This is a genomic window from Sphingomonas sp. P3_C6, from assembly GCF_056402595.1.
The window spans coordinates 1-56,640 of sequence record NZ_JBFUHB010000002.1 but is presented as its reverse complement, the minus strand read 5'-3'; the positions used below and the strand labels follow the sequence as shown (position 1 = coordinate 56,640).

Annotated in this window: 51 protein-coding genes and 2 pseudogenes; 26 read left to right on the top strand and 27 right to left on the bottom strand. The window is 64.8% G+C overall.

Annotated features, from left to right (window positions below; all coding sequences use genetic code 11):
* Window positions 1-94 precede the first annotated feature (94 nt).
* The gene (locus tag AC1DT7_RS03720) at window positions 95-445 is read left to right on the top strand and encodes a c-type cytochrome (protein ID WP_478034633.1); all 351 of its coding nucleotides are present in this window, start codon (window positions 95-97) and stop codon (window positions 443-445) included.
* Between the two features lie 91 nt (window positions 446-536).
* Here the strand turns inward: AC1DT7_RS03720 and AC1DT7_RS03715 are convergent, their stop codons facing one another.
* Window positions 537-2,267, bottom strand: a complete 1,731-nt coding sequence (locus tag AC1DT7_RS03715) for an outer membrane protein assembly factor BamB family protein (protein WP_478034330.1) — start codon at window positions 2,265-2,267, stop codon at window positions 537-539.
* Window positions 2,268-2,703: 436 nt separating this feature from the next.
* Between AC1DT7_RS03715 and AC1DT7_RS03710 the strand changes: the two genes are divergently transcribed.
* The 4 genes from AC1DT7_RS03710 (at window position 2,704) to AC1DT7_RS03695 (ending at window position 9,113) form a co-directional block, all read left to right on the top strand.
* Window positions 2,704-5,625 carry a TonB-dependent receptor domain-containing protein gene (locus AC1DT7_RS03710; RefSeq protein WP_478034328.1) on the top strand — a complete coding sequence of 974 codons (2,922 nt, stop codon included), beginning with the start codon at window positions 2,704-2,706 and terminating at the stop codon, window positions 5,623-5,625.
* Between the two features lie 106 nt (window positions 5,626-5,731).
* Entirely contained in the window at window positions 5,732-7,711 is a 1,980-nt protein-coding gene (locus AC1DT7_RS03705) for a pyrroloquinoline quinone-dependent dehydrogenase (RefSeq protein WP_478034327.1), read from the top strand.
* Window positions 7,712-7,877: 166 nt separating this feature from the next.
* The gene (locus AC1DT7_RS03700; RefSeq protein ID WP_478034326.1) at window positions 7,878-8,285 is read left to right on the top strand and encodes a hypothetical protein; all 408 of its coding nucleotides are present in this window, start codon (window positions 7,878-7,880) and stop codon (window positions 8,283-8,285) included.
* A gap of 81 nt (window positions 8,286-8,366) precedes the next feature.
* Entirely contained in the window at window positions 8,367-9,113 is a 747-nt protein-coding gene (locus AC1DT7_RS03695; RefSeq protein ID WP_478034325.1) for a GDSL-type esterase/lipase family protein, read from the top strand.
* A 236-nt stretch (window positions 9,114-9,349) separates the two neighbouring features.
* On the opposite strand, the gene AC1DT7_RS03690 is transcribed toward AC1DT7_RS03695, so the two are convergent.
* Window positions 9,350-10,876, bottom strand: coding sequence for an alpha/beta hydrolase family protein (locus AC1DT7_RS03690; RefSeq protein ID WP_478034324.1), 1,527 nt, complete (start codon window positions 10,874-10,876; stop codon window positions 9,350-9,352).
* 196 nt (window positions 10,877-11,072) lie between these two features.
* On the opposite strand from AC1DT7_RS03690, the gene AC1DT7_RS03685 reads away from it, so the two are divergent.
* Window positions 11,073-11,597, top strand: a complete 525-nt coding sequence (locus AC1DT7_RS03685) for a gamma carbonic anhydrase family protein (RefSeq protein WP_478034322.1) — start codon at window positions 11,073-11,075, stop codon at window positions 11,595-11,597.
* 10 nt (window positions 11,598-11,607) lie between these two features.
* Here the strand turns inward: AC1DT7_RS03685 and guaB are convergent, their stop codons facing one another.
* The gene (gene guaB, locus AC1DT7_RS03680) at window positions 11,608-13,065 is read right to left on the bottom strand and encodes an IMP dehydrogenase (protein WP_478034321.1); all 1,458 of its coding nucleotides are present in this window, start codon (window positions 13,063-13,065) and stop codon (window positions 11,608-11,610) included.
* Window positions 13,066-13,237: 172 nt separating this feature from the next.
* Between guaB and AC1DT7_RS03675 the strand changes: the two genes are divergently transcribed.
* The gene (locus AC1DT7_RS03675; RefSeq protein WP_478034319.1) at window positions 13,238-14,200 is read left to right on the top strand and encodes an SPFH domain-containing protein; all 963 of its coding nucleotides are present in this window, start codon (window positions 13,238-13,240) and stop codon (window positions 14,198-14,200) included.
* Window positions 14,197-14,646, top strand: a complete 450-nt coding sequence (locus AC1DT7_RS03670) for an NfeD family protein (RefSeq protein ID WP_478034317.1) — start codon at window positions 14,197-14,199, stop codon at window positions 14,644-14,646. The genes AC1DT7_RS03675 and AC1DT7_RS03670 overlap by 4 nt, the downstream gene beginning before the upstream one ends.
* Before the next feature lie 433 nt (window positions 14,647-15,079).
* Here AC1DT7_RS03670 and AC1DT7_RS03665 read toward each other — a convergent pair whose 3' ends face one another.
* From AC1DT7_RS03665 to AC1DT7_RS03655, 3 genes are read right to left on the bottom strand one after another with little or no spacing between them, the layout of a single operon-like run.
* Window positions 15,080-15,439 (bottom strand): hypothetical protein, encoded by a 360-nt coding sequence (locus AC1DT7_RS03665; protein ID WP_478034316.1) that lies wholly within the window; start codon window positions 15,437-15,439, stop codon window positions 15,080-15,082.
* A gap of 36 nt (window positions 15,440-15,475) precedes the next feature.
* A complete protein-coding gene (locus AC1DT7_RS03660) occupies window positions 15,476-15,931 on the bottom strand; it encodes a hypothetical protein (protein ID WP_478034314.1) in 456 nt (151 codons plus the stop codon).
* A 38-nt stretch (window positions 15,932-15,969) separates the two neighbouring features.
* Window positions 15,970-17,577, bottom strand: coding sequence for a phosphoenolpyruvate carboxykinase (locus tag AC1DT7_RS03655; protein WP_478034313.1), 1,608 nt, complete (start codon window positions 17,575-17,577; stop codon window positions 15,970-15,972).
* Window positions 17,578-17,758: 181 nt separating this feature from the next.
* On the opposite strand from AC1DT7_RS03655, the gene AC1DT7_RS03650 reads away from it, so the two are divergent.
* The 8 genes from AC1DT7_RS03650 to AC1DT7_RS03615 all read left to right on the top strand — a co-directional run bounded on the left by AC1DT7_RS03650 (window position 17,759) and on the right by AC1DT7_RS03615 (window position 23,765).
* The gene (locus AC1DT7_RS03650; protein ID WP_478034311.1) at window positions 17,759-18,466 is read left to right on the top strand and encodes a response regulator transcription factor; all 708 of its coding nucleotides are present in this window, start codon (window positions 17,759-17,761) and stop codon (window positions 18,464-18,466) included.
* Complete coding sequence (locus AC1DT7_RS03645) at window positions 18,435-20,003, top strand: sensor histidine kinase (RefSeq protein WP_478034310.1); 1,569 nt, start codon at window positions 18,435-18,437, stop codon at window positions 20,001-20,003. Before AC1DT7_RS03650 ends, AC1DT7_RS03645 begins: the two co-directional genes overlap by 32 nt.
* A complete protein-coding gene (locus AC1DT7_RS03640) occupies window positions 20,000-20,422 on the top strand; it encodes an HPr kinase/phosphorylase (RefSeq protein WP_478034308.1) in 423 nt (140 codons plus the stop codon). The genes AC1DT7_RS03645 and AC1DT7_RS03640 overlap by 4 nt, the downstream gene beginning before the upstream one ends.
* Entirely contained in the window at window positions 20,419-21,387 is a 969-nt protein-coding gene (rapZ, locus tag AC1DT7_RS03635) for an RNase adapter RapZ (protein ID WP_478034306.1), read from the top strand. Before AC1DT7_RS03640 ends, rapZ begins: the two co-directional genes overlap by 4 nt.
* Entirely contained in the window at window positions 21,384-21,788 is a 405-nt protein-coding gene (locus AC1DT7_RS03630) for a PTS sugar transporter subunit IIA (protein WP_478034304.1), read from the top strand. Before rapZ ends, AC1DT7_RS03630 begins: the two co-directional genes overlap by 4 nt.
* Window positions 21,788-22,060 (top strand): HPr family phosphocarrier protein, encoded by a 273-nt coding sequence (locus AC1DT7_RS03625; protein WP_478034303.1) that lies wholly within the window; start codon window positions 21,788-21,790, stop codon window positions 22,058-22,060. The genes AC1DT7_RS03630 and AC1DT7_RS03625 overlap by 1 nt, the downstream gene beginning before the upstream one ends.
* 127 nt (window positions 22,061-22,187) lie before the next feature.
* Window positions 22,188-22,997, top strand: coding sequence for a TrmH family RNA methyltransferase (locus AC1DT7_RS03620; protein WP_478034301.1), 810 nt, complete (start codon window positions 22,188-22,190; stop codon window positions 22,995-22,997).
* A gap of 60 nt (window positions 22,998-23,057) precedes the next feature.
* A complete protein-coding gene (locus tag AC1DT7_RS03615; protein WP_478034299.1) occupies window positions 23,058-23,765 on the top strand; it encodes an META domain-containing protein in 708 nt (235 codons plus the stop codon).
* 270 nt (window positions 23,766-24,035) lie between these two features.
* Here the strand turns inward: AC1DT7_RS03615 and AC1DT7_RS03610 are convergent, their stop codons facing one another.
* Window positions 24,036-25,433, bottom strand: a complete 1,398-nt coding sequence (locus tag AC1DT7_RS03610; protein WP_478034298.1) for a DNA recombination protein RmuC — start codon at window positions 25,431-25,433, stop codon at window positions 24,036-24,038.
* A 189-nt stretch (window positions 25,434-25,622) separates the two neighbouring features.
* On the opposite strand from AC1DT7_RS03610, the gene AC1DT7_RS03605 reads away from it, so the two are divergent.
* Complete coding sequence (locus AC1DT7_RS03605; protein ID WP_478034296.1) at window positions 25,623-27,287, top strand: formate--tetrahydrofolate ligase; 1,665 nt, start codon at window positions 25,623-25,625, stop codon at window positions 27,285-27,287.
* Between the two features lie 39 nt (window positions 27,288-27,326).
* On the opposite strand, the gene def is transcribed toward AC1DT7_RS03605, so the two are convergent.
* Both def and recR read right to left on the bottom strand, forming a co-directional pair.
* Window positions 27,327-27,857 carry a peptide deformylase gene (gene def / locus AC1DT7_RS03600; protein ID WP_478034295.1) on the bottom strand — a complete coding sequence of 177 codons (531 nt, stop codon included), beginning with the start codon at window positions 27,855-27,857 and terminating at the stop codon, window positions 27,327-27,329.
* A gap of 31 nt (window positions 27,858-27,888) precedes the next feature.
* Entirely contained in the window at window positions 27,889-28,485 is a 597-nt protein-coding gene (gene recR, locus AC1DT7_RS03595; protein WP_478034632.1) for a recombination mediator RecR, read from the bottom strand.
* Between the two features lie 53 nt (window positions 28,486-28,538).
* Between recR and fmt the strand changes: the two genes are divergently transcribed.
* The gene (gene fmt / locus AC1DT7_RS03590) at window positions 28,539-29,447 is read left to right on the top strand and encodes a methionyl-tRNA formyltransferase (protein WP_478034294.1); all 909 of its coding nucleotides are present in this window, start codon (window positions 28,539-28,541) and stop codon (window positions 29,445-29,447) included.
* On the top strand, window positions 29,444-30,184 hold the full coding sequence (truA, locus tag AC1DT7_RS03585) for a tRNA pseudouridine(38-40) synthase TruA (RefSeq protein WP_478034292.1): 741 nt from the start codon (window positions 29,444-29,446) through the stop codon (window positions 30,182-30,184). Before fmt ends, truA begins: the two co-directional genes overlap by 4 nt.
* 20 nt (window positions 30,185-30,204) lie before the next feature.
* On the opposite strand, the gene AC1DT7_RS03580 is transcribed toward truA, so the two are convergent.
* The 8 genes from AC1DT7_RS03580 to AC1DT7_RS03545 all read right to left on the bottom strand — a co-directional run bounded on the left by AC1DT7_RS03580 (window position 30,205) and on the right by AC1DT7_RS03545 (window position 39,914).
* Entirely contained in the window at window positions 30,205-31,389 is a 1,185-nt protein-coding gene (locus tag AC1DT7_RS03580; protein WP_478034291.1) for a class I SAM-dependent RNA methyltransferase, read from the bottom strand.
* A complete protein-coding gene (locus AC1DT7_RS03575; RefSeq protein ID WP_478034289.1) occupies window positions 31,386-32,735 on the bottom strand; it encodes an NAD(P)H-hydrate dehydratase in 1,350 nt (449 codons plus the stop codon). The genes AC1DT7_RS03580 and AC1DT7_RS03575 overlap by 4 nt, the downstream gene beginning before the upstream one ends.
* Window positions 32,736-32,773: 38 nt before the next feature.
* A complete protein-coding gene (locus AC1DT7_RS03570; protein ID WP_478034288.1) occupies window positions 32,774-33,154 on the bottom strand; it encodes a hypothetical protein in 381 nt (126 codons plus the stop codon).
* 7 nt (window positions 33,155-33,161) lie between these two features.
* Window positions 33,162-34,883 (bottom strand): dihydroxy-acid dehydratase, encoded by a 1,722-nt coding sequence (gene ilvD / locus AC1DT7_RS03565; protein WP_478034287.1) that lies wholly within the window; start codon window positions 34,881-34,883, stop codon window positions 33,162-33,164.
* Between the two features lie 8 nt (window positions 34,884-34,891).
* Window positions 34,892-35,626 (bottom strand): N-formylglutamate amidohydrolase, encoded by a 735-nt coding sequence (locus tag AC1DT7_RS03560; RefSeq protein WP_478034286.1) that lies wholly within the window; start codon window positions 35,624-35,626, stop codon window positions 34,892-34,894.
* Between the two features lie 211 nt (window positions 35,627-35,837).
* Window positions 35,838-36,665: a 4-(cytidine 5'-diphospho)-2-C-methyl-D-erythritol kinase gene (locus AC1DT7_RS03555; protein WP_478034284.1), complete on the bottom strand. Its 828-nt coding sequence runs from the start codon at window positions 36,663-36,665 to the stop codon at window positions 35,838-35,840.
* The gene (locus AC1DT7_RS03550) at window positions 36,662-38,290 is read right to left on the bottom strand and encodes a tetratricopeptide repeat protein (protein WP_478034283.1); all 1,629 of its coding nucleotides are present in this window, start codon (window positions 38,288-38,290) and stop codon (window positions 36,662-36,664) included. The genes AC1DT7_RS03555 and AC1DT7_RS03550 overlap by 4 nt, the downstream gene beginning before the upstream one ends.
* Window positions 38,259-39,914: an electron transfer flavoprotein-ubiquinone oxidoreductase gene (locus AC1DT7_RS03545; RefSeq protein ID WP_478034282.1), complete on the bottom strand. Its 1,656-nt coding sequence runs from the start codon at window positions 39,912-39,914 to the stop codon at window positions 38,259-38,261. The genes AC1DT7_RS03550 and AC1DT7_RS03545 overlap by 32 nt, the downstream gene beginning before the upstream one ends.
* A gap of 116 nt (window positions 39,915-40,030) precedes the next feature.
* On the opposite strand from AC1DT7_RS03545, the gene AC1DT7_RS03540 reads away from it, so the two are divergent.
* Genes AC1DT7_RS03540 through moaB form a run of 3 tightly spaced genes read left to right on the top strand, consistent with a single transcriptional unit; the run spans window position 40,031 to window position 43,102 of the window.
* On the top strand, window positions 40,031-40,789 hold the full coding sequence (locus tag AC1DT7_RS03540) for a uracil-DNA glycosylase (protein WP_478034281.1): 759 nt from the start codon (window positions 40,031-40,033) through the stop codon (window positions 40,787-40,789).
* A gap of 26 nt (window positions 40,790-40,815) precedes the next feature.
* The gene (locus tag AC1DT7_RS03535; protein ID WP_478034279.1) at window positions 40,816-42,585 is read left to right on the top strand and encodes a lytic transglycosylase domain-containing protein; all 1,770 of its coding nucleotides are present in this window, start codon (window positions 40,816-40,818) and stop codon (window positions 42,583-42,585) included.
* A complete protein-coding gene (moaB, locus tag AC1DT7_RS03530; RefSeq protein WP_478034278.1) occupies window positions 42,575-43,102 on the top strand; it encodes a molybdenum cofactor biosynthesis protein B in 528 nt (175 codons plus the stop codon). Before AC1DT7_RS03535 ends, moaB begins: the two co-directional genes overlap by 11 nt.
* Before the next feature lie 6 nt (window positions 43,103-43,108).
* Here moaB and AC1DT7_RS03525 read toward each other — a convergent pair whose 3' ends face one another.
* Together AC1DT7_RS03525 and AC1DT7_RS03520 are read right to left on the bottom strand one after the other, a co-directional pair.
* On the bottom strand, window positions 43,109-43,630 hold the full coding sequence (locus tag AC1DT7_RS03525; RefSeq protein WP_478034276.1) for a YbjN domain-containing protein: 522 nt from the start codon (window positions 43,628-43,630) through the stop codon (window positions 43,109-43,111).
* Window positions 43,631-43,702: 72 nt separating this feature from the next.
* The gene (locus AC1DT7_RS03520; protein WP_478034275.1) at window positions 43,703-44,050 is read right to left on the bottom strand and encodes a VOC family protein; all 348 of its coding nucleotides are present in this window, start codon (window positions 44,048-44,050) and stop codon (window positions 43,703-43,705) included.
* A 61-nt stretch (window positions 44,051-44,111) separates the two neighbouring features.
* Between AC1DT7_RS03520 and AC1DT7_RS03515 the strand changes: the two genes are divergently transcribed.
* On the top strand, window positions 44,112-45,245 hold the full coding sequence (locus AC1DT7_RS03515) for a PA0069 family radical SAM protein (protein ID WP_478034273.1): 1,134 nt from the start codon (window positions 44,112-44,114) through the stop codon (window positions 45,243-45,245).
* Window positions 45,246-45,297: 52 nt separating this feature from the next.
* On the opposite strand, the gene AC1DT7_RS03510 is transcribed toward AC1DT7_RS03515, so the two are convergent.
* From AC1DT7_RS03510 to rutB, 6 genes and pseudogenes are all read right to left on the bottom strand, one after another.
* On the bottom strand, window positions 45,298-45,819 hold the full coding sequence (locus AC1DT7_RS03510; protein ID WP_478034631.1) for a hypothetical protein: 522 nt from the start codon (window positions 45,817-45,819) through the stop codon (window positions 45,298-45,300).
* A gap of 51 nt (window positions 45,820-45,870) precedes the next feature.
* Window positions 45,871-45,951 (bottom strand): annotated as a pseudogene (locus AC1DT7_RS03505) (hypothetical protein); the annotation flags it as partial.
* Window positions 45,952-46,531: 580 nt separating this feature from the next.
* Complete coding sequence (rutA, locus tag AC1DT7_RS03500; protein ID WP_478034272.1) at window positions 46,532-47,599, bottom strand: pyrimidine utilization protein A; 1,068 nt, start codon at window positions 47,597-47,599, stop codon at window positions 46,532-46,534.
* A gap of 4 nt (window positions 47,600-47,603) precedes the next feature.
* Window positions 47,604-48,374: a pyrimidine utilization protein D gene (rutD, locus tag AC1DT7_RS03495; protein WP_478034270.1), complete on the bottom strand. Its 771-nt coding sequence runs from the start codon at window positions 48,372-48,374 to the stop codon at window positions 47,604-47,606.
* Window positions 48,374-48,757, bottom strand: a complete 384-nt coding sequence (gene rutC / locus AC1DT7_RS03490) for a pyrimidine utilization protein C (RefSeq protein ID WP_478034269.1) — start codon at window positions 48,755-48,757, stop codon at window positions 48,374-48,376. Before rutC ends, rutD begins: the two co-directional genes overlap by 1 nt.
* Before the next feature lie 28 nt (window positions 48,758-48,785).
* A complete protein-coding gene (gene rutB, locus AC1DT7_RS03485) occupies window positions 48,786-49,613 on the bottom strand; it encodes a pyrimidine utilization protein B (protein ID WP_478034267.1) in 828 nt (275 codons plus the stop codon).
* A 40-nt stretch (window positions 49,614-49,653) separates the two neighbouring features.
* On the opposite strand from rutB, the gene AC1DT7_RS03480 reads away from it, so the two are divergent.
* A complete protein-coding gene (locus AC1DT7_RS03480; protein ID WP_478034265.1) occupies window positions 49,654-50,349 on the top strand; it encodes a cyclic nucleotide-binding domain-containing protein in 696 nt (231 codons plus the stop codon).
* Here AC1DT7_RS03480 and AC1DT7_RS03475 read toward each other — a convergent pair.
* Together AC1DT7_RS03475 and dnaE are read right to left on the bottom strand one after the other, a co-directional pair.
* Window positions 50,328-51,932 (bottom strand): long-chain fatty acid--CoA ligase, encoded by a 1,605-nt coding sequence (locus AC1DT7_RS03475; RefSeq protein WP_478034263.1) that lies wholly within the window; start codon window positions 51,930-51,932, stop codon window positions 50,328-50,330. The genes AC1DT7_RS03480 and AC1DT7_RS03475 overlap by 22 nt on opposite strands.
* Before the next feature lie 200 nt (window positions 51,933-52,132).
* Window positions 52,133-55,744 carry a DNA polymerase III subunit alpha gene (dnaE, locus tag AC1DT7_RS03470; protein WP_478034262.1) on the bottom strand — a complete coding sequence of 1,204 codons (3,612 nt, stop codon included), beginning with the start codon at window positions 55,742-55,744 and terminating at the stop codon, window positions 52,133-52,135.
* Window positions 55,745-55,967: 223 nt separating this feature from the next.
* Between dnaE and AC1DT7_RS03465 the strand changes: the two genes are divergently transcribed.
* Both AC1DT7_RS03465 and AC1DT7_RS03460 read left to right on the top strand, forming a co-directional pair.
* The gene (locus tag AC1DT7_RS03465; protein WP_478034260.1) at window positions 55,968-56,360 is read left to right on the top strand and encodes a (R)-mandelonitrile lyase; all 393 of its coding nucleotides are present in this window, start codon (window positions 55,968-55,970) and stop codon (window positions 56,358-56,360) included.
* 126 nt (window positions 56,361-56,486) lie between these two features.
* Window positions 56,487-56,640 (top strand): annotated as a pseudogene (locus tag AC1DT7_RS03460) (IS630 family transposase); the annotation flags it as partial.

Genomic DNA, 56,640 nt, shown 5'->3' with positions numbered 1-56,640 from the left:
CCGTTCAGCGTTGCGCAACCTTGCATACATAATTAGGCGGCATGGCGCGGCGACGGGCCCCGGTAAGCGATCCCTCACTGGAGTTCATGTGACAATGCGGAAGCGTGGTTTTGCAGCAAGCGCTGCCCTTCTGACCTTCGGGATCCTGGCGGGCCACAGCCTGTCGGCGCAGCCGATCGGCAAGCCCGATGCCCAGGTGCCGCCGCCCGGTCCGGCGCTCGATCTCATCAACCAGCGCTGCAGCGCGTGTCACACTGCCGCGACCGTCTTTTCGGAGCGCAAGTCGCCTGACGACTGGGCTGCGACGGTGCAGCTGATGGTCGATCGCGGTGCCGAGTTGAAGCATGAAGAGACCGATGCAGTGATCGACTATCTCAGCAAGAATTTCTCCGACACGCCGGCCGCTGCGCCTGCCGCCGCACCGACCTCAGCGCCAGCTTCTTGAACAAAACAACTCCCGAAACGGAAGAGGGCGGCCCCGCCATCGCGGCCCCGCCCTTTTTATGGCCACGGCTCGGCTAACCGCGTCCAATTCCTTATTTCCTGACACCCAGCGCAATCACCTGCGCGTCATGCGTGACGAGATAGACCTTGCCCAGCGCCACCACCGGCTGGCTGAAATGGGTCCAGGCCTTGATCGTATCCTTGCTAGAATAAAGCTGCTTCCCGGTCTCCGCGTCGAAGGCGTAGAGGATCATGTTGCCGACCGGGGTGGAGCGATATTTGGCCGATGCGGCGGTCGCGCTGTTCAGGCGTGAACCGTCCGGCAGAGTAGGATTCTGAATCGCCTGGCCGCCGGTCTGGGTCGCATAGACCACGCCGTTCGCGACCACGGGCGGGTCGGGCATGATCATGTTGCCGGAGATCCATTCGGGGCTGAGCGCGACCTTGTCGCCTTCGTTTATCACCTGGAACGCCATGATGCTGCCATTGGGCGATTCCCCCCCATCGCTCTTGAACGCAGGCGCGAACTTCGAGCGCGGGCCCCACATCGGCAGATAAAGGTACCGCTTGCCCTCGGGATTTTCATAAGTCGTCACCGCGCCCCAGACGCCCTGGCTCGGATCGGTGCCGGCGGCCGCATCGTTGCCGAGCTGCTGCGACTTGTAGAGATATTGCTGGTGGTTCTTGGCCTGGCCGCCGCCCATGTCGTTCGCGTCGAGCAGGTAGAGCACGCCTTCCTTCTGCGCGGTCGCGACCAGTGTCTTGCCGCCGAACGGGAACACCACAGGGCTGGCCGAGCCTGCCAGATCGTGCGCGAAGATATATTTGAAATTCTCCGGCGTGAACGAATCCGCCACCCGCGTCGCCTTGGGCGTCAGCTTCATGATCGTGTCGCCCCAACTGCCGGCGGGCGGATCATAGACACCGTCCGAGGTCTGGAAGATCACCGTGTTGCCCGGCCCCCGCGCGAGACCACCCCGGCCCCAGGGCCCCGCCGGCCGGCCGCCGCTGGTATAGAAGCGGGTGAGGTGCGGATTGGCCAGGTCACGCACATCGACGGCGGTGACGGCCGATGGATCGGTCATCACGGCAGGGACGGCCTGTGCCGCACTGCGCCGCGGGTTCGGCGCAACCGCCGATGCCATCGCCGAGCGCGGGTCCTGCACTTCACCACAGGCGCGGCCGCTGGTCGTATAGACGATGTCGTCGATCAGATTAAGGCTCCAGGCGCGCGTGAACGGCGCGACCATCTCGAGCGGCGTCATCTTCTCCGCACCGTCTCCCAGGCTCRGCGCGCGCAGCTTGCCGTCGCTGGGAATGAAGAAGACGAGAGCCCTGGCGTTGTCGACCACCGGGGTCGCATTGGCGGTGTTCGGGCAGAGCCAGGTGGCGCCCTTCTTTGCCGTGATCGGATTCGGGAATGTCTTATGCCAAAGCGCAGCCCCGGTATCGGCATCGATCGCGAAGAGCGTATCGTCGGCACCGAGCAGGTACATGACATTCTTATTGCCCTGCGGCGTCGCGACGCCGGCTGCGATGATCGGCGACGTCAGGGTCGACAGCACCACGTCGGTAACCGGCGTGGAGAGCTTCGTGCTCCACTGCACCTTCAGCTTGGCGACATTCTTCCTGTCGAGCGTGCGCTCGCCGCGGTTCCAGGCGGTCCGCTCCTGATCATACCCCCATGTGGTCCATTCGTTCGCCGCAGCGGCCACCGCCGCGGGAGGCTCCCGGGCTGGCGCGGCCTGCTCGGCATGCCCAGCCCCCGCGACGGCGAGCGAAGCCATCAGAACCGGAACGAGCGGAAGATATTGTTTGGACATCGCTGCCTCATTTTACGGGTAGGGAAAGCTATGAGGGCGGGCCCCTCATGATGATGCCTGAAAGCTCACCGGGCGGCGCTCCATCCGGTATACATGTTTTGATGAGCCACACAATTTTCGATGTCAATGCACGAGTCAGAACCGCGCCGCCGCGGATTCCTGCGCCCGGATTTCCGGCTTGGATCGCTGATCCGCCCCGAAGCGGCAACTGACGTCCATCAGCTTGAACTCCCTACATATAATATTGATTTATCTGCAGAATAATATCCATTATCGGCGATATGTCGGCGCCCGGGGGTAGCCTGTTCGTGGCCGCTAGGCACAATTTTCCAGCCTTTGCCAAGCGGCCCAACACGTGTGTTGACGCCCCCCTTTTCGGATGTATACAAGAATCGAATAATAAGAACCGAATCCGGAAATAAACTAGGGGATGCATGTGTCGAAGGTACTGAAGAATCTCGCTCGCGGTGGGTCGAACCTGGCGCTGGGCACCGCGTTGTGCATGGCCGCCATACCGGCATCGGCGCAGAGCGCGCCGGGTGCCGAAGCGACCCAGGTAACCCCCGATTCAGCACCTCCGGCAGCCGACGACCAGAGCGTTGCGGAGCCGCAGCAGGACATCGTCGTCACTGGCACCAGCATCCGCGGCGTCGCCCCGATCGGGTCGAACCTAGTCGCGGTCGGCGCCGAGGCGCTGCACGACACCGGCGCCCAGACCGTGACCGGCGCCCTCGCCTCGGTCCCCTCGCTCAGCGGCATCACCGGCCAGGGCAACACCTCGGCCTTCTATCAGCCAAGCATCCACCAGCTCGGCGCCAGCGCCAGCAACTCCACCCTGGTGCTGATCGACGGCCATCGCGGCCCAACGGGCGGCACCAACCACACCTTCCTCGACCCGAACATCGTGCCCAACATCATGCTGGAGCGCGTCGAGGTCCTCGCCGAGGGCGCGTCATCGATCTACGGATCGGACGCCGTCGCCGGCGTCATCAACTTCATCACGCGCAAGCGCTATGACGGCATCCAGGCCGAAGGCTCGCTGACGGTACGAGACGGCACGCTGGGCTACAGCGCCGGCCTGCTCGCCGGCCAGACCTGGGATCGCGGCTGGGCCGTAATCGGCGCACAATACAGCTATCAGGACAATCTGCGAAACCGCGACCGCGATTTCACCTTCCCCAATCAGACCGCGAATGGCGGCACCAACTTCCTGACCCGCAGCTGCTCGCCGGCTGGCGTGCAGCCTGGCGGTACGGGCAATATCTATTACGGGCCCTATTCGACCGCGTCCTCGCCCAACAGCACGGCCAACTATCCCTGCACCAGTTGGGGAGTCACCGACCTGATAGGCTCCGAGGAACGTCAGAGCGTGATGGGCAAGGTCAGCTTCGACGTCACCGACAAGCTGACCGTCGGCCTCGACCTCCTTTATGCCCGCCGTCGCAACGATACGCTGCAGGGTGCTGGTACCGTTCAGGCGACCGTGTTCCGCACTGGTGCGCAGGCCAACCCGTTTTACGTCAACCCGCCCGGCGTAACCGGCGCGGCGGCTGACAGGCAGACCATCACCTGGGATGCGACCGATCTGGTCGGCCCGGCACATGGCCGCTCCGACTCCGATTCCATGTACGCGAATTTCACCGCCAGCTATGAGATCACCAGCGACTGGCATGCCGACTTCCTCGCCAGCGTGGGCCGGGACGAGAGCACGACCTATACCACTGGCGCGATCAACAGCAGCGTCGCCAACCTCGCGCTCAATGGCACGACCAACGGCGCCGGCAACCTGACCCAGATCTCTATCCCGGGCACGACCACCATCGTCACGCAATTGCCGCTGACGGCGGGCAACGCCCTCGACGTGTGGAACCCGGCCGGCCCGACCAACCGCACCTCCGCGGCGACGATCGCGCGCCTGCTCGACAATACCAACCGCCTCCGCGCCACCAGCGGCTATCAGCAGATCCGGGCCAGCGCGAGCGGCTCGCTGTTCGATCTGCCCGCGGGCCCGGTCAAGGTCGCGTTCGGCGCTGAACTGCTGAAGACCCAGCTGAGCCAGTTCGTGACCCGTGCGAACAACAGCGGCCCGGCCTCGACGGGATCGCAGCAGCTGTTCTTCCCGTTCGACCGCACCGTCTATTCGGGCTTCGTCGAGTTGAACGTGCCGATCGTCTCGCCGGACATGGATACCTTCATCCACCGGTTCGATATCTCGGTCGCCGGCCGCTACGATCACTATGACGATTTCGGCGAGACGACGAACCCGAAGATCGGCTTCAACCTCGAGCCGGTTGCCGGCTTCCGCATCCGCGGCAACTGGTCGACCTCGTTCGTCGCACCGCCGCTCACGATCATCGGCGACAAGTTCGGCGCCTTCGGTACCGCGGGCTGGAACACCCAGACCAACAACATCTCAGTGCCGACGGCAGCCTATCCGGATGTCGTGAAGATCCTTCCGGGCTGCGCCGGCCAGGCGCTCTGCAACATCAGCTCGCTGCAGGGCATCCAGAACACGACGGGTGATCCCAACGCCGGCCCGCAGGAAGGCAGCGGCTGGTCGCTCGGCTTCGATATCGAGCCGTCGCTCGTCCCGGGCCTGCATGCCGGCTTCACCTATTGGAACACCGAGTTCACGGGCGGCGTCACCGGCCCGCAGCTCGCCAACGTGATCAACACGGCGTCTGCGCAGAACCTGCTGACCTTCTACCCGAACTGCGCCACCCCGGCCCAGATCGCGGCAGTGACCCAGGGCATTCCGCAGACCAACGTGACCGCAGCCTGCACCAGCTACATCTTCCACACGCTGAACACGAACTGGCTCAACCTCGACATCTCGGGCATCGATTACCAGATCGACTATGACTACCGCACCGACAATGCCGGCACGTTCAGCGCCGGTCTCTCGGGCACGGAATTCACCAAGTTCGATCAGTCGTTCGGCTCGGGTCCGAAGTACAGTGTGCTCAACACCGCAGGCAACAACGGCACCTTCCCGTCGCTGAAGCGCAAGGCGCGCGCCTATCTCGGCTGGGCGAACGGTCCGTTCCAGGCCCGCCTGTTCGCCAACTACACCGGCGGCTTCCGCAACTGGTCGTCCAACACCGTCACGCCGCTCACCCGCGACGCGAACGGCAATCCGAACGGCGGCGGCGACAAGGTGAAGGCGCAGACCACCTTCGATCTCAACATGGCCTATGAGTTCAAGGGTGGATTCCTGGACGGCACGCGCCTGTCGCTGTCCGGCCTGAACATCTTCGATCAGGACCCGCCCTTCTATAACGGCTCAACCGGCTATTACAGCCTGATCCACAACGCGTTCGGCCGCACCGTCACGGTCGCGCTGAACGTCAAGTTCTAACCCCCATGGCCCGCCGTCCCCTCCGATCGGGGCGGCGGGTCCTTTTTACGGCCGCTCTCGCTCAATGAGGGCAGGCGGGGAAGCGACGCAGCGAAGGCGCCATCCCATGCTATCGAAGACCCCCGCCGCTGCGGCACTTCTAGGTGGACACATGCTGCGTACGATCGGGCTTCTGGGCCTCGCCCTGCTCTCCACCTCGGTCCTGGCGCAGGACGGCGCGGACTGGCCCACTTATGGCCACGACAAGGGCGCGATGCGCCACTCGCCGCTCGCTCAGATCACCCCCGCCAATGTGAACGACCTGCAGATCGCCTGGGTATACCGGATGAAGCCGGCCAATACCGCGGCGGCCACCGACGCGGGCGAAGCCGACCGCCGCACCGCCGAAGGCGCCGGCGCGCAGCGCGCCTCGCAATTCGCCGGTTCCCAGATGACGCCGCTGGTCATCGGCAACCGCATGTATATCTCCACCCCCTATTCCCGCGTCGCCGCGCTCGATGCGACGACTGGCAAGGAAATCTGGGTCCGCGAGATCCCCGGCCCCGGCCAGCCGTCGCTGCGCGGCGTCGAATATTGGGCAGGCGACGGCAAGACCGGTCCGCGCATCTTCTTCGGCACCCGCGATGGCCGCCTGATCGGCCTGGACGCGGCAACGGGCGCCTATGCTCCCGGCTTCGGCGACGATGGTGTCGTGGAGCTGAAAACCGAGGAGATCATGAACGGGTCGCCCAAGGCGCCCTATGGCATGACGACCCCGCCGATCGTCTACAGGAACCTGATCATCACCGGATCCTCGGTGCAGGAGAATCCGGCGCTCGGCGCGCGCGGCGATGTCCGCGCCTGGGATGCGCGCACCGGCAGGCTCGTCTGGACCTTCCACACCGTCCCCCGCAAGGGCGAGCGCGGCTATGACACCTGGGCACCCGGCAGCACGGACAACCGCTCCGGCGTCAATGTCTGGGGCTTCATGAGCCTCGATGCGAAGCGCGGCATCGTCTATCTGCCGATCGGCGCGCCAACGCATGACCGGTACGGCGGCGACCGGCATGGCGACAACCTGTTCGGCACCTCGCTGGTCGCCGCAGATGCAGCCACCGGCAAATATCTCTGGCATTTCCAGGTCGTGCATCACGATATCTGGGACATCGATCTCGAATCCGCGCCGTTGCTGTTCGACGCGAAGGTGCGCGGCAAGACCATGCCCGCCGTTGCGGTGGTGGCGAAGAACGCCCTGTTGTTCATGCTGAACCGGGTCACCGGCAAACCGATCCATCCGGTCGAGGAACGCCCCGTCCCGCCCAGCACCGTGCCGGGCGAACGCGCCGCCCCCACCCAGCCCTTCCCGATCACCCCGCCGCTCGCCCGCACCACCTTCTCGATCGAGAAGGACATCGCCGACGTCACGCCCGAATTGAAAAGCTGGTGCCAGAACTGGATCAGGAGCAACAACATGGCGGAGGGGGTGCAATATCAGCCCATGCTGCCCGATCGTCCGCTGATCGTCTTCCCGGGCACTGAAGGCGGCTCCAACTGGGGCGGTGCGACCTTCGATCCGAAGACCGGCTATATCCTCGTCAACACCAGCAATTTCGGCCAGGTCACGACCATGGTGAAGACCGGCGGCCCCGTCGCCTGGATGCCGGGCGGTGTCGGCGGCCGTTTCCAGCAGCCTGGCACCGGCCTGATGTGCCAGCGCCCGCCCTGGGGCCAGCTCAGCGCGGTCGACAGCGCGACCGGCAAGATCGTCTGGCAGAGCACGCTGGGCGTCACCGACAACCTGCCCGAGGGCCTGCGCAACACCGGCCGCCACGGGACCGGCGGTGCGATCACGACTGCGGGCGGCCTGCTCTTTATCGGTTCCACCGACGATTCCCGCTTCCGCGCCTTCGAGATCAGCACCGGCAAGGAGGTCTGGATCCGCAGGCTCGAGGCATCGGCCCATGCCACGCCGATCTCGTATCGCGGTACCGACGGGCGGCAATATGTCGCGATCGTCTCGACAGGCGGCAGCTACCATAACAGCCCGCGCACCAGCGATGCGCTGACCGCCTTTGCCCTCCCGCCGAAATCAGCCGCGTCACACTGAGTTCATCTTCACCGACCCGAGAACCATTCGTCGCATTCGGCACTGAAAAGACGTCGAAAACGGTCGCAAATGCGTCCGGCTGTCTTGCTCCTGTAACGGGATCGGCGTATCAATTGCGAATAAGTCGCAAAAAGTGACAATAAAGGGGCCTCAGGAAGGATGTATCATGAGCCCCGCCCCAGTTGCGCCCGGCGCGCCCGCCCAATCACTCACCTCGGCGATTCTTGAGGCGGTACGAAGCTGGCGCATCGCGCGCGATGCCGGTGGCTCGATCCAGCCTGCCCTTTATGCGCCGCTCGAAAGACGGGGCTATGGCCTGCTCGCCCCGGTACTCGACGGCCTGTTGACCCTGTTCGAAGCCGGCTCCCGGCGGCGCTTCGACGCGGGCGCCCCATCGGACAGCGCGATCACCGGTGACGAGTGCCGCCTGCTCAACCTGCTCGAAGGTGGCGACGTGACGCCGCCGACAGACCAGTTCCTGCCCGATCTTGCCGCGGCGATGCGGGTCGCGGTGCGTTCGGCGCGGGTCATGCTGCGCTCGGTGCTCCGACCGGAGATCGTCGCAGCGGCCTGACCGCTCCCATGTCGTTCCCGCGTGCATCGGCACGACGATCCCGATAGGCCTCACCGCCGGACAACCAGCGGGAGATTTGCAGTGCGCGCACTCATGTTCAGTCTGATCGGCGCGGTCGCCTTGACCTCGGTGATGCAGCTTTCCGCGCAGAACACCCCCGTACCCGCTCCCATCGCTGCAGCGAAGCCCCCGGTCGGCCAGGGCGAGAACGGCGACTGGGCCTTTATCGGCCGCTACCGCGACGCCAACCAGCCGCTGCTTGCCACTGTCGACCCGCAGCGCATCGTGTTCATGGGCGACTCGATCACCCAGGGCTGGGCCGAACAGCCCTTCCTTAAGGGCAACGCGCATTTTGTCGGCCGGGGCATCTCGGGCCAGACCGCGCCGCAGATGCTCGTCCGTTTCCGTAGTGATGTGGTCGCGTTGAAACCTGCTGTGGTCCATATCATGGCGGGCACCAATGACGTCGCGCAGAATACCGGCCCGTCAACGCCGGAGGAGATCGAGGGCTATATCGCCGGCATGGTCGACATCGCGCACGCGAACGGCATCAAGGTCGTGCTGGCATCGATCCCGCCCGCGCTCGAATTCCCGTGGCGCAAGGGGCTCGAGCCGGGGCCCAAGATCAAGGCGCTCAATGTCTGGCTGAAGGATTATGCCGCGCGGAAACACCTGGTCTATGTCGATTACTGGCCGGCCATCGCCACGCCGGAAGGCGGGATGCGGCCAGACTATTCGCATGACGGCGTGCACCCCAATACCGTGGCCTATGCGTCGATGGCGCCGCTTGCCCAGGCTGCGATCGACAAGGCGATGCGGGGGAAATAGGAACATCCGTCGCCCCAACCGTCATGCCGGACTTGTTCCGGCATCCATCGCTCCGCGGGCACCGCAGGCGTCGTATTTTCCGCAGCCATCCCGTTGGAGCATGTACTTTACTTGTTCCCCGGCGAAGGYCGGGGSCYAGGTGGGAAGGCTGTTGTTGCGAAGCGGGACGCCAGTTATCAGCGCCCCACCTGGCCCCCGACCTTCGCCGGGGAACGAGTACATATCGGCACCAACTCCTATGGCGTCGTCCGCCCCATCTGCCGGTCGGCCCATGCGACGAAATATTTCATGTTCGGTGCATCGGTATGCCCGCCGTCATGCTGTCGCCAGGCAAGCTGCCCATCAAGCATGCCGGTCAGCACCGGCGGCTTCTTTGCATTTCGATAATCATTGCCGACACCAAGATCCTTCGCGCCAAGCAGGGTCCATACCTGCCCTGCCGCGACGGTCGCCATATAGCTGCCCTGCTGGTCGAGCCAGTTGGCGTCGCCCTTTTCCGGCACGCCGTAACTGATGAAAGTCGGCCGCGGGGCACATAGCGCGATTAGCTCATGGGCATCGACCGGAATGTCGCCCGGAGTCCTGCTGCCGAAGCTTGCCTGCGACGCGCCATATTTCAGGAAATTGCCTGCCATCCAGTGATAGCCGCCGGTGCCGGTCAGATTCTCCACCGCTTCGCCGAAATTGCGGCGGTGCGGCTTGGCACCGCCCTCGCCCGACGAGCCGACCAGCACCATCGCGAAACGCTGATCGAACGCCATGGCGATCAGTGCCGCCTTGCCGTAGCGCGAAACTCCCTCGATCCCGACATGCTTCGCATCCACGTCGGGCAGTGTCTGGAGATAATCGAGCGCCCGGCTTGCCCCCCAGCCCCAGGCGCGAAGGGCGCCCCAATCGTCCGGCTTGCGCGGCTGGCCCTTGTTGGTGAGGCCAATGATCCCGCTGCGCAACCCGGCACCATTGTCGACCTGAATGCTCGCCGTATCGACCAGCGCGACCCCCCAGCCGGCAGCGACCAGGGTGGAGATACGCTCGTCGCTCGGCGGCGCGGGGAAGAAGCCCGGCGGGCTGACGAAGACAAAGCCGGGATGCGCCTGGAATGTGGCGGCCAGCGACGGATCGCGGGCGACGAGATCGGCCTTCATCGCGGCATCGATCTTCGCCGCTTCATCCGCAGTGGGCTGGCTGGGCGCCGGGTAACGCGCCGGCGCGAACATCATCAGCACCGGTACCGGCTTGCCGGTCTCGGCCGGCAACACCAGCGTCACCCTGATACCGACATCGATCGCCGGATAGGCGCCATTGTCGACCCGTCCGATCAACTGTTTCGCCACCATGCGTCTGCCGCTGATATATTCATCGTCGGTGCTCGCGACCGACCAGGCGATCTTGGCCACATTTGCGGGGATCCGCCCGACCACCTCGCGCTCGAACGCCTCGACGATCTCGGGCCGGCGCTGTTTCCACCAGCCATCGACGGTGGTGACCTTCTTCCCGTTGTTCAGCGTCAGAATCTCGGGCCAGTCGGGAAAGGGATTCGCCTTGGCAGGATCATAGTTGGCGGGGTTCGGCCCGTCGGGCTGGCCGCTATGGCCGGGTCGCAGGGCCTTGATGCCGAGTTGATCCATCATGTTTTGATGATCCTGCTCGGCAGTCCACAGCGCGGCAGCTCCCTGCTGCGACAGAGCCGGGGTCGATCCTGACATCGCCACGCCGGACAGCATGGCGAGAGCGCAGCACGAGCGCAGCAACGCGAATTTCATGGCATTCCCCTCCTGAGCGGGCACGTCAGCGCCTCACATCCTATAGGATATACGGGGAGCGGATGGATGCCAATCGGGTTCGAGTAGCGATCCGAGGCTCATCGATCCGAATCTTCTTCCAACGCATGGCCACCTGAATCCCCTCCCCCTTCCCGCCTCGCCACGCTAAGCCGGTCGAAACTAGGAGGAGGATTCAATGCCGCTTTATGCCATCGACGGAAAACAGCCCGTGGTCGGCACCGACGTATGGGTCGCGCCCAGCGCTGACGTGATCGGCGATGCGCATCTGGCGGATGAATCAAGCGTCTGGTTCGGCGCGGTGATCCGCGCCGACAATACCCCGATCATCATCGGCACGCGGTCCAACATCCAGGAAAGCGCGATGTGCCATTCCGATCCCGGCTCGCCGCTGACGGTCGGGGCCAACTGCACGATCGGCCATCATGCGATCCTGCACGGCTGCACGATCGGCGACAACGTGCTGATCGGCATGGGCGCGATCATTCTCAACAACGCGGTGATCGGCGACGGTTGCATCGTCGGCGCTGGCGCCCTCGTCACCGAAGGCAAGGTCTTCGAGCCGAACAGCCTGATCGTGGGCAGCCCGGCCAAGGCGATCCGGACCCTGGACGAGAAAGCGGCGGCGATGCTCAAGGCGTCGGCCCAGCATTATGTCGACAAGGGCAAGGCCTACACAGCGGGTCTCACCCGGGTCGGTTGACCCCCGCGTCTTACCGCGTCGGGTAATTCGGTGCCTCGCGCGTGATCGTCACGTCATGGACATGGCTCTCGCGCAGGCCCGCCCCGGTGATCTGGACGAAGCGTGCGCGCCGCTGCAGGTCCTCGATCGTTGCGGAGCCGGTATAGCCCATGGCGGCGCGGATGCCGCCGACGAGCTGATGGATCACATCGCGTGCCGGGCCCTTGAAGGCCACCTGGCCCTCGATCCCCTCGGGCACCAGCTTGAGCTGGTCCTTGATGTCGCCCTGGAAATAGCGATCGGCCGAACCACGGCCCATGGCGCCGACCGAGCCCATGCCGCGATAGGATTTGTATGCCCGGCCCTGGTACAGGAAGCTTTCGCCCGGCGCTTCCTCGGTACCGGCGAGCAGCGAGCCGATCATGCAGGCCGATGCACCCGCTGCCAGCGCCTTGGCGAGGTCGCCAGAGGTGCGCAGGCCGCCATCGGCGATAACCGGCACCCCGGCCTTGAGGCCGATCTCGGCACAATCCATCACCGCCGTAAGCTGCGGCACGCCAACACCGGCAACCACGCGGGTGGTGCAGATCGAGCCCGGGCCGATGCCGACCTTGATACCGTCGGCGCCCGCATCGATCAGCGCGCGCGTCGCTTCGGCGGTGGCGACATTGCCGGCGATGACCTGGACCGAATTGCTGAGCTTCTTCACCCGCTCGACCGCGCGCGCCACGTCGCGATTGTGGCCGTGCGCCGTGTCGATGACGACGAGGTCGAGCTCGGCATCGACCAGCGCCTCGGTCCGTTCATAGCCCTTGTCGCCGACCGTCGTCGCCGCCGCGACGCGCAACCGGCCGGTCGCGTCCTTCGTGGCGTTGGGATAGGTGACCGCCTTCTCGATGTCCTTGACCGTGATCAGGCCGATGCAGCGATAGGCCTCGTCGACGACCAGCAGCTTCTCGATCCGGCGCTGGTGCAGCAGGCGACGCGCCTCTTCCTGGCTGACGCCGGGTGCGACGGTCGCGAGATTCTCGTGAGTCATCAGCTCGGCGACCGGCTGATGCGGGTTGCCGGCGAAGCGGACATCGCGGTTGGTCAGGATGCCGACCAGCTTGCCGTTCGCCTCGACCACCGGAATGCCGCTGATCTTGTGCCGCAGCATCAGCGCCTGGGCCTCAGCCAGCGTAGCGCTCGGCGCGATCGTGATCGGGTTGACGACCATGCCGGATTCGAAGCGCTTCACCGCCCGCACTGCGGCCACCTGTTCTGCGATGTCGAGATTGCGGTGGAGAACGCCGATCCCGCCGAGCTGTGCCATGACGATCGCCATGTCCGCCTCGGTCACGGTATCCATGGCGGAAGAGAGGATCGGGATGTCGAGCGCGATCTCGCGAGTCACCCGCGTCGCGGTGTTCGTTTGGCTCGGAACGATGTCCGATTCAGCCGGCACGAGCAGGACATCGTCAAAAGTGAGGCCGAGGCGAATGTCCATGGGTGCCAGTTTCCTGCGGGGGGCGAGTCGTGGCGGTCCATGTAATCAAGGGGCGGCAGATGCGCTAGGGGCACCGCTGCGCGTGTCGCATTTCGCTATAATGGCCCCGCCAATCTGCTAATCTATGGGCATCGGCCGCGCCCTTCGCGGTCATTGTCTGGGGTTCAACACCATGACTCTCACGCTTGCCGGCCTGGTCCTGGTCGTCGTCATTTTCTATTTCATGACCAGCATCAAGGTCGTCCGTCAGGGCTATCAATATACGATCGAGCATTTCGGACGCTTCACCACTGTCGCTCGGCCCGGCCTCAATTTCTACCCGGCTTTTTTCTACCGCGTAGGCCGGCGGGTGAACATGATGGAGCAGGTGCTCGACATTCCGGGCCAGGAGATCATCACCAAGGACAATGCGATGGTCGCGGTCGACGGCGTCGTGTTCTTCCAGGTGTTGGATGCGGCCAAGGCAGCCTATGAAGTCAGCGATCTCTATCTAGCGATCATGCAGCTCTCGACCACCAATCTGCGCACCGTCATGGGCTCGATGGACCTGGACGAGACGCTGTCGAAGCGCGACGAGATCAACACGCGGCTGCTTCAGGTGGTCGACCAGGCGACCGAGGCGTGGGGCGTCAAGATCACGCGCGTCGAGCTGAAGGACATCCGCCCGCCCGCCGATATCGTCAACGCGATGACCCGGCAGATGAAGGCGGAGCGCGAGAAGCGCGCGACGATCCTCGAATCCGAGGCTGCGCGGCAGAACGAGATCAACCGGGCCGAAGGCCTGAAACAGGCGCAGATCCTCGAAGCCGAGGGCCGCAAGGAAGCGGCGTTCCGCGACGCTGAGGCGCGCGAGCGCTCGGCTCAGGCGGAAGCGAGCGCGACCAAGATGGTGTCGGACGCGATCGAAGCCGGCAGCAGTCAGTCGCTCAACTATTTCATCGCGCAGAAGTATGTCGAGGCAGTCGGCAAGTTCGCTACCTCGCCCAACGCGAAGACGATCCTGTTCCCGGTCGAGGCTACTCAGCTGATCGGTACGCTCGGCGGCATCGGTGAACTGGCGCGGGACGCGTTTGGCGACCGTTCCTCACCGCCCGTGCCGCGTCCCCGCGGCCCGTTCGAGGGAGGCCAGAAATGACCTTCCTCGGCTTCGTCTGGAGCCATGGTGCATTATGGCTCGCCGCTGGACTGGCCTTGGCCATCGCCGAGCTGATCGCGCCGGGCTTCTTCATGATCTTCCTGGCGGCAGGCGCTGCGCTGACGGGTTTCGCGCTGCTCGCCATTCCAGGAGTGCCGGTGCTGGTTCAGGCATTGCTGTTTGCGCTGTTCACAGCCGCAGCGGTCGGGCTAGGCCGGCGCTGGTATCGCCAGAGCGAGGTCCCGACCGAGGATTCACAACTAAACGACCGCACGTCGCGACTGATCGGCACGATGGCGGAGGTGTGTGATGCCATCACCGGGGGCGAAGGCCGGGTGAAAATAGGCGACGGTGCCTGGAAAGCCCGTGGCCCGGACGTCGCGGCGGGCGCACTTGTTCGGATCGTCGGAGCAACGGGCAGCGTGCTGCTGGTTGAACCGGCCTGAAGCATTCGACGATTGATTCAAATGGGGCGAAGACCGTTGCATCGTCACGGTGATTGGAGCGCCTTGGACGGTCCCGCTCATTCTTGTCGTCGGGTTCGCTTTACCGCCACCTGAACGCGTTCGGTGGCTCTCCTTTGGAAGGGAAAATCTGACTTGCGATGGGAGTATCATGCCGCGGCCCCCATCCACTCCAGTCTCTGCGCGATACCGGCCAGGACGGACTGAGTTCCCTGTTCTCGCTAAGAAATTCCCTGTTAAGCGCTGCGGAATTCCCTGTTATCCAGTAACAGGGAATTCCGCATCAAGGCATTGATCTATAATCAGAAAATTGGGTAAAACTCGCCCAAAAACAGGAAAGAAAAACGAAATTCCCTGATAATTCCCTGTTATTCGTCCGGAACAGGGAATTCCGGTAGCCCGCGTCGGTCGGCAATCAGCTCTTGCCAAACAGGCCCTTGGCGAAGCCCGCAATCTCATCCATCGGATTACCGTCGCCATTCTGGTCGATCATGTTGCCTACATTGCCCAGGACGCCAGAACCCTGGAGCAGGCTGGCGAACTGACCGAGCGCTCCTTCACCACCAATATGGCCGACGATCTGCTGTAGCACATCGGTCGACAGGCCCGTCGCCGATGCTGCGGTGGTGACCGTGTCGGTTGGGGCGGTATGGGCCTGGCCAAGCGCGGTCACAGCGCTCTCGACCTGTTCGGGGCTAAGACCCACCTTGGCTGCGAGGTTCTTGATGTCGACATTTTGAGCAACCTGTCCGAGCAGTCCGTCGAGCATTCCCATGATATCTTCCCAAGGCCGTGTGAGCGAGGGCTTCGTTTACCACAGGGCCGGAAGCGGCGCGAGGTCGGGTGTCAGGAATTTGCGCCTTGCGGCCACCGAAAACAGCCTCTCCCGGCTGTAGAACCGAAGCGGCCAGTCCCGCATTCCCATCGGGCTTGCCAATAGCGCGTTGACCGCGTCGACCAGTGGCTCGCCCTTGTCCCGCCCGGCGAGATGGAGGCGGATCCCGGCCACGAACACATGGGTGATCGTGTCGTGATAGCCCTGGCTGTCGTCATTCACCCCGCCGACGCTTTCATTGTACCAGGCAATGATCCCGGCGATCCGTGCGTCGACATCCACGTCGGGTCGGTCACGAATCAGCCAGAGCGTGGCGGCGAGATGCGCCTCGTGAGTCCATTCCGCACGAGGCAATTTGCGCGCCAACAGCCCCTCCCCGATCCGGCGGATCGCGGTGTCGTCTTCAAAGGCTCGTAAGGGAAGGTCGGTCATCGATCGGGCTTTCCTTGCCCGATCGATGACCGGGGATTTCAGGCGTTTTCGGCGGTCTTGGGAGCGGCCTGGCGCACGCTCTCGTCCACATCGTCGGCGAATTGCGCGAAGTTGTCGACGAAGAGGTCGACCAGCTTCGCCGCCGTCGCGTCATATTCTTCCTTGTTCGACCAGGTCTCGCGCGGGTCTAGAATGGCCGTGTCGACGCCCGGCACGCTCACCGGAACCTTGAAGCCGAAATTCGGATCGGTACGGAACTCGGCGTCGTTCAGGCTGCCGTCGAGCGCGGCGTTGAGCAGCGCGCGGGTCGCCTTGATCGGCATACGACGGCCGACGCCGTATTTGCCGCCGGTCCAGCCGGTGTTGACCAGCCAGCAATCCACGCCGCCCTTGGCGATCCGCTCCTTGAGCAGGTTGCCATAGACCGAAGGATGGCGTGCCATGAACGGCGCGCCGAAGCAGGTCGAGAAGGTCGCATCGGGTTCGGTCACGCCGATCTCGGTCCCGGCGACGCGCGCGGTATAGCCCGAGAGGAAGTGATACATCGCCTGATCCGGCGTCAGCTTCGAGATCGGGGGCAGGATGCCGTAAGCGTCCGCCGTCAGCATCACGATGTTGCGCGGCACCGGCCCCATATTCTCTTCCGAGGCATTGGGGATGAAGTCGATCGGATAGGCGCCGCGGCTGTTCTCCGCGAGGCTTGCGTCGTCAAGGTCGAGCTGGCGTGTGACATTGTCCATCACGACATTCTCGAGGATCGTGCCGAAACGCTTGGTCGTCGCGAAGATCTCCGGCTCGGCATCGGCCGACAGGCGGATCATCTTGGCATAGCAGCCGCCCTCGAAATTGAAGACCGCGGTATCCGACCAGCCATGCTCGTCGTCACCGATCAGGGTGCGCGATGCGTCGGCCGACAGCGTGGTCTTGCCGGTGCCGGACAGGCCGAAGAACACGGCGGTGTCACCCTTCGGGCCGATATTGGCCGAGCAATGCATCGGCATCACGCCGGTCGGCGGCAGCAGATAGTTGAGCAGGCTGAACACCGACTTCTTCATCTCGCCGGCATAACGGGTGCCGCCGATCAGGATCAGCTTCTCGGTGAAGCTGACGGCGATCACCGTCTCGCTGCGGCAGCCATGACGCTCGGGATCGGCGCGGAAGGTCGGCAGGTCGATGATGGTGTATTCGGCCTCGAAGCCGCGCAGCTCGCTCTCTTCCGGGCGCACCAGCATCGTGCGGATGAAGCTGTTGTGCCAGGCAAGCTCGTTGACGATGCGCACGCGGACACGATGCTCCGGCTGAGAACCGCCGAACAGGTCCTGGATGAACAGGTCTTCCTTGTCCTTCAGCGCGGCGAGGAAATCGCCCTTGAGCGTCGCGAAATGCTCGGGCGTCATCGCCTTATTGCTCTTGCCCCACCAGACCGTGCTCTCGGTCTCGGCGTCGCGGACGATGAACTTGTCCTGCGCGGACCGGCCGGTGTGCGGACCGGTCTCGACGACGAGCGGGCCATCGGCAGACAGCTTGCCTTCGCCACGAGCGACCGACGCCTCGATCAATCGGGCCGTGACCAGATTCCAGTGCAGGGTAGCGCGTGTTTCAATGCCTTGCGCTTCGAGGCCTGCGTCTGGAATACGATCGCTCACGGTCCTTGCTCTCCTGAAGTTGGGCACGCGGCAGTTGCCGCGAATGAATGCCGGAATTCGAGTCGCGCATATCGCCACGAGAGGGCAATTGTCCAGTCGAGACAATCGCACAGCGCATTGAGTTGAGCCTTGGGCGAGTTTGGACTACCTCAGGCATAACAGCACAAGGGTTGCACTGCCGATGACGGCTTCGATCGCGCTCGTCGATGACGACCGCAATATCCTTACCTCGGTATCGATCGCGCTACAGGCCGAGGGATTCGTCACGCGCGTCTATTCGGACGGCGAGACCGCGTTGAAGGCATTGATCGAGAATCCGCCCGATCTCGCGATCTTCGACATCAAGATGCCGCGCATGGACGGGCTGGAACTGCTCCGCCGGCTGCGCGAGAAGAGCACGACTCCCGTCATCTTCCTCACGTCGAAGGACGATGAGCTAGACGAGGCGCTCGGGCTTGCCATGGGCGCCGACGACTATATCTCCAAGCCCTTCTCGCACCGGCTGCTGATCGCGCGCATCCGCGCCATCCTGCGGCGGTCGGAACTCGCGGTGACGGGCACCGCCGGCGAGGAGGAGAATCCGGGCGGTTCGCTGGTGCGCGGCCGGCTGGCGATGGATACGGCACGCCACCGCGTGATGTGGAATGGCGCCGGCGTCACGCTGACCGTCACCGAATTCCTGATCCTGGAGACGCTCGCCCAGCGCCCGGGGATCGTGAAGACACGCAACCAGCTGATGGATGCCGCCTATCACGACGACATCTATGTCGACGATCGCACGATCGACAGCCACATCAAGCGCGTGCGCCGCAAGTTCAGGCAGATCGACCCCGAGTTCGATGCCATAGAGACTTTATATGGCGCGGGTTACCGATTCTCCGAGGAATGACGACCGCGAGCTAACGCTTCGCTGGTCAGGGCAGGTATCGCTCACGCCGCGCATCCTCGCGGTGAACATCATCGCGCTGGCGATGCTGGCAGGCGGCTTCTTCTATCTCGACAGCTATCGCAGCCGGATCGTCGACAGCCGGGTCGCCCAGGCGAGCCGGGAGGCGCGCCTGATCGCCGAGGCGATGGGATCGGTCGCGCCCGAACGTCACAACATCCTTGCTCTACGACTGGCGCGCGACACCGGCGCCCGCATCCGGCTCTACGACAACCAGGGCAAGCTCGTCACCGATACGCGCGCACTCGGGCTGCGCAATTTCATCCTTCGCGATCCCGACAAGGAAGATTGGCAACAAGACACTGCACGATTTCTCGATGCGGTGATCGATACGGTTGTCGGCGCGCCGCGGGCGCCTCTGTATCGCGAGCGTGCCGAGGGACTCGAATGGCCCGATGTCCACACCGCGCGCAGTACCGAGAGTGTGCCGGCGACCGTATGGCGGGCACCCGACCGCACTCCCGTGATCACTGCCGCAGCCGCGCTACCGTCCGGTGGCGTGGTGATGACCACGGTCAACGCGCGCGACATCACCCAGACGGTGCGGGTCGAGCGCTTCCGGCTCGGCGTGGTGCTGGCGATCGTATCCGCCATCTCTATTCTGCTCTCGCTGTTTCTCGCGCGGACGATCGTGCGGCCCCTGCGCCGCCTCGCCCGCGCCGCGGTGCGCGTTCGGCTGGGCCGTGCGCGCGAAGTGGTGGTGCCTCGCCTGCCTTCCCGCCGCGACGAACTCGGCATGCTTGCCCGCGCGCTGTCAGATATGAGCCTCGCGCTTCGCGCCCGGATCGATGCGACAGAGGCCTTCGCCGCCGATGTGACCCATGAGATGAAGAACCCCCTCGCCTCGCTTCGTTCTGCGGTCGAAGGGCTTAGTTCGGTCAAGGATCCCGAATTGCAGGAACGGCTGCTGGCGATCGTGCGCGACGATGTGCACCGGCTCGACCGGCTGATCACCGACATCTCCGAAGCCTCGCGACTCGATGCGCAGCTCAGCCGCGCCAAGTTCGAAGACGTGGATATCGGTGCGATGATCGGCGCGCTGCTCGGCCAGCGCGATGAACGCGGCGTCGAGCGCGACATCCAGATCCGCTTCGACCGTCCCGCCGGCGAGCCGCTGATCGCGATGGGGGAAGGCGCCCGGCTTGAGCGCGTGTTCGAGAATCTCGTCGAGAACGCCATCTCCTTCTCGCCCGACGGTGGCCTGATTGTCGTTTCGGCAGGGCGTGACGGCGAATATCTGGTCGTGCGGGTCGAGGATGAAGGCCCCGGCGTGCCCGAAGACGCGCGCGAGCAGGTGTTCAACCGATTCCAGTCGCTCCGCCCCGATGGTGAGGAATTCGGCAAGCATAGTGGGCTCGGGCTCGCCATCGCCCGGACGATCGTCGAGGGCCATCAGGGCAGCATCTCGGTCGAGTCGCGCGAGGACAGGCTGAGCGGCGCGCGATTCGTCGTACGCCTGCCCGTATCGGACAGGCGATGACCGAGACGATCCATGCCTCGACCGTGTCGATCGGCGGCCATGCGGTGCTGATAGAAGGGCCGTCCGGCGCCGGAAAATCCGACCTTGCCCTGCGCCTGATGGATCGCGGTGCCCTGTTGGTGAGTGACGATTACACCGTCCTGACGGCCATCGACGGCCGTCTCTCCGCCACCCCGCCAGCCACCATCGCCGGCCGGCTGGAGGTACGGGGGATCGGAATCATTCCCTTCAACCATGTTGAACAAGTCCCCGTCGCGCTGCTGGTCCGCCTCTCTGCCGAGGTGGACCGCATGCCAGAGGCCGAGTCGCGCTGGTTCGAGGGTGTACCGATTCCGGCAATCGCGCTCGACCCGCGCGAGGTGTCGGCACCGATCAAGGTGGAACTTGCCGTGAAGCACCTGCTAGAGCGCGCGCCATGAAGCGCGACCCAAAGGATATATTGCTCGTCACCGGCATGTCCGGCGCCGGCAAGTCGACCGTGCTGCGGACATTGGAGGACCTGGGCTGGGAGGTGGTGGACAATCTCCCGCTGCTCCTGCTCGACCGGTTGCTCAGCGCTCCACTGCCCGAAGGCGCCGAACGGTCGTCGCAGCCGCTCGCCCTTGGAATCGGCGCCCGCACCCGCGATTTCGATCCCGACCGCATCGTGAAGCGGATCAAGAAGCTTCGCGAAGAGCATGGCTATGACATCGGCACCCTGTTCCTCGACTGCTCGGGCGGCGAGCTCGAACGCCGCTATTCGGAGACCCGGCGCCGCCATCCGCTGGCGCTGGACCGCCCCGCGTCGGACGGCATCGCACGCGAACGCGAACTGCTCGCACCGCTGCGGCGCTGGGCGAACCGGCTGATCGACACCACGAACCTGACCGGTAACGAACTCGCGCAGCAGGTGCGATCGACCTTCTCCGGCGAGGGACTCGGCGAACCGACCCTCGCGGTCACCTCGTTCGGTTATGCCCGTGGGCTACCGCGCAACGCCGACTTGGTGTTCGACATGCGTTTCCTGCGCAACCCGCACTGGGTGCCCGAACTTCGTCCCGGAACGGGCCTCGACAAGGAGGTGAGCGCTTATGTAGCGACCGATCCGGCCTATGATGCGGCGATGGCGCAGATCGAGTCGCTGCTGTTGTTCCTGCTGCCGCGGTACAGGGCGGAAGGGAAATCCTATGTCACCATCGCGTTCGGGTGCACCGGCGGGCGGCACCGTTCCGTGCATGTGGCGGAACGAGTTGCCGCGAGGTTGCGCGGGGAAGGATTTTCGCCCACGGTCGCGCACCGCGATCTCGCTGCGGCGCCGCAGGACTCGCTCGAGGGTGTGGCAGAAAATGCCCAAGGGGACGGTCTTTCAGTGAATGAAACTGCAATGAAAGAGTCGGGGCAATGATCGGCCTGGTTCTGGTAACGCACGGGCGCCTCGCCGAGGAATTCGTGACTGCGATGGAGCATGTCGTCGGCAAGCAGGAGCGGATCGCGACCATCGCGATCGGCCCGGAAGACGATATGGAGGCGCGCCGCGCCGACATCGCCAAGGCGATCGCCGAGGTCGATAGCGGGCGCGGCGTGATCGTGCTGACCGACCTGTTCGGCGGCACCCCGTCCAATCTCGCCATCTCATTGATGGAGCGTGGCCGCATCGAGGTGATCGCCGGCATCAACCTGCCGATGCTTATCCGGCTCGAATCGGCGCGCAAGGCGATGAAGGTCGTCGACGCCGTCGCCGCCGCGCGCGAGGCTGGCCGCAAATATATCTCGGTCGCATCCGAAGTGCTTGGCGAGGCCGCCTGATGCCGGTCAGCCGCACCGTCCTCATCACCAACAAACGCGGGCTTCATGCCCGGGCTAGCGCCAAGTTCGTCACCCTCGCCTCGGCCCAGCCGGTCGAGGTCGCCGTCGAGAAAGACGGTGCCGGCAGCGTGACCGGTACCTCGATCATGGGCCTGATGATGTTGGGTGCAGCGATGGGCGATTCGATCGTCATCAGCGCTGAAGGCGACGGTGCCGAACAGGCCGTCGGCGCGCTGTGCGAGCTTGTGGAAGCGAAATTCGGAGAGGATTGACCTTCGTCCTCCCCTCCCGTTTACGGGAGGGGCTGGGGGTGGGCTCGCGCTCACCGCGAATATGCCATTTGAGGAAACCGGGAGCCCACCCCCGGCCCCTCCCGCGAGCGGGAGGGGGGTGAACAAAATGCCGCGCGAGATTACCGCCTATTCCAACCCGCTCATAAAGCGCGTGCGCCAGCTTCGCGAGAAGCGGCACCGGCGTGAGGAAGGCCTGTTCCTCGCGGAGGGCCTGCGGATCCTGACCGAGGCGCGCGAGAGCGGGCGCCTGCCCGAATATCTGTTCTATGCCCGCGACAGCGCCAGCCATTCTCTCGTCCGTGCGCTCATCGCCGATGTCGAGGCTGCCGGCGGCGAGGCGATCGAGACGGTGCCCGATATCCTCTCCAAACTCTCCGGCAAGGACAATCCCCAGGCGGTCGTCGGCGTGTTCGCCGAATTCGCCATGTCGCTGGATACGCTCGACCGGACCAGCGCGGATATCTGGCTGGTCGCCGAGCGACTGCGCGATCCGGGCAATCTCGGCACAATCCTGCGCACCGGCGACGCTGTCGCCGCCGGTGGGCTGATCCTGATCGGCGAATGCGTCGATCCCTTCTCGGTCGAGGCCGTGCGCGCGAGCATGGGTGCGCTGTTCACCATCCCGATCGTGCAGGCAGGCTGGGCGGAGTTCCTGCTCTGGCTTCGTTCGGGCCCGGGCCAGCTGGTCGGGTTGAGCCTCGACACGCACAAGGACTATCGCTCGGCCACCTACACGTCACCGACCTTCCTGCTGACTGGCAACGAGGCGCAGGGCATGCCCGCCGACTATGCGGCCGAGTGCGATCTGCTGGTGAAGATCCCGATGCTGGGCAAGGCCGACAGCCTGAATGCCGCCATAGCGACGGCGGTGATGGCTTATGAAGTCCTGGCACAGACAAAGCCTTCACCCGGCTGAACGTCTGCGTAACGACCGGTTCAGCCAGCCCCGCCTATTCGGCTGGCGAGGAGACCCACCATGAAGTTCGCATTTGCCCTTGCCGCCCCTGCTCTGCTGGTCGCAGGCGCCGCCGACGCGCAGATGCGGGAGGCGCCGTATAAGGCCGTCGGAACAGAGCCCGGCTGGGCACTGACGATCGAAAAGGGTCTGATTCGCTATGTCGGCGACTATGGCCGCACGCGCGTGACGACAACGGCGCCCGTGCCGCGGCCAAGTTTCAACGGCGTGCGCTATGTCACGCCCCGGATCACCATCGACGTCACCCACGCCCGTTGCAGCGACGGGATGAGCGATCGCGACTATCCCGACAGCGTCAGCGTTACGGTCGGCCGCAGGACCGTACGCGGCTGCGGCGGCGATCCTATTGCCGTCCAGCCGCGCGCGCCGGTCATCGAAGGCAATTGGGAAATTCAGGCGATCGAAGGCCGCCCAGTACGCGGTACGCGCGATGCGACCATTTCCTTCTCCGACAACCGGATCAGCGGCAATAGCGGCTGCAACAGCTTTGGCGGATCGTACCGCTTCGAACGCGGCTATCTGATCGCCGGTCCGCTGATCTCGACCAAAATGGCATGTCCGGGCCCGGCTATGGCGCAGGAACAGGCGATCATGGGCCTGCTCGGCCAGCGCCTGAGTGTCAGCACCAATCGCGACGGCAAACTGGTATTGAGCGCTAGCGGCCTGCGCACGCTCTTGCTGGTACGGACGGCCCCCCGGCGGCGCTGATCGCCGCCGGACCGACTATTCCTCAAGCATCGCTTCGACAAAGCCGTGCCTGTCCGTCACTAACTCACGCATGATGCAGAAATGCTCGGTATCCTCAAGCAACACCGGTTCGAGCCCATATTTGCCCATCCGCAGCAGCTTGAGGAAGTCGAACGGCAGGTTGGGTGACGGCGCCGATTCCGGTTCGTCGAAGATGAAGATGCCTGGCTGGGAACAGCGCTCCTCGAAGACAAGGTGGCGGCAGAGAGGTGTGCCGGTACTTCGACATCCCTATTCGGCAGCCTCGTTCACCGATCCGTCGATCAGGATTGGCGTATCGCCATAGCGCGCCAGCGCCTCGACCGGCTCGACGCCCTCGATCTCGCGCGCGCCGGGCTCGATATTCAGGTCGCGCAGCTTGCGGGCCGTCACCAGGGTCCGGCTTTCGAAGCTGCTGACGAAGGTGTTGTAGTTGTTGACCGCCGAGGTGAGGCCGCCACCCACCTTGCGCAGATCTCCCGCAGCCTTGGCGAGCCGGTCGTACAGTTCCTTGCCAAGCTCGCCGATCTGCCGCGCTTCCTTGGCGAGCCGTTCCTGCCGCCACACCGCAGACACGGTGCGCGCGATCGCAATCAAATTGGTCGGAGTGGCGAGCAGCACGCGCTTCTCGAACGCGAAGTCCCAGAGCGTCGGATCATGCTCAAGCGCCGCGGAAAGGAAATGCTCGCCCGGCACGAACATGATCACATAATCCGGCGCATCGGCGAACTGACTCCAATAGGCCTTGTTGCCGAGGCCATTAACATGCGCGCGCATCGACGCGGCATGGGCGGCGAGCCCGACCAGCCGCTGCGCCTCGTCCACCGCACCGAACGCGTCCTGATACGCGTTCAGCGAAACCTTGGCGTCGATCACCAGCGACCGGCCACCCGGCACCTTGATGATGGCGTCGGGGCGAAGGCGCCCGCCCTCGTCACCACCGGAAATGCTGACTTCGGTCTGGAAGTCGGTATGTTCGGATAACCCACAGGTCTCCAACACATTTTTGAGCTGCTGTTCGCCCCATCGCCCGCGTGATTTAGGCGCATTGCGCAGCGAGTTGACCAGCTTGGCCGCCTCGCTGCTGACCTTTTCCTGGCCGACGCGAAGGCCCTCGAGCTGTCCCTTGAGCTGGTCGAAGGCGCCCTGGCGCTCGCTCTCCACCTTGGTGACGGTCTCCTCATATTTCAGGAGACGGTCGCTGACCGGCTGGAGCATGGATTTGAGGTTCTGTCCGGCCGTTTCCTCCGACTGCTTGAAGCGGGCCTCGGCACGTTCGAGGAACTGCTTCTGCGCATCGTTGAGCAGCTTGCTGGCCGTCTCGTTGAAATGGCCGGTCATCAGTTCACGAGAATTCTTGAACTCCTCCAGCCTGGCCTCGAAAGCCTCGGCGTGAGCGCGAAGCGTTGCATTCTCCGTACGGAACCCGTCGCGCTCCTCCCGAACTGCCTCGAGTTCCTCCCGCACCTGCGCTGCATTGCGGGCGCGCTCTTCGGCGCCGGCGAGATCGATAATGGCGCGCTTGAACTCCTCGGTCCGGGCATCGCGTTCGGCCCGCGCCTGGGCAGTCCCGCGTCCGCCGAGATACCAACCGAGCGCAAGTGCACCGATCAGGAAAAGGGCGACGATGACGAGGGCAAGCGGGTCCAACAATTTACTCCTTTGGAACGAAGCACGAACCTACCGCCCCACACCAGGGTTAACAAGGCCCGCCCTCCTCAACTGGCCGCGCGACCTGTCACGGAGTCGTCGCAAATCGGACAAATGCACCTGCAGCTTGACCGATTCTGGTAACGCTCCCGCTTGCGGCCGGCGGGGTGTGCGCTACGACTGCGCGCCATGCTGACCGACATCGCGATCTCGCGCGCCGCCACCCTCAAGCCAATCGCCGAAATCGCCGCCGGGCTTTCCATCCCGCCCGAGGCGGTCGAGCCCTATGGGCATTTCAAGGCCAAGATAGACCTGTCCCGTCTTCCGGCGACCGACAGGATGGGCAAGCTGATCCTGGTCACCGCGATCAGCCCCACGCCGGCAGGCGAAGGCAAGTCTACCACTTCGGTCGGGCTGGCCGACGGGCTCAATCGCATCGGGCGCAAGACGGTGCTGTGCCTGCGGGAACCGTCGCTCGGTCCCTGTTTCGGCACCAAGGGTGGGGCGGCCGGCGGCGGCTATGCCCAGGTCGGACCGATGGAGGACATCAACCTCCATTTCACCGGCGATTTCCACGCGATCACCAGTGCTCACAATCTGCTTGCGGCGATGATCGACAACCATGTCCATTGGGGCAATGCGCTGGATATCGACGTGCGGCGCATCGTCTGGCGCCGGGTGCTCGACATGAACGACCGGGCGCTGCGTGACATCGCCCAGTCGCTCGGCGGCCCGGCCAATGGATACCCGCGCGAATCGGGCTTCGACATCACCGTCGCCTCGGAGGTGATGGCGATCCTCTGTCTGGCGAGCGATCTGGCGGATCTGGAGAAAAGGCTGGGCGCGATCGTCGTCGCCTATACCCGCGACAAGCGACCGGTGACGGCACGCGATTTGAAGGCCGACGGCGCGATGGCGGTGCTGCTTGCCCAGGCGATCAAGCCCAATCTGGTGCAGACGCTGGAGGGCAATCCAGCCTTCGTCCATGGCGGCCCGTTCGCCAATATCGCGCATGGCTGCAACTCGGTGATCGCCACGCGGGCGGCGCTTGGGCTGGGCGACTATGTCGTGACCGAGGCCGGCTTCGGCGCCGATCTGGGTGCTGAGAAGTTCTTCGACATCAAATGCCGTCAATCGGGCCTGAAACCCGCAGCGGCGGTGATCGTCGCCACGGTGCGGGCCCTGAAGATGAATGGCGGCGTGCCCAAGGCCGATCTCGCCATGCCCGACGTCGAGGCGGTGCGGCGCGGCGGCGTCAACCTCGCGCGCCATATCGAGAATGTCCGCCAGTTCGGCGTGCCGGCGGTCGTCGCGATCAACTTCTTCGGGACCGACACCGAGGCCGAGATCGAGGTGATCCGCGACATTGCCGCAAGCCATGGGTCAGAGGCGGTGCTGTGCACGCATTGGGCCGACGGTGGCGCCGGCGCTGAGGCGCTCGCGACCAGGGTCGCCGATCTGTGCGATCACGCCACGCCGCAATTCGCGCCGATCTATGCCGATGAGCTGTCTCTGTTCGAGAAGATCAACACGGTCGCGACCCGGATCTACCGTGCGGAAGAAGCGATCGCCGATCCAAGCGTCAGGGCGCAGCTCAAGCGATGGGAGGATGCTGGATTCGGCCACCTGCCGGTCTGCATGGCCAAGACGCAATACAGTTTCTCTACCGACCCGACGAAACTCGGTGCGCCGACCGGACATGTCGTGCCCGTGCGCGAGGTCCGGCTGGCGGCGGGTGCCGGCTTCGTGGTGGCGATCTGCGGAGAGATCATGACGATGCCCGGCCTGCCGCGTGTACCGGCAGCGGAATCCATCCGCTTCAGCGCCGATGGCGAGATCGAAGGATTGTTCTGACCTGAAGACCCTCTTCCCGGCGGGAAGAGGGAGGAAGGCTCAGGCCGCCTTGCGCGCTTTGGCAAGCTTCTTCAGCACCATATCGCGCTTCAGGCGCGAGATGTGATCGATGAACAGCACACCGTTCAGATGGTCGATCTCGTGCTGGATGCAGGTCGAGAGCAGCCCGTCGAAATCATCCTCATGCGCCGTGCCATCGAGATCGAGCCATTTCAACCGGCAGCGAGTCGGACGCTCGACCTCGGCATATTGCTCGGGGATGGAGAGGCAGCCCTCGTTATAGAGCGAGGTCTCCTCGCTGACCGAAACCAGCTCCGGATTGATATAGACGAGCGGCGTGCGGACCGGCTTGGCATCTTCCGCGTCGCTCTCGGGCTCCTGCAGGTCGATCACGACGATACGCTGTTCGATACCGACCTGAGTCGCCGCGAGGCCGATGCCCCTCGCGTCGTACATGGTGTCGAACATGTCGGAGACGATTCCGCGGACCGACTCGTCGATCTGGGCGACAGGCGTCGCGACGGCGCGAAGACCCGGATGCGGAACTTCGAGGATTTCTAGGACTGACATGCAGGCGAGCTAGGAAAGCGCGGGCTCGCCGTCAAGCGACCGGTCGCCGGGCGCGCAGCGCCTGGGCCAAAGTCCCCTCGTCGAGATAGTCGAGCTCACCTCCCACAGGCAGGCCATGTGCGAGCTGGGTGACGCGGATCGGGAAACGCTCGATCCGCTCCGCGATGTAATGCGCCGTGGTCTGGCCTTCGAGCGTGGCATTCATCGCCAGCACGACCTCGTCGATGCCCCCCGCCTCGATCCGGCGAACCAGCGAATCGATGGTGAGATCCTCCGGGCGGACACCTTCGAGCGCGGACAGCCGGCCTCCGAGCACATGGAATCGCCCGGGGAACAACCGCGACCGATCGAGCGCCCAGAGATCGGCCACTTCCTCGACCACGCAAAGCAACCGCGCATCGCGGCGCGGGTCGGCGCAGACGCCGCACGGATCGATCGTGTCGATGTTGCCGCAAAAAGAACATGTTGAGAGCCGTTCCTCAACTGCCGTCAGCGCCGTGAGCAGGGGGCCCAGTGCTGCCTCGCGCTTCTTGAGCAGGTGAAGCACCGCACGTCGGGCCGATCGTGGCCCGAGGCCAGGCAGCCGGGCCAACGCTTGAGTAAGGGCTTCGATCTCGGGAGATGCCATGCGGAACAGATAGGGGGTTGCATGCGCCTCTGCCAAGCGGCCAGAGCGTGAGCATGCGGATCGTCTTCATGGGAACGCCCGAATTCTCGGTGCCGGTGCTTCAGGCCCTGGTGGATGCAAGTCATGACGTGGTGGCGGCATATAGCCAGCCGCCACGCCGGGCCGGTCGCGGCAAGGCGTTGACTCCCTCCCCCGTCCAGGCGCGCGCCGAGGTTTTGGGAATCGCGGTGCGGACCCCGGTCTCGCTGCGCGATGCCGAAGCCCAGGCCGAATTCGCTTCTTTCGGGGCCGATGTCGCGGTGGTGGCGGCCTATGGCCTTATCCTGCCGCGCGCGGTGCTGGAGGCGCCGCGGCTGGGTTGCCTCAACGTTCACGGGTCCCTGCTGCCCCGTTGGCGTGGTGCAGCGCCCATCCATCGCGCGATCCTTGCCGGCGACGCGGAGACCGGTGTCGGGATCATGCAGATGGAGGCCGGGCTCGATACCGGGCCGGTACGGCTGGAGGGACGGACACCGATCGACGGCAAGACCGCCGGTGCGCTGACCGACGAGCTGAGCGCGATGGGCGCACGGCTGATGGTCGAGGTGCTGGGCAACATCGATGCCTATCCGCCGACGATACAGCCTGAGGACGGCATCACCTATGCCCCCAAGATCGACAAGGCCGAGGCGCGAATCGATTTCTCGAAAAGCGCGATCGAGGTCGAGCGGCAGATACGGGCGTTCAATCCGGTGCCGGGCGCCTTTTTCGAACTGGGTGCCGAGCGCATTCGGGTGCTTGCCGCCGATGTGTTGCCGGGGGGCGGTGTCCGACCAGGCGCGATCCTGGACGACCGGCTCGGCATTTCTTGTGGGGATGGTGCGATCCGCCCCACCCTTCTGCAGCGCGCGGGCCGCGGCGTCATGACGTCATCCGAGCTGTTGCGCGGTTTTGCGATACCGCCCGGCACACTGCTCTCATGACCCGCTTTGCCCTGACGGTGGAATATGATGGCCGGCCCTTTATGGGCTGGCAGCGCCAGGCTCATGGCCCCAGCGTGCAGGAGGCGATCGAAACCGCCGCGCGGGAGATTACAGGCGAGGCTATTGCCGTCCATGCCGCCGGCCGTACCGATGCCGGGGTTCATGGCACTGGCATGCGGGCGCATCTCGATATCGCGAAGGCGATCACACCGTTTCGCCTGATGGAGGCACTCAACGCCCGGTTACGGCCGGCGCCGGTCGCGATCCTCGCGTGCGAGGTCGTGCCCGATGACTGGCATGCCCGCTTCTCCTGTCTTGCGCGTCATTACGAATACCGGATCGTCACGCGCCGCGCGCCGCTGACCTTCGAGGCCGGGCTGGCCTGGCGCGTGCCGACGCCGCTGGACGCCGATGCCATGGCCGAGGGCGCGGCGCGGCTGGTCGGCCGGCATGATTTCACCACCTTCCGCTCGGCGCATTGCCAGGCGGACAGCCCCTTGCGGACACTCGACCGGCTCGATGTGGTGGCGAGCGGCGACCGGATCAGCGTGTTCGCCTCGGCCCGCTCTTTCCTGCATCATCAGGTGCGCTCGATGGTTGGCTGCCTCGGACTGGTGGGTCAGGGAAAATGGTCGTCGGACGATCTTCAGGCCGCGCTTGAAGCCCGGGACCGGTCGAAGCTGGGCCTGAACGCGCCGCCGGACGGGCTGTTTTTCCTGCGAGCCGATTATCCCTGACTCATCCCTTCGGGATGACGTTAGCGAACGAATTTCGCCGCCAGCTCCACATGGGTCGACCAGCGGAACTGGCCAACCGGCTGGATCCATTCGAGCCGATAGCCGCCCTTGCACAATATCTCCGCATCACGCGCAAAACTGCTGGGATTACAAGAAACATAGGCGATGATTGGCGTCTTTGCCTCGGCCAGTTGCAGCACCTGTTCGCGCGCACCCGCCCGGGGCGGATCGAGTATGATCGCGTCGAACCGGTCGCATTCGGCCGTGGTCAAGGGCCGCCTGAACAGATCGCGGTGATCGGCGAAGAGCTGCCGGCCCGTCCTCGCCCCTGCCGCCTTGAGCGACAGGATGGCGTCACGCGCCGCCTCGGCCGCGTAGACGCGCCCGCGCAACGCCAGCGCGAAAGTGCCGAGACCGGAAAAGAGATCGGCCACCGTCCCGGCCTGCCCGATCGTCTCCTGCACCGCGGCGACGAGCGATACCTCGCCCTCGCGCGTGGCCTGGAGGAAGGAGTTATGCGGCATCGGCACCGGGATGCCCGCCAGGGTGATGCTAACGGGCTCGGGCTCCCAGCGAGTCTCAGGGCCAAGGCCATTGTCGATCGACAAGCGGGCGACGCCATGGCGCTGGCAGAAGGCGGTGATCGCCTCGGCCGCCGCCAGTCCCTCGGCCTCGATCCCCTCGATCAGCAGGTCGATTCCCTGATCCGCCTCGGTGAGATGCAACCGGGCGCGGCGATTGGCCTTGAGGAAGCGGCTCAAGAGCACGCGTAGCGGCGCCACCAGCGCGAACAGGGTTGGCGTCAGGACCCAGCATTCCTGCAGATCGACCAGCGCATGGCTCGATCCCTCGCTGAAGCCGATGCGGAGGCGCCCGCCTTTGGCCTCGGCCTGTAGCGCCGCGCGCCGGCGTGTTCGTGGCGGGGATAATGCCGGCGGGCGGATATCGGTCGTCAGACCCTGCGCCTCGAGCGCTCCAGCGATTCGATCGCTGATGAAGCGTGCATAGCTCTCGTCATCGAGATGCTGAAGCTGGCACCCGCCACAGGTTGGGAAGTGGCGGCATGGCGCCGGCTGGTGATGCGGACCGGGGATCACCTGCCCTTCCGTCGTCAGCGTGTCTCCTGGCGCCGCCAGCGCCGCGTGGCGGCCATTGGCGGTGATGCCGTCGCCCCGTGCGGCAACCCGGACGATGGTGTCGGTCATAGCGAAGCCCTGGCTGCGGTGAGCGCCTGAGCAAGATCGTCGGCGATGAAAGCGCCACCGAGCCGCTCGGCGACGGCGGCATGCAACCAGACGCCAGCCGCGGCAGCATCGATCGCGGATCCGGGTGCCGCCGCCAGCACCGCGCCGATCGCACCCGCCAGTACGTCACCGGTGCCGGCGGTCGAGAGCCATCGGTTCGCGCTCTGTGCTACCCGGACGGAGCCATCAGGCGAGGCGATGACGGTATCAGCCCCCTTGAACACGATCGTCGCACCGGCCTTCGCCGCCGCGGCGCGGGCGCGATCGATCTTGCTGCCGGTCTGCCTGCCGAACAGGGCGTCGAACTCTCCTGCATGGGGTGTCAGCACGACAGGGGCGCCATGGGCTTTTATCTTCGCCAGTCGTGACTCGTCGAGTAGGTGAAGCGCATCCCCGTCAATGACGAGCGGGCGGGAAGACGCCAGCGCCCAATCCAGGCGTGTCCCAGCCACCGCCCCGCGCCCCAATCCGGCACCGATCACCACGGCACCGATGCGCATATCGGCCATGGCCTTTGCGTCGAACGCCCTGCGAACGATCGCATGGGGCTGCCCGGTCTGATCATCGGCGAGCAACAGGACATAACCCGCCCCCGCCCGCATCGCCGCCAGCGCGGCGAGTTCGGCCGCGCCGGGCATCTCTCCACCGATAACGGCCACCATGCCACGCGTATATTTGTGGGAAGTCGGCCCAGGTTCCGGAAGGTCCGGTTTGCCGAAGACGACAGCGTCGCTCATCACCGGCACACCGATATCCAGGATACGAACGGCGCCGCAATGCCCCGCGGCCGGATAAAGCAGATGGGATGGCTTGGCCGCCCCCAGCGCCAGTGTCAGGTCGAAGACGGGAATATCGTTCAATATGGTGCCATCGTCCGTGGCGAGGCCACTGGGCAGATCGACCGCTATTGCCAGACGTGCCCGATCCCGCAGTCTGACGAGGTCGGCTATTGCCGCAACATCAAGTGGCCGGGACAGCCCTGTACCAAACAGGGCGTCTACCAGAATTGGAGCGGGAGCCGCTTCGCGAAGCTCCTCGACTGCCCCGTTCCAGAGTGCTCGGGCATGTTTCGCGGCATCGGTGCGAGGCTCGGCGCTGGCTGCGACGCGCACCGGAACCCCGGCCGCATGCAATGCCGTTGCGGCGACATAACCATCCCCACCATTATTGCCTGGACCGCACAGGATCAGCACCTCGTTGCCCGATCCCAACCGTCTAACAGCCTCGGCAACCTCGCGGCCGGCGCGGTCCATCAGGCTCTCGACCGTCGCGCCATTGGCGATGGCCATGTCCTCGGCAGCGCGCATTTCCGCTGCCGTGAGTAGGGGCTTACCGTCAAGTGGCGTCATGACGCCGGCTTGGCTGGCGCGCGCACCGTGGCGGGCAAACGGTATCGATCGCCACCCAGTGCGACCTCGATGCTTTCCTTGTCCAACACCGTCACGACCGCCGGCTCTGCGCCATCAGCGGCGATCACGCCCCGCCCATCCTTCGTTACCAGCAGTCGGTGGAACGCGCCATCCGGGTGGCGGACGGTGAGGACCAGCCCTTTGTCGCGTTGCTCGCGGTCGATGGTGCAGACCCGCGCGAAATCAGCCGATCCGGCGCGGGCGCAGACGATATTGCCCGATTCCTCGGCGCGGGCGACTTGCGCCGCCTCGACATTGGCGAGCGTTTCGTGGTCGGTCTTCGCCTCGCCACAAGCGGCGAGGCCCAGGACAAGCACCAGTGCGCTAGATATCCGCGTAGACATGGGTTTCGGCACTGGCTCCAGGATGCGTGACCGCGCCCTTATAAGCTGGGCCGACATTCTGCGCATAGCGCCAGAGCGCGCCAGATTGATAGTCGTGCGACCGCGGGACCCATTTGGCACGGCGTTCCGCGAGCACATCCTCGGGCACATCGAGATCGATCGTGCCCGCCTCGGCGTCGATGCTGATGATGTCGCCATTCTCGACCAGGGCGATCGGGCCGCCATCAGCCGCCTCGGGCCCGACATGGCCGATGCAGAAGCCACGGGTCGCGCCCGAGAAACGGCCATCGGTGATCAGCGCCACCTTCTCGCCCATGCCGAGACCGTAGAGCGCCGCAGTGGTGGACAGCATCTCGCGCATGCCTGGACCGCCCTTCGGCCCTTCATAGCGGATGACGACGACCTCACCCTCGTTGATCTCCCGCGCCTCGACAGCTGCGAAGGTATCCTCCTCGCAATCGAACACGCGGGCCGGGCCGGTAAACTGGAGCCGGTGCATGCCGGCGACCTTCACGATCGCCCCGTTCGGCGCGAGGCTGCCACGCAGGCCGACAACGCCGCCGGTCGGGCTGATCGGCGCTTTGACGTCGTAGATGACCTTCTGGTCGGGGTTCCACGTCACCCGGTCGATGTTCTCAGCCAGCGTCTTTCCGGTCACGGTCAGGCAATCGCCAAACAGGAGGCCGTTGGCGAGCATCGTTTTCATTAGCATGTAAACGCCCCCAGCCTCATACATGTCCTTGGCGACATACTTCCCGCCGGGCTTCAGGTCTGCGATGTAAGGCGTTGATTTGAATATCTCTGCGACGTCGAACAGGTCGAAATCGATACCCGCCTCGCTTGCCATCGCCGGCAGGTGAAGCGCGCCGTTGGTCGAGCCGCCGGTTGCTGCGACGATCCGTGCCGCGTTGATGAACGCCTCACGCGTGCAGATGTCACGCGGACGGATATTGGCCGCGAGCAATTCCATCACCTGGGCGCCGGCGGCCACCGCGATCTGCTCGCGAGTCGTATAGGGTGCCGGGACCATGTTCGAATTGGGCAGCGAAAGACCGATTGCTTCGCCGACACATGCCATGGTGTTCGCGGTGTACTGGCCACCACAGGCACCGTGTCCAGGGCAGGCGACCTTTTCCAGTTCGGTCAGGTCCTTGAGCGGACAATTGCCGGCGGCATGCTGGCCGACCGCCTCGAACACATCGACCACGGTCACGTCACGATCGTGATAGCGACCGGGGAGGATCGATCCGCCATAGACGAAGATGCTGGGCACGTTGAGGCGGAGCATCGCCATCATCATGCCGGGCAGCGATTTGTCGCAGCCGGCAAAGCCGACCAGCGCGTCGTAACAATGGCCGCGCACGCTGAGTTCGACCGAATCGGCGATGACCTCGCGGCTGACCAGCGAGGACTTCATGCCTTGATGGCCCATCGCGATGCCGTCGGTGACGGTGATGGTGTTGAAGCGCCGCGGCATGCCGCCGCCCTGGATCACACCCGCACGCGCGGCATCGGCCTGCGCATCGAGCGTCGTGTTGCATGGCGCACTGTCGTTGCCGGCGCTGGCGAGCGCGACGAACGGCTTGGCGATATCCTCTTCGGATATGCCCATCGCATAATAATAACTACGGTGCGGTGCGCGCTCGGGACCGACCGAGACGTGCCGGCTGGGGAGCTTCGATTTGTCGAACTGCTGAGTCATGGCGCGCCCTATGTCGCGAGAGGGGCCTTTTGCGCAAGACTATTGCTGATTTTTGTCAGAATAGGCGCGAGAATGTCAGTCCAGCGGCTAACGCCAGCCGCATTTTTGATCAGATCGTTACGGATTTCTATGGCGAGATTCGGGATGCCATTGGCCTCTCCATGCCGGTTGAGCGTCGCGTTGAGCACCCGGCCGGAATAAGGCTCGTTGTCGCCCGTTTCTATGCCGGCCTCGCGCAACATCGCCACGGCGAGGTCGGCCGCGCGACGGTCGCGATTGTACAGGATGCCGGCGTGCCAAGGCCGGGCGCCCGCTCCTCCGCTTTCGAGTTCGGGCGTGAAGCTGTGGATCGAGGCAAGCAGGATCGGCCGTTCAGTGCGGATCAGCGCCGCCAGCGCGCGGTGATAGGGCGCATGGAAACGCGCGACACGGTCGATCCGGTCGGCATCAACATTACCAAGGATCACATGCCCGTCGCTTGTCGCGGGAATCAACGAGGCATGATCGGGCTGGCGATGCAGGTCGATCACCAGCCGCGAGACAGTCGCCAGAATGGCTGGCCCGCCGAGGCGGCCAGCCAACGCCTCGGTCAGTCGTGCCGCGCCAATGTCGATCGCGATGTGCTTGTCGAGCAAATCCGCGCCAATGCCGAGATCCACGCCCTCGGGCACCATGTTGGAGGCATGGTCGCAGATCAGCAGGATGCCGCCCGATGCGCCGGACAGGATGACGGGCGCGCTCATTGGCAGCACCCGGCAAAAACGGCGGCGAGTTCGCACCCGCCGCCGCCATGGGGGGATGACGCCCGGGGGGGCCGGGGATCATCAGCGGGCGCGGCGCCAGTGGCGACGGACCCGTTCGATCCCCGACCAGCAAGAGCGATGCCAATGGCGGATTGCCGTGGTGCGCGTAGTCCCGGGACGTAAAAGCGTGTCATTTCGGAGCAATAAACCGTCACGCGAGTGCCGATTCGAGACACCACCAGCCCGGGCGGAGCGTGTTGATCGCCGCGGCCGCGGCAGCGCGATCCTCAGGCCGGTCGTAGAGGGCAAAGCAGGTCGCGCCAGATCCGGACATGCGCACCAGCCGCGTCCCGTCACCGTCGAGCAAGAGTGCCAGCGCCTCGCCGATCGCCGGCGCAATGCGACGGGCAGGCATTTCGAGGTCGTTTCGGCCGAGCAGCGCCCGCCCGAGCAACGCACCCTCACCGATGGGTCCGCGATCCCTGCCATCCCAGGCAGCGAAGACAGGTCCGGTCGAGACGGCGACACCCGGATTGACCAGCAACACCGGCATGTCGGTCAGGCCGGCGACCGGTTCGAGCTGCTCGCCGCGACCCCGTCCGAGGGCGCTTCGCCCGAGCAGGCAAGCCGGCACATCAGATCCAAGCGCATTGGCGATGGCGAACAGCCTGGGGTCGTCGAGCGCTACGCCATCGCGCTTCGCCAGGGCGCGCAGGGTCGCCGCCGCGTCAGCCGACCCACCGCCGATGCCGGAGGCCACCGGCAGACGTTTCACCAGGGTAAGCGCCCCGTCGTTCGGCCTAGCAAATGCCTCGGCATATGCGCGCGCAGCCCGCGTAACGAGATTGTCGCCCTCCCCCGCCAGCGCGGCGGCAAACGGCCCCTCGACCGCAAAGGAGGCAGGCCCATCTTCGAGCCGTATGTCGTCGCCATCCCGGAGGAAGGCGAACAGAGTCTCGATCTCATGATAGCCGTCGTCACGCCGCGAGCGAACGTGCAACGCCAGGTTGATCTTGGCCGGAGCCCGTTCGACGATCACGGTTTTGCGATGATCCCGTTGGCGATCTTGGCAGCGATGCGAGGCCCATCCTCGGCATCGGCCACGATGGAGGCTGCCTGCCAGGCGTAACGCGCCTCATATCGGCGGCCGAGCGACCAATAAGCGTCGCCAAGATGTTCGTTGATGGTGGCGTTTGCCGGCTGCCCGCGCGCGGCCAATTCGAGCATCGGCAACGCCTTGCGGGTGTCGCCACGCTTGAAATAGGCCCAGGCGAGCGAGTCGATGATCGAGGCGTCGCCAGGCTGAAGCGCATTCGCCTTTTCGAGCAATGCAATCGACGCGGCAATCTCCTCGCCATGCTCGAGCCGGGCATAGCCGAGATAGTTGAGAGCGACGGCTTCGTCAGGCGCCATTTCGACCGCTCGCTCGAGCGCCTTGCGTGCCTCGGGCCAGCGGCCGCCCTGATCGAGCGCGCCGCCGAGCTGGAGGTACAATGTCCACGAGGGATGGTCGCCTGATCGCTTGATCGCAAGCGTATAGGCCCGCGCTGCATCGTCAAAACGACCTGCCGCCGTCAGAAGATCGCCGACACGCACCGCGTCGATCGCCGTAGCATCCTTGCGATTGGACAGGGTCGTCGCAGCCGCCAGCGCCGCCGCCCCCTCACCCGCGCCGCTCAGCACGGCAACCCGCGCCTGAAGCGCCGCCTCATGGAACGGGCTGTCGGCATCGACCTGGCCGAGCAACGCAAGCGCCCGATCGCTCGCTCCACCCCGTGCCAGCGTCTGGGCAAGCAGGATGCGCGCCCGGTCGTTGCGGGGATCGAGCCGAAGCGCCGCCCGGGTCAAGGACGCTACGATCGGCGTCGGCTCGCCCTCCGACAGGTCTGCAGCGAGGCGCGTGAACAGCCGGGAGGCGCCGAACGAGGCGGATGGCTGGACACCGTCATCGATCGTCCGGCGCAGAACGACGACCGCGCTGTCATTGCCGCTGAGCAATGCCCTCGCAATGTCCTGCCTGCCCTTGGCGGCAAACAGTTCGGCGGCATTGATCCGCAGATCAAGGCTTGCCTGATCCGCGCCAAGCAACGCCTGAAGCGCCACGGCGCCCTCATCGAGCTTGCCTGTCGCGATCAGCAGCAGCGCGCGGTTTTCCGCCGTGTAACGGCGCGCGACCGGGTTCGACTTGCCCTCATTCAGCTTGGCGAGCGGATCGCCGCCGGCGTCATAGGTTGCCCAGGCACCCAGCAGCCCCGCGACGAAATCGAACGGCCCGGTGCTGATCCGGGTCAGGACCGCGCTTGCGGCCGCCTTGTCTCCTGCGCGGAGCGCCCGGGCGTAGCTGAACAGGATGGCATCGGGCGGCGCTGCGCGTGCCGCATCGAGCGTCTCGATGGCGCGGTCGGCCAACGCATCGTCGCCGGCCTCCATCGCCTCGCGAAAGGCGCGCCTGGCGATAGCGAGATTGCCCGGTGCCCCACTGAGCGCGGCAGCATAGCCAGCCGCTGCCTGCTCGACCCGGCCATCGCCATCGGCGGCGCGGGCGCGGGCATAGGCGGCGAGATCGTCCGCGCCGCGATCAGCCCAGGCGGGCGTCGCGACGGTCAGCGCAAGCAGCGCAAGTCCCAGGCGGTCACATGTTCGGATAATTCGGTCCTCCGCCACCTTCCGGCACCACCCAGTTGATGTTCTGGGTGGGGTCCTTGATGTCGCACGTCTTGCAGTGGACGCAATTCTGCGCGTTGATCACGAACTTCGGATCGCCGCTTTCCTCGCCCACGATCTCATAAACGCCCGCCGGGCAATAACGCTGCGCCGGTTCGTCGTACATCGGCAGATCATAGGCGACCGGGATGGTCGGGTCCTTCAGGGTCAGATGGACCGGCTGGTCCTCCTCATGATTGGTGTTCGACAGGAACACCGAGGAAAGCCGGTCGAACGTCAGCACCCCGTCGGGCTTCGGATAATCGATCTTCTGCACCTGGTCCTTGCGCCACAGGCTCTCGTTATCCGGATGATGCTTGAGCGTGAACGGCATCTTGATGCCAATCGTTTCGAGCCACATGGTGATCCCCGACAGGCCCGACCCGATGAGATCGCCGAAGGTCTTCACCAGCGGCACGACGTTGCGAACGACCGACAGCTCCTTCTTCACCCAGCTCTGCTCGAAAGCCTCGGGATAGGCGGTCAGTTCGTCGCCCGAACGGCCTGCCTGGATCGCATCATAGGCAGCGTCCGCTGCCATGATTCCGCTCTTCACGGCAGTGTGACTGCCCTTGATCCGGGGCACGTTGAGGAAACCGGCCGAATCCCCGATCAGCGCGCCGCCAGGGAAGACGAGCTTCGGTATCGATTGAAGCCCTCCATCACTGATCGCGCGCGCGCCATAGGAGACGCGCTTGCCGCCCTCCAGCATCGCCGCGATCGCGGGATGGGTCTTCCAGCGCTGCATCTCCTGGAACGGCGACACATAGGGGTTGGTATAGTTGAGCCAGGTGACGAAACCGACCGCGACCTGCCCATTGGCCTGGTGATAGAAGAAGCCGCCGCCGCTCGTCCCGTCCGACAGCGGCCAGCCCTGGGTATGGATCACCCGGCCGGGAACATGGTTCTCCGGCTTGATGTCCCACAATTCCTTGATGCCGAGGCCGTAAACCTGGGGCTGAGCGTCCTTCGCCAGATCGAAGGTGCGGATCAGTTCCTTGCTCAAATGCCCGCGCACGCCCTCCCCGAGGAAGGTGTATTTGGCGTGCAGCTCCAGGCCGGGCGTGTAATCGGGCTTGTGCGTGCCATCGCGCGCCACGCCCATGTCGCCGGTCGCGACGCCCTTGACCGATCCGTCCTCGTTGAACAGCACTTCGGCCGCCGCGAAGCCCGGGAAGATCTCGACACCGAGTTCCTCCGCCTGGCCGGCCAGCCAGCGACAGAGATTGCCCAGCGACCCCGTATAGGTGCCTTTGTTGTGCATGAAGGGCGGGGTGAAGATGTGCGGCAGCCCGAACTTCTTCTTTTTCGTCAGGATCCAGTGCTGGTTGTCGGTGACGGGCACCTCAGCCAGCGGACAGCCCTTGTCGCGCCAGTCGGGGATCAGCTCGTCGAGACCCTTGGGGTCGACCACCGCACCGGACAGGATATGCGCCCCGACCTCAGAGCCCTTTTCGAGCACGCACACGGAAATCTCGCCGCCTTTTTCGGTCGCAAGCTGCTTCAACCTGATCGCCGCGGCCAGACCGGCAGGCCCGGCACCGACGATCACGACGTCATAGGGCATGGACTCGCGTTCGCTCATCATCTTCTCCAATAGGACCGTAATGCGCGTTCTCGTCGCGCCACAGCAACGTCCTGTCCATTCAGCGGTGCCAGCGAATTGACCGCGTCGTCAACACTCGACTCTATAGGGACATCATGGGGGCGGACCAGAATATCGATTGGCGAACGGCGGCGGCGAGCGCGCTCGACTGGTGGCGCGATGCAGGTGTCGACGCCTCGATCGACGAGCTTCCGCGCGACTGGCTGGCGCCGGTCGAAGCACCCAAGCCAGTCCGCCGCGCTCAAGCCGTGGCGGAACCCGTCGTAGCCGCACCACTGCCCGATTCGCTCGCCGCGTTCGAGGCATGGAGAACCGGACCGGACGCGCCCGAGGCCGGCTGGCCGGGCCAGCCGATCGCCGCGCAGGGGTGGTCGGCATCGGACATCATGGTCCTGATCGACGTGCCCGAACGCGAAGATGCCGAATCGGGTCTGTTGATGAGCGGTCCGGCCGGTCGGCTGTTCGACCGCATGCTTGCCGCGATCGGCCGGGATCGCGCCTCCATCTATCTCGTGCCGGTCTGTGCGACGCGCCCGACCGCAGGGCGGATCGCCCCGGAGATCGAGCAGCGACTGAACGAAATCGCCCGCCATCATGTGAGGCTCGTCGCACCGAAACGGCTGCTTCTGCTGGGCAATGCGCCGAGCCGTGCCTTGCTCGGGGCGGATGCTTCACGCGCCCGCGGTGGTTTACAGGTGATTAACCTGAGTGGTGGAAAAGGGCTCGTGGGGGGTAACGATGTTGCGATACAGGCCGTGGCGAGCTTTCATCCCCGCTTCCTGATCGAACGACCGGCTGCCAAGGCCGAAGCATGGAAAGATTTGCAGATGCTGATCGGGGATCTTGCGACGTGACCTCTAAATTTGTTCTGGCGTGCGTAATGGCGTTCGCGCCGCTTGGTGTGGCCCATGCGGCAGACGCGCAGCGGATCGGCGCTGCCACCGTCCGCGTGGTACCTGACCAACTGGATGCCGAACAGCGTGCCGGCTACCGCGCCGTGTTCCAGAGCATTCGCGACCAGAAATGGCTCGACGCGCAGATCCAGCTCGATTCGATGAAGCCCGGCCCGCTCCACGCCATTGCCCGTGCCGAATTGCTCACTGCCAAGGGCTCACCCAAGGCCGATCTCGATCCGCTCGTGAAGCTGCTGAGCGAAGCCCCGGAGCTTCCCCAGGCGCAACAGATCGCGGTGCTGGCCAGTTCACGTGGTGCCGTCGGCCTGCCCTCGCTGCCCGAAGCGCGCAAGCTGACCTGGATCGACGGTGCCCCTGCCCGCCTGCGCGCGAAGAGCATCAAAAGCGACATGGTCGCCGGCGAGCTGGCGATCCGCATGCAGCCTTTCGTGAAGGCTGATGACGGCGTGTCGGCCCAGGCGCTGCTCGAATCGATGGGAAATCTGTCGCCCGACGCGCTGACCGAATGGCAGCAAAAGGTCGCCTGGATGTATTTCCTGGCGGGCGACGACAATAACGCCCGCGCCATGGCGACCAAGGCGTCGCTCGGTACCGGCGATTGGGCCGTTCAGGGCGAATGGGTCGCGGCGCTCGCCGCCTGGCGCCAGCGCGACTGCACGGCCGCCGGACAAAGCTTCACCAAGGTCGCTGCGCGCGCCAGCGATATCGAGCTGCGCGCGGCGGGCCTGTACTGGGCGTCGCGCGCCGACATGCAATGCGGCCGCCCCGATCTGGTCGAAGGCCGACTGAAGAACGCAGCACAATATCGCGAGACCTTTTACGGCCTGCTCTCTCGCCAGACCCTCGGCATCCGTGACGCAGCCGGTCATCCCGCCGATGTCATGCTCGCCAACGACTGGCAGACGCTGGCACGCCGCCCGAACATCCGTGTCGCCGCCGCACTGGTCGAGATCGGTGAGAACAGCCTTGCCGACGAGGTGATCCGCCAGCAGGCGCGGATCGGCGATGCGTCCGAATTCCCGGCGCTGGTACGGCTGACGGGGGCGCTCAACCTGCCCTCGACGCTGGTGTGGCTATCCCATAACGGCCCTGTCGGCGCGACCCCGCCGGTCGAGGCGCGCTTCCCCGCGCCGAACTGGACGCCCGATGGCGGCTGGCGAGTCGACAAGGCGCTGGTCTTTGCCCACACGCTGCAGGAATCGCGGTTCCGCACCGACGTGGTCAGCCCGGCCGGCGCTTACGGCCTGATGCAGGTCCGTCCCGGTGCCGCGACCGACATCGCCCGCAAGCAGGGCCGCAGCTTCGATCGTTCGTCGCTCGGCAACCCCGGCACCAATATGGAAGTCGGCCAGAGCTATCTCGAACAGTTGCGCGACCAGCCTTGCACCGGTGGCCTGCTACCCAAGGTGATCGCCGCTTATAATGCCGGGCCAGTGCCGGTCGAGGCCTGGAACGCCCAGGCGCGCGATGGCGGCGATCCGCTGCTCTATATCGAGTCTATCCCGTTCTGGGAGACGCGCGGCTATGTCATCACCGTGCTGCGCAATTACTGGATGTACGAGGGTCAGACCGGCAAGACGGCATCGCCCAGCCGCGTTGCGCTGTCACAGGGCCTGTGGCCGCGCTTCCCCGGCATGCCGGGCGCAAGCTCGGTGCGGCTGACGTCGAGCGCGGTCAATCCGGGCACCGCCTTCAGCGCCGCGTCGATGCCGGCTTCGGTCGCCAGTGCCAATTGACGAAAGCGCTGCGTTCCTGCCGGTCAGGATCGCAGTGCTCACCGTTTCCGATACGAGGACGCTCGCCGACGATCGCTCGGGCGACACGCTCGTCGCGCGGCTGACCGCGGCCGGCCACATCCTTGCCGATCGCACGATCGTCGCCGACGATGTCGCGACGATCGTCGCCCGGCTAGAAGCATGGATCGACGATCCCGAGATCGACTGCGTCATCACCACCGGCGGCACCGGCGTGACCGGGCGCGACGTGACGCCCGAGGCGATCGAACGCGTGCAGGACAAGCCGATCCCGGGTTTCGGAGAGCTGTTCCGCTGGCTCAGCTATCAAACGATCGGCACCTCGACCGTCCAGTCGCGGGCCTGCGCCTGCGTGACCCGCGGCACCTATATCTTCGCTCTCCCCGGATCGACCGGCGCGGTGAAGGACGGTTGGGACGGCATCCTCAGGGACCAGCTCGACAGCCGCCACCGGCCCTGCAACTTCGTCGAGCTGATGCCCCGCCTGATGGAGCGCTGAGCCGGTTCAGGTCTTCGGACGGGCCGATGTCCCGCCGCCGGCCGCCTCGCGCCGTTCTTTCAGAAAGCCGCTGAGCTCCGAATCCATCGACGCGTACCAGTCGATATAATCCTTGAAATTGCCATAGGTCATGTTGCCCAGCGCCGAGACGTAGAGATACTCAGCCAGGTCGCCGTCCTTGTCGATCGCGACCTTCAGGAAGCGCTTCTTGACGTTCCACTCATTCGCCATCTCAGCCGTGAAAAACGGCTCCTTCTTGAAATAGCTGTAGAATTCGAAGGAATCACAGCCTGCATCATTCTCGCAGCCATAGAAGATCAGCTGGAAACCACCGCCATTGGTGCTGCTATCGATATAGGCGTCACCATCGTCGCCCTTCTTGATCTCGGCCTTGTAGCCCGCCTCCTGGAGGAGCGCCGCAACGCCCTTCACACTACTGACATCGACCACCCGGTCGGCCGCGCTCCCCATAGCCGGCGCCGTCATCGCCGTTGCCGCCAAGGCAAACGCCCAAAACCCAATCCGCATCTCGTACTTCTCCCGGAGCCACATCGGCACGACGGCGATCATAAGCCAGCCACCGACAGTGCGCCACCATCGCTATTGCGGATGGGCATCTGGCTGCATCGCGGCAAGCTCGTGATTGGCAGGATCGCGGAAATGGAACCGACGGCCGCCTGGGAAGGAAAAGATCGGAACCGTGATCGTCCCGCCTGCCCCCCATATCGCCGCCTCGGCCGCTTCGAGATCGTCAACCTCGATCACCGGTAGCAGCTGTGCCGTCCATTGCGACACGTCGCCATTGAGGCCGAGATCGGTGTCCCCGGTCATGGTCGCTGCATAATCAGGCCCGAAGTCAGTGAAGGTCCAGCCAAACGCCGACGCATAAAATGCCTTGGTGGCCCGCACGTCGCGAACCGGCAGTTCCAGATAGTTGAAACGCGCCACAATGCCTCCCATAGCTCCGCGTGTTCTTGCTATGTTCTCCCTGATCCGCTAGACCGTGTCAATGCAAAAATCGGGGCAAAAGTCGGGGCAAAAGCCGCCACCACATTCCGGAGCGAATCCCGGCGCAAAGTCCCGCGCCGTCCGCGGCGCGACACAGAATCAGGAGAGCGTGAGGTTCAACCTTCCCGAGCGGGAGGCCGACGGCGACTGGCTCGACGACCGGCAGATGCTCGACGAGGGCCCGCCCCCTCTCCGCACCACGGTGACGGTCGAGAAACCGCGCACGATCATCACCCGCAACACGTCACCCGACATCGGATTCGACCGATCGATCAACCCATATCGCGGTTGTGAGCATGGGTGCATCTACTGCTTCGCGCGACCGACCCATGCCTTCCATGATCTGTCACCTGGACTTGATTTCGAAAGCCGGCTGTTTGCGAAGCCCGATGCCCCCGTGCTGCTGCGCGCCGAACTGGCCAAGCGCGGCTATGTCGTGCGGCCGATCGCCTTCGGGACCAATACCGACCCCTATCAGCCGATCGAGGCCGAATGGCAGATCACCCGGCACTGCATCGAAGTGTTGGCCGGCACCGGCCATCCGCTGACCATCACCACCAAGTCCGACCGTGTCACACGCGATATCGACCTGCTGGCACCAATGGCGGCGCGGGGGCTGGCGGCGGTGGCGGTATCGGTCACCTCGCTCGACCGCCGCATCGCGATGACGGTCGAGCCGCGCGCGCCGACGCCCGAGCGCCGCCTCGCCGCGGTGCGCAAGCTGGTCGAGGCAGGTATCCCGACCTATGTCTCGATCGCACCGGTCATCCCTGCGATCACCGATCACGAACTGGAACATCTGATCGAGCGCGCAGCGGAAGCGGGCGCTATGGGCGTCACCTTTCTGCCGGTCCGCCTGCCCTATGAGGTGGCGCCGTTGTTCCGCGCCTGGCTCGACGAGCATTTCCCGGATCGCGCGGGCAAGGTGATGGCAGTGATCCAGTCGATCCGCGGCGGACGCGACAACGACCCGAACTTCCACACCCGCATGCGCGGCAGCGGGCCCTGGGCCGAGCTACTGAGGACCCGCTTCAAGATCGCCTGCCGCAAACATGGGCTGGTCGGCGCTTGGAAGCCGCTTCGAACCGACCTGTTTCGACCGCCAGCAGGTCGCCAGGGCGAGTTATTCGGGTAACCACCGCGAGGGCGACCGCCGCAAGAGCGAGTCGTGATCCAGGCTCATCACCTCACGGCGTGGCGCGCGGCTGATCGGCCGGCATATCGTCGCCGCCGACCGGCACCGCGCCCGGACGTCCCCGGCCGCCGGCAGGCCCCGAGGAGATGCGCGGCAACTCGTTGCGCTCGATCTTCCCGTCGCCATTCTTGTCCAGCATCGCGAAACGCACATCGGCCGCATGCTGGAATTCGACCGGATCGACTCCGCGGTTGAAATTGGTGTCGGCTACCGTCACCGGCTCGGGGAAATCGAAATAGCTGAAACGGGCAGCCCCCTGCTTGCCATAGGTGGCCCGAGTCTCGCCGCTGCCCTGCCCGCCACCCTGTCCGCCGCCGGCGCCGCCGCCGCGATGCCCACCGCCGCCGCCCCGGCCACCGCCACCGCGATGCCCGCCACCGCCTCGGCCGCCACCGCCCGCCGCACGCGGGCCACCACCGCCACTGCCGGCAACGCGGATTTCGGGCACAAGCACGGTCTCGTAATAATCGATGTCGTCGGGATCGATCTCTCCGTCGTGCCTACGATCCAGCACGGCAAAGAAGCGGGCGGCATCCTTCGAGAATTCGGCCCGACTCAGCGCGCCGTCATGGTCGGTATCGGCATTCTGGAACCACGTATCCGCCGGATCGGCGCCGCCGCGCTGGCCACGGAAAGGCTCGCCCATTGGACTGATGAAAAGGCGACCGCGCTGGCCATCGCCCTGCCTGCCACCATGCCCGCCGCCGTGACCACCACGACCGCCATGGAAACCGTCGCCCGGGGGACCGCGCCGAAATTTGGGTTGCTGGTGTCCGGCGCAACCGGCCGTCAGCAGCGCCAGAGAAGTAAGGAGCACAAGACGCATTAGTCACCCGCTCGCAAAAGGAGCTCCCGGATTTCTTACAAGCGAACCAGTCTGTGGCAATTTCAAGGTGCAAAGGCCCGTAGCGGTCCCTAACGCGCCGCCTGCCCACCATGATTTTCCCTGTTCCTGCCGCGAAACAGGGAATTTAACAGGGAAATCGCTTTTTTTCGACGCTGATTCCAGCCAAAGACTCATGAATTTCTTATTATTATCAATAGTATATATGAAATTCCCTGATCCGAATAACAGGGAATTCGACGGGCGGAACAGGGAATTTTCCGACGTAAACAGGGAATTGTGCCTGCCGGCGCGCTCGGTCTTAACCTGTCAAAGAGCCGGGGAGCCCGTTCGGTAGGCCCCTTGGCATATGTTGCGATAATTGGCCGCCGGGTTGAATCGATCAGGTGCGGCCCGCGCGACACTTCATCAGCGGCTGGATGCGGGTACCGAATGCCTCGACCCCCTCGATGAAATCGTCGAAGGTCAGCAGCACGCCGCCGGTATTCGGCACCTCGGCCATCTCGTCGAGCATGCGCGCGACGCTTTCATAGCTGCCGACCAAGGTGCCCATGTTGATGTTCACCGCCCCCTCGGGCGCCGCGAGCTGGCGGACATTGGTGGTGGCGTTGTGCTTGTCGGCCGCGCCCTGGTCGGCGAGCCAGGAAATCGCGTCGACATCGACGCCGTCATTGTACGACTTCCACTTGGCCATCGCCTCGTCGTCGGTCTCGGCGGCGATGATCATGATCAGAACGAAGACCGAAACGTCCCGGCCGGTCTTGGCGGTCGCGACGGCAAGGCGATCATTGTTGAAGGCGAAGGCCTTGGGCGTGTTGACCCCCTTGCCCAGGCAGAAGGCATAATCGGCCCATTTCGCCGAGAAGGCGAGGCCTTCGTCGGACGATCCCGCGCAGATGATCTTCATGTCGCCCGCCGGCTGAGGCCGGACGCGGCAATCGTCCATCTGGTAATATTGACCTTTGAAGTCGGACACACCCTCCGCCCAAAGCTCTCTCAGGATATGCGCATATTCGTCCAACATCTGGTAACGATTGCGGAAATGCTCATCGCCCGGCCACATGCCCATCTGGCTATATTCGGGCCGCTGCCAGCCGGTGATCAGGTTCAGCCCGAAGCGGCCATGGCTGATCGAGTCGATCGTGTTGCACATCCGGGCCGCGAAGGCGGGCGGAATCACCAGAGTCGGGCAGGTCGCATAGATCTTGATCTTCTCGGTGACGGCGGCGAGCCCGGCCATCAGGGTGAAGCTTTCCAGCCCATATTCCCAGAACTCGGTCTTGCCGCCGAAGCCGCGCAGCTTGATCATCGAGAGCAGGAAATCGAGCCCGTGCTTCTCGGCGCTGAGCGCGATCTCCTTGTTCATGTCGAAGCTCGGCTTGTACTGCGGCGCATTCTCCGAAATCAGCCAGCCATTGTTGTTGATGGGCACGAAAACGCCGACTTGCATTTGCTTAGCTCCCCAGAAAATCGAGCACGAGTGCGTTGAAACCATCTGGATCGGTCACGTTGCAGGCATGGCCGCCCCACTCCATCACCGCCAGCCTGCTCCCCGGGAGGCGCTCGACCAGTTCCCTTGAGCAATGGGATGGCACCAGCATATCGTCCTCAGACACCAGCACCAGCGCGTCTGCCGCCAGATCGGCTGACAGTTCGTAAGCCCTTGCCGCGCCGATGCGCTTCTCGAGCGTTTCGGCCGGTGGGAAATGCGCGAGTTGATGCGCGCCCTCGGCGTCGAGGTGCGCGATATGGTCGGAGATCCAGTTGGCTGGGTAGAGAAACAGGGGCTGTGCCCGGACATAAGCGGCGGGGCCGCTCTTGTGCAGCAGGTCAAGCCTGACCTCGAAGCAGCGCGCGAAATGCGGATCGAGGCTGGCCCAGCCATTGATCACGACGATCTTGCCGATCCCGGAGAAGATCCGCGCCAGCTCGAGCCCGATCAGCCCGCCCAGCGCATGGCCGATAAAATGCGCCCGTTCGACCCCGAGTGCCGCGAGCAGCCTCCGCACATCCTCGGCCATGGTGGCGATGCTGACTTCATCAGGCAACGAGCGATCGCTGCGCCCGGTACCGCGATGATCGTAGAGCAGCACCCGATAGCGTTCGGTAAGCGCCGCGATATTGGGCGCCCAATATCCCGCCGAGCCGCCCATGCCGGCCGACAATATCACAATCTCGCAATGGGCGGGGCCGTGCCATTCATACCAGAGGCCGGCGGCCTCCATCAGCCGATATGCGCCACGCTGGCGATCTCGACCAGGCAATCGGGCTTCACCAGATCGCATCTGATGCAATAGCGTGCCGGCTTGGCGCCTGGGAAATACTCGGCATAGACTCCGTTGAAGGCAGCGTAATCGGCCAGGTCCTTCAGGAAGATATGATTCATCGCCACGTCGGCGAGCGTCGCCCCCGCCGCCTCGAGCGTGATGCGGATGACGTCGAGCACATGCCGGGTCTGCGCGGCGACATCGCCGACATGAAGCACCGCCCCGCCCTCGCCCAGCGCCAGCACGCCGGAGACATAGACCGTGTTCCCGGCCTTCGCCCCGGACGAATAGGGGGCGATCGGGGTCGGGAACTGGGGCGGATTGATCGGTTCGAAGGGCATATTGCGGTCCTCTAACCCGTTGGTGGGATCATTCGGCAACCTGGCCGAAGCTGCCACAGAAATCTGCGACGGTGGAGACCCAGCCGAAGAATTTCTCGATATTATAGACGGTTGCCTGTTGGATAAAGTCAGGCCCGAGATGATGCGTCGCATCCTCCAGCATCACCCCGAAATATTCGAGGTGGAAACCGTCCCGCAGGGTCGATTCGACGCAGACATTGGTCGCAATGCCGACGAACACGATGTTCCTGATACCCCGCGAGCGCAGGGTGCTGTCGAGCTGCGAGTTGAAGAAGGCCGAATAGCGGGTCTTGTGCAGGCTGATATCGCCCGGCTGCGGCTTCAATGCATCGACCAGTTCATAATCCCAGCCGCCGCGCGCGAGCAACGTGCCGGCCAGTTCGGGGCGCTTGCGCATCGTCTTCAGCGCGTTGGACTTGTGCCAGTTGGGCGAGCCGGGCCCACCCGCCTCGACATAAGCGGGGTCCCAGCCATTCTGCAGATAAATCACCTGCACGCCGGCCCGGCGCGCAGTGTCGAGCACGGTCGCGATCTTGCCGATGGTGCCGGCGGCACCAGAAATATCGAACCCCGCCTGATCGACATAGCCGCCGGGCGAGGCATAGGCATTCTGCATGTCGATCACGACGAGGGCCGTCTCGTGCGGAGCCAGGCGAAGAGCCTCGGGCCGCGCCAGCAGAGTCACCGCCGCTGCCGGGCTGCCCACCTCAACTGTCGCGCCCTCGTCCGCCACACGCCAACTCCCACGCATCGGGGCCTTGTCCCGAGCCGGGAACTTGAACCACTCCGGCGCCACCCGCAAGTCGCGCTTGTCCCGCGCCAAGGTCTTGCCCATGATGCGCTCACGGGTCGCTTCTCGGAGAAGGAGCGCACGCATGTTTTCGACAGATACTCTGATTCTGTGGCTGGGCTATGCCCTGCTGGTCGCCGCGCTACTGGCGCGTACGACCACCCGGATGCGCCTGCTGATCGCCGCCGCCGGCCTCGCGACGATGACCCGGACATTCCTGCTGGCCGACTATGCGGGAACCGGCTGGATGCTGGTCCTGCTAGCGGTCTGGGCCATCGCGCGGCGGAGAGAGCACCTCGAAGGGCGAAAGATTCGCTTCACACCGATCGAGGATGCGATGCGCCGCGCCTTTCTCAACGCCTTGCCGCGCGCTGCGGCGCGCCAGTTCATCGATCAGGGTGTGTGGCTGCGCGGTGTCACCGACGACGTCCTGACCAACGAGGGCGAGCCGGTGACCAATCTCTATTACCTCGTCAGCGGCGAGGCCTGCGCCACGATCAAGGGGCGGGAGGTGAGCATCTGCTGTGCCGGTGACCTGATCGGCGAGGCAACGATCCTGTCGGATGACGACGCGACGGCTACCGTCACTCTGACGGAACCCTCCACCTTCTGGTGCGCCTCCACCGCCACGCTTCGGAAGTTCCTCGACGACCATGAGGGCCTGCGCGGCGCGATGGAGCGCAGCTTCTCCTATCCGGTCAAGGACGGGCTGCGGACGGCCAGTGTCTCCATCGCCGGGGCTGGCCGTGCGCCTTCGGGTCAGGCAGCCGCCAGTTTGTGATCCTTGAACCGGGCGCGCAGCTCGGTCTTGAGCAGCTTGCCGGTTGCGGTGTGGGGCAGATCGTCGACGAAGACGATCTCGTCCGGCAACCACCATTTCGCGACATGCCTGGACAGATGCGCCGTGATCTCGCTTGGGGACACGGCACTGCCCGGCTTGCGCACCACAAGCAGCAAGGGGCGCTCATCCCATTTTGGATGATGAACGCCGATCGCCGCCGCCTCGGCCACGCCAGGGCAGCCAACCGCCGCATTCTCGAGATCGACCGAGCTGATCCATTCGCCGCCGGACTTGATCACGTCCTTCGCCCGGTCGGTGATCTGCATCGTGCCGTCGGGATGGAGCACGGCGACATCGCCCGTGTCGAACCAGTTGTCGGCATCAACGGCATCCGCATCGGCCTTGAAATAGCGCTTGATCACCCAGGGGCCGCGGATCTGCAGCCGACCCGAGCTGAGCCCGTCGCGCGGCAGCACGACGTCATCGTCGTTCACCACGCGCAGCTCGACGCCGAACGGGATCTGTCCCTGTTTCGAGACGTGATCGAGCTGGTCGGACAGGCTCATCTCGTCCCAATGCGGCGGCGGTGCGCCGGCGGTGCCGATAGGCGATGTCTCGGTCATGCCCCAGAGATGCTTGACCGTGACGCCCATGCCCATGAGTCGCTCGATCATCGCACGCGGCGCGGCAGAACCGCCGATCGTCACCTGCTGGAGATAGGCCGGCGTCTCGCCAGTCGAATCCATGTGCTGGAACATCGCCAGCCATACGGTCGGCACACCGGCCGAATGTGTCACCTTTTCCTGGTTCATCAGGCGGCACAGGATCACCGGATCGTTGACCGCCGAATAGACGAACTTCGCGCCCGACAACGCACCCGCAAAGGGCAGGCCCCAGGCGGCGGCGTGGAACATCGGGACGACCGGCAGCACCACGGCGCGGGCCGACAGGTTGAATACCCAGGGCGCGACCTCAGCCATGGCGTGGATCATCGTCGAACGGTGCTGGTAAAGAACACCCTTGGGGTGTCCGGTGGTGCCGCTGGTATAGCACAGCATGCAAGGATCGCGCTCCGGTCCCTCGACCCAATCGTAGTTTCCGTCCTCGCGCGCGATCAGCGCCTCGAACCCGATGGCCTCATCATCCGATTCTTTTGGGTCGAACACGACATAATGCTCGATACTGGTCCACAACGGCTTCAGCCGGTCGACGAGCGGCTGGAACGCCCGGTCATAGAAAAGCACCCGGTCCTCGGCATGGTTGGCGATATAGACGAGCTGCTCGTCGAACAGCCGCGGGTTGATGGTGTGAATCACGCCGCCCATGCCGATCGCGCCGTACCAGGCGACGAGGTGGCGGCTGTGATTCATGGCAAGTGTCGCGATGCGCTCGCCCGGCTTGCAGCCCATCTTCTCAAGAGCTTGCGACAATTTCCTCGAATCGCGCGCAATGCCTGCCCAGTCGGTACGGGTCTCGCTTCCGTCGGCCCAGACGCTGACGATCTCCCGGCCGCCATGCTCGCGCTCGGCATGCTCCAGCAATCGCGGCACCCGCAGCTCGAAATCCTGCATTCCGCCCAGCATTCGCCCTCTCCCGGTTATGTTCTGGCGGCTGTTGTCGTCCGCTTTGTGCGTGCTTGTACAGCCCCGGCCCTATTTCGCGTCGTTCACCACAAGGTTATCGAAGCAACGTCATGGATGCCCCTGGCATCGTCAAGCCGGACACGGAAGGGCAACACGCAGCCAGCTCCTCGCGCCATCCTCGCCACGCCCGTCCTTCCAGGTCACCCGACCAGCGCGAGCTTCGATTCGAACGACTTCAGCACGACGTTGCTGATATCGGGCAGGCTTTCGATCCGGGTGGCGAGTTCTCCGTCGAGCAGGAAGTCCCGGCCGAGCAGCACGCGGGCCGCGCCACCATCAGGCAGCGCCGCGTTCACCCATACTTCGCCCCGGGCGCCCCGCGCTTCCGAAAGCAGCGCGCCGAGCGCCGCCATTGCCGCAGGCGTCCCGGCCGACAATTCGATCACGAAGCGCGCACTGTTGGCCAGCGTCTCGAACGGCTGGATCCGTTTTATGCTGACCCGCGGGCTTTCTTCTCCCGGCCGGCGATCGAGCTCCACCGTAATCAGCCCGCAGCCGCCGTTGCGCGCCGCCTCCTCCAGGTCGGCCGCCACCCCGTCGTCGAAACAGGTGGCGATGAACTGACCCGAAGGATCGGACAGAGTCGCCATCATATAGCGCTTGCCTCGGGCCGAAGTCCGCCAGCGCGCATCCTCGACCAGCGCCGCCATGGTCGCCCCGGTGCGGGTGCCGTCGTCGGGAATGGAAAGCTCGCCAAGCGCCGCATAGCTGCGCGCGCCGTGCATCTTGGCGAGATGGGAGTGCCGATCGACCGGATGCGCCGAGAAATAGAAGCCATAGGCTTCCTTCTCCTGTTCCATGCGCTGCGCCAGCGTCCAGCGTGCCGACAGCGGGAACTTGATCGGCGGCTCGACCGCATCGGCACCGCCGAACAGGCCGCCCTGGCCACTCGCCCGCATGTCATGCACACGCGCCGCGGTCGCGAGGATCGTCTCAGCCGTTGCAAAGATCCCCGCGCGGTTCAGGTCGATCGAATCGAAGGCGCCCGCCGCTGACAATGTCTCCAGCTGGCGCTTGTTGAGCAGCCGCGGGTCGACCCGCCGGGCAAGATCGTCGAGCGTGTCGAACACGCCATTCTCGTCGCGCTCGGCGACCAGCTTCTCCATCGCCCCTTCGCCCACGCTCTTCAGCGCCGCGAGCGCATAGCGCACGGCCAGCCCGTCCTCGGTGCTTTCGACCGAGAATTCCGCCTCGCTTCGGTTGATGTCGGGGCCGAGGCACGCGACACCCATGCGCCGCATATCATCGACGAACACGCCGAGCTTGTCGGTCAGCGCCATGTCGAAACACATCGAGGCGGCGTAGAACTCCTCCGCATAATGCGCCTTCAGCCACGCCGTCTGATACGCGAGCAGCGCGTAGGCGGCGGCGTGCGACTTGTTGAAGCCGTAACCGGCGAACTTGTCGATCAAGTCGAACAGCTCGTTAGCCTTGCCCGCGGGGATCTTGTTGACCGCAAGGCAGCCTTCGACGAAGCCGGCGCGCTGCGCGTCCATCTCGGCCTTGATCTTCTTGCCCATCGCGCGGCGCAGAAGGTCCGCCTGGCCCAGGCTGTAGCCGGCCAGGATCTGCGCCGCCTGCATCACCTGTTCCTGATAGACGAAAATCCCATAGGTTTCGGACAATATGCCTTCGAGCAGCGGGTGCGGATAGGTGATCTCCTCCCGCCCGTTCTTGCGCGCGCCGAAGCTCGGGATGTTATCCATCGGGCCCGGACGATAGAGCGAGACGAGCGCGATGATGTCGCCGAAGTTCGACGGGCGCACCGCCGCCAGCGTGCGCCGCATACCCTCCGATTCCAACTGGAACACGCCGACCGTGTCGCCCTTCTGGAGCAGCTTGTAAACGCCCTCATCATCCCATTCGAGTGCATCGAGATCGATAATGATATTTCTGTTTTCAAGCAGTTGTACCGCTTTCTTCAGAACGGATAGCGTCTTCAGGCCGAGAAAGTCGAACTTCACCAGACCGGCGCCCTCGACATATTTCATGTCGAACTGGGTGACGGGCATGTCCGATCGCGGATCGCGGTAGAGCGGCACCAGCTCGGCCAGCGGACGGTCGCCGATCACCACGCCCGCGGCATGGGTCGAGCTGTGGCGCGGCAGGCCTTCGAGCTTCATCGCGAGGTCGAGCAGATGCTTCACCCCGCCATCGCTCTTATACTCGGCGAGCAGCTCCGAGACGCCGTTCATGGCGCGTTCGAGCGTCCAGGGGTCGGTCGGGTGGTTCGGCACCAGCTTGGCGAGGCGGTCGACCTGACCATAGCTCATCTGAAGCACGCGCCCGGTGTCCTTGAGCACCGCGCGCGCCTTCAGCTTTCCGAAGGTGATGATCTGCGCCACCTGATTGCGGCCGTACTTCTCCTGAACGTAGCGGATCACTTCGCCACGCCGGGTTTCGCAGAAGTCGATGTCGAAGTCGGGCATCGACACGCGTTCCGGGTTGAGGAAGCGTTCGAACAGCAGGCCCAGCTTCATCGGATCGAGATCCGTAATGGTCAGCGACCAGGCGACCACCGAGCCAGCGCCCGAACCGCGGCCTGGCCCGACCGGGATGTCATGATCCTTCGCCCATTTGATGAAGTCCGCGACGATCAGGAAATAGCCGGGGAACCCCATCTGGATGATGACGTCGAGCTCGAACTCGAGACGATCCCGATAAGCTTGGCGCCAGTCCAGTTCCTGATTCCCCTCCCGCTCGCGGGAGGGGCTGGGGGTGGGCTCCCGCTCACCATTAGCGCTATCGCCCGAAGAGGTCGGGTGCCCACCCCCGACCGCTCCCGCTCGCGGGAGGGGGGAGGAAAAGGCCGAAAGCTCCTCGATCCGCCTGAGCCGCTTTTCCAGTCCGGCGCGCGCATCGACCCGCAGCGCCTCGGACTCCGCTGCCGGATCGCCGGCCAGGCTCGGCAGGATCGGCTTGCGGTACGGCGCCATCACCGCGCAACGCTGCGCCACGACCAGCGTATTGGCGATTGCCTCGGGCAGATCCTCGAACAGCGACCGCATGTCCTTGGCCGGCTTCATCCAGGCATCGGGCGAGCTGCGCGGACGATCCTCGCTGGCGATATAGGTCGAATTGGCGATGCACAGCATCGCGTCATGCGCGTTGCCGAAATCCTGGTCGGCATAGCAACAGGGGTTGGTCGCAACGATCGGCAGCTCGCGGGCATAGGCAAGGTCGAGCAGCCCGGCCTCTGCCCTGCCCTCGGTCTCGTCGAGCCGGCGAACCAGCTCGATATACAGCCGGTCGGGGAACAGCGCCTGGAGCCTGTCGGCATAGGCCGTTGCCCGATCGTTCTGGCCCTCGGCGATCAGGCGGGTGAGCCCGCCCTCACCGCCCGCGGTAAGCGCGATCAGCCCGTCGGTCTTCCCTTCGAGCGCGGCGAAGTCGACATGCGGCGACAATTCGAGCGGCCGGTCGAGATGCGCGCGTGACACCAACGCACAGAGATTCTGATAGCCTTGTTCGTCCTGAGCATACAGCGCGATCCAGTCGATCGGCGCTTCGACGCCCTCGGGCATGTCCGGCCGGGCGATGCCGAGCATGGTGCCGATGATCGGCTGGACGCCGGCATTCTTGCACGCGTCGGAATAGGCCATCGCGGCATAAAGGCCGTTACGGTCAGTGAGCGCCGCGGCGGGAAAGCCGAGTTCCTGCGCACGCTTGGCGATGGCCTTCGGCTCGATCGCGCCGTCGAGCATCGTGTAGGACGAAAAGATACGCAGGGGCACGAAGGAGGAATGCGGCATGGCCGGACTATGGGTCGCTCGCGCGATTCTGTGAAGCTTTTGCTTCGAAAATGGGTCGAACGCAGGCGCGCGAGATTGCGGCGCTGGCCCGTGCATGATTCATCGGTCCCTATCAGGCCCTCATGCACGTCACCGCCATTGGCGTTGCATGCGTTCGATCTTGCTTGCAGGACATACCGGCGTCGGCATTTCGGCGCACCGAGCAACAGCGAGGAGCCGGACAGTGGAAATCAAATCCAGCGGCACGGCGCCATCCGCCAAGGGATCGGCCGAATATTTCACCGGCGCCGTCCGAATCGATGCGCCCTTCAATGGCAGCGGCGCGCTGGGCGGTGCGACGGTTACCTTCGAACCGGGTGCGCGCACTGCCTGGCATACCCATCCGCTGGGCCAGACCCTGCTCGTCACCGCAGGGCTCGGTCGCGCGCAACGCGAGGGTGGCCCTATCGAGACGATCCGGCCGGGCGACATCGTCTGGTTCGAGCCGGACGAGAAGCATTGGCACGGCGCGGCACCCGACTGTGCAATGACCCATGTCGCGATCGCGGAGATGAAGGACGGGAAAGCAGTCGACTGGTTGGAAAAGGTCAGCGACGCAGCCTATTTCGGCGACTGACGCGTTCAAGGGCGTAGTTCGCTATCGCCCCCTAGAGCGGGATGACATTTGACTGATTCAAATGGGATTCCCTTTGGTCTGATTTTCTGATTCAAGATGCTGGCTGGAGATCGGAGGCCAGCTAGCATGGCCAAGCCCTATTCGATGGACCTGCGCGAGCGGGTTGTAGCGGCGGTGATGGAGGAGAGCATGTCCTGCCATGCGGCAGCGGCACGCTTTGGCGTAGCGGCGAGCTCGGCGATCAAATGGGTACGGCGTGTGCGTGAGACGGGTAGCGCAG

What these genes read in the sequence shown, in the direction of transcription:
- AC1DT7_RS03720 (WP_478034633.1), top strand. Translation starts at nt 95, where the DNA reads ATGCGGAAGCGTGGTTTTGCAGCAAGCGCTGCCCTTCTGACCTTCGGG.
- AC1DT7_RS03575 (WP_478034289.1), bottom strand. Translation starts at nt 32,735, where the DNA reads ATGCGCGCTGCCGAGGACATGGCCATCGCCAATGGCGCGACGGTCGAG.
- AC1DT7_RS03650 (WP_478034311.1), top strand. Translation starts at nt 17,759, where the DNA reads ATGACGGCTTCGATCGCGCTCGTCGATGACGACCGCAATATCCTTACC.
- def (WP_478034295.1), bottom strand. Translation starts at nt 27,857, where the DNA reads ATGTCAGTCCTAGAAATCCTCGAAGTTCCGCATCCGGGTCTTCGCGCC.
- rutA (WP_478034272.1), bottom strand. Translation starts at nt 47,599, where the DNA reads ATGCAAGTCGGCGTTTTCGTGCCCATCAACAACAATGGCTGGCTGATT.
- AC1DT7_RS03665 (WP_478034316.1), bottom strand. Translation starts at nt 15,439, where the DNA reads ATGGGAATGCTCGACGGACTGCTCGGACAGGTTGCTCAAAATGTCGAC.
- AC1DT7_RS03525 (WP_478034276.1), bottom strand. Translation starts at nt 43,630, where the DNA reads ATGCGGATTGGGTTTTGGGCGTTTGCCTTGGCGGCAACGGCGATGACG.
- AC1DT7_RS03540 (WP_478034281.1), top strand. Translation starts at nt 40,031, where the DNA reads ATGGGGGCGGACCAGAATATCGATTGGCGAACGGCGGCGGCGAGCGCG.
- guaB (WP_478034321.1), bottom strand. Translation starts at nt 13,065, where the DNA reads ATGGACATTCGCCTCGGCCTCACTTTTGACGATGTCCTGCTCGTGCCG.
- AC1DT7_RS03690 (WP_478034324.1), bottom strand. Translation starts at nt 10,876, where the DNA reads ATGAAATTCGCGTTGCTGCGCTCGTGCTGCGCTCTCGCCATGCTGTCC.
- AC1DT7_RS03670 (WP_478034317.1), top strand. Translation starts at nt 14,197, where the DNA reads ATGACCTTCCTCGGCTTCGTCTGGAGCCATGGTGCATTATGGCTCGCC.
- ilvD (WP_478034287.1), bottom strand. Translation starts at nt 34,883, where the DNA reads ATGACTCAGCAGTTCGACAAATCGAAGCTCCCCAGCCGGCACGTCTCG.
- AC1DT7_RS03515 (WP_478034273.1), top strand. Translation starts at nt 44,112, where the DNA reads ATGCAAAAATCGGGGCAAAAGTCGGGGCAAAAGCCGCCACCACATTCC.
- AC1DT7_RS03630 (WP_478034304.1), top strand. Translation starts at nt 21,384, where the DNA reads ATGATCGGCCTGGTTCTGGTAACGCACGGGCGCCTCGCCGAGGAATTC.
- rutC (WP_478034269.1), bottom strand. Translation starts at nt 48,757, where the DNA reads ATGCCCTTCGAACCGATCAATCCGCCCCAGTTCCCGACCCCGATCGCC.
- AC1DT7_RS03480 (WP_478034265.1), top strand. Translation starts at nt 49,654, where the DNA reads ATGTTTTCGACAGATACTCTGATTCTGTGGCTGGGCTATGCCCTGCTG.
- AC1DT7_RS03685 (WP_478034322.1), top strand. Translation starts at nt 11,073, where the DNA reads ATGCCGCTTTATGCCATCGACGGAAAACAGCCCGTGGTCGGCACCGAC.
- rapZ (WP_478034306.1), top strand. Translation starts at nt 20,419, where the DNA reads ATGAAGCGCGACCCAAAGGATATATTGCTCGTCACCGGCATGTCCGGC.
- AC1DT7_RS03675 (WP_478034319.1), top strand. Translation starts at nt 13,238, where the DNA reads ATGACTCTCACGCTTGCCGGCCTGGTCCTGGTCGTCGTCATTTTCTAT.
- dnaE (WP_478034262.1), bottom strand. Translation starts at nt 55,744, where the DNA reads ATGCCGCATTCCTCCTTCGTGCCCCTGCGTATCTTTTCGTCCTACACG.
- AC1DT7_RS03605 (WP_478034296.1), top strand. Translation starts at nt 25,623, where the DNA reads ATGCTGACCGACATCGCGATCTCGCGCGCCGCCACCCTCAAGCCAATC.
- rutB (WP_478034267.1), bottom strand. Translation starts at nt 49,613, where the DNA reads ATGGGCAAGACCTTGGCGCGGGACAAGCGCGACTTGCGGGTGGCGCCG.
- AC1DT7_RS03700 (WP_478034326.1), top strand. Translation starts at nt 7,878, where the DNA reads ATGAGCCCCGCCCCAGTTGCGCCCGGCGCGCCCGCCCAATCACTCACC.
- truA (WP_478034292.1), top strand. Translation starts at nt 29,444, where the DNA reads ATGACCCGCTTTGCCCTGACGGTGGAATATGATGGCCGGCCCTTTATG.
- AC1DT7_RS03615 (WP_478034299.1), top strand. Translation starts at nt 23,058, where the DNA reads ATGAAGTTCGCATTTGCCCTTGCCGCCCCTGCTCTGCTGGTCGCAGGC.
- AC1DT7_RS03620 (WP_478034301.1), top strand. Translation starts at nt 22,188, where the DNA reads ATGCCGCGCGAGATTACCGCCTATTCCAACCCGCTCATAAAGCGCGTG.
- AC1DT7_RS03705 (WP_478034327.1), top strand. Translation starts at nt 5,732, where the DNA reads ATGCTATCGAAGACCCCCGCCGCTGCGGCACTTCTAGGTGGACACATG.
- recR (WP_478034632.1), bottom strand. Translation starts at nt 28,485, where the DNA reads ATGGCATCTCCCGAGATCGAAGCCCTTACTCAAGCGTTGGCCCGGCTG.
- rutD (WP_478034270.1), bottom strand. Translation starts at nt 48,374, where the DNA reads ATGGAGGCCGCCGGCCTCTGGTATGAATGGCACGGCCCCGCCCATTGC.
- fmt (WP_478034294.1), top strand. Translation starts at nt 28,539, where the DNA reads ATGCGGATCGTCTTCATGGGAACGCCCGAATTCTCGGTGCCGGTGCTT.
- AC1DT7_RS03640 (WP_478034308.1), top strand. Translation starts at nt 20,000, where the DNA reads ATGACCGAGACGATCCATGCCTCGACCGTGTCGATCGGCGGCCATGCG.
- AC1DT7_RS03625 (WP_478034303.1), top strand. Translation starts at nt 21,788, where the DNA reads ATGCCGGTCAGCCGCACCGTCCTCATCACCAACAAACGCGGGCTTCAT.
- AC1DT7_RS03580 (WP_478034291.1), bottom strand. Translation starts at nt 31,389, where the DNA reads ATGACCGACACCATCGTCCGGGTTGCCGCACGGGGCGACGGCATCACC.
- AC1DT7_RS03475 (WP_478034263.1), bottom strand. Translation starts at nt 51,932, where the DNA reads ATGCTGGGCGGAATGCAGGATTTCGAGCTGCGGGTGCCGCGATTGCTG.
- AC1DT7_RS03645 (WP_478034310.1), top strand. Translation starts at nt 18,435, where the DNA reads ATGGCGCGGGTTACCGATTCTCCGAGGAATGACGACCGCGAGCTAACG.
- AC1DT7_RS03560 (WP_478034286.1), bottom strand. Translation starts at nt 35,626, where the DNA reads ATGAGCGCGCCCGTCATCCTGTCCGGCGCATCGGGCGGCATCCTGCTG.
- AC1DT7_RS03545 (WP_478034282.1), bottom strand. Translation starts at nt 39,914, where the DNA reads ATGAGCGAACGCGAGTCCATGCCCTATGACGTCGTGATCGTCGGTGCC.
- AC1DT7_RS03535 (WP_478034279.1), top strand. Translation starts at nt 40,816, where the DNA reads ATGGCGTTCGCGCCGCTTGGTGTGGCCCATGCGGCAGACGCGCAGCGG.
- AC1DT7_RS03660 (WP_478034314.1), bottom strand. Translation starts at nt 15,931, where the DNA reads ATGACCGACCTTCCCTTACGAGCCTTTGAAGACGACACCGCGATCCGC.